Origin of the sequence: Collinsella sp. OM04-5 (assembly GCF_003439125.1) — a bacterium.
In the GTDB taxonomy this organism is placed as follows: Bacteria; Actinomycetota; Coriobacteriia; order Coriobacteriales; family Coriobacteriaceae; genus Collinsella.
On record NZ_QSUU01000001.1, the window covers coordinates 194,909 to 247,808 of the forward strand.

Here is a 52,900-nt window from a genome sequence, read left to right on the forward strand (position 1 = left end):
GGGGGGGGGGGGGGGGGGTACGATATCTTGGTTTTTCAAAATATTTAACCCTCTATGGACGAATTGCATAGGGGGTTAGTCACAGATATTGGATAAAACAGACCAATTTGGGGATAAATGACCACTTACGCCAAAATAAGTAGCATTTAACGACAAAACATTGAAAAATGTGTAGCACATCGCTATGTTTTTATTAGGAAAAGATTCCAAATTGGCTTATTTCGAACTCACTTTTCAAGCGCCTTGCGGTTCCTGTTGAAACTTGCTGACCTTTGGATGGGTCGAATAGGGCCTCAAGGGGGATGAATTATCACTTTGGCTGCGCGTAGACTCAAACGATTTATTGCACTTTTGAGTAGCTTGGCGTTCGCGCTTGTCATAGCCCTTGCCGTTGTTTCTTTTGTGCCTCGCGCATTTGGATACACGCCCTTTGCTGTTCTTTCTGGCTCTATGGAACCCGAGCTTCCCGTTGGCTCCATGGTGTTTGTTCGCCAAGTTGAGCCAGCGGATATTGCCGTGGGCGACAATGCAACCTTTTACCGATCGGACGGTGCCGTGGTGACGCATCAGGTGTACGAGATCGACCCTGTGGCGCAGACGATTAGCACGCAGGGAATCGCAAACAAAAATGCAGATGGAACCATCATGCACGACGCCGAGCAGACGCCTTTTTCACGCGTGATCGGTGTCGTTTCTTTTTGTGTCCCTTACCTGGGCTTCGTTAACGCATATTGCACGACGATGCCCGGTTTGCTTGTTGTGGTGGCCGTTCTGGCGCTGCTGGTCGCGGCGTCGATTGTGCTCGATCGGGTGGTTCCCGACGAGCCTGCGGGCAAGCATGCCCGCGCGCATGCGAGGGAGCGGCGTTCATAGCGGCAGGGAAAAGCGTCGGCGGCGGTAGGGGCCGTTGCCGGGGAAAACGATTCTCGAAAGGAAGAGAACGATGGAAAACAAGAAGAAAAAGCGCTACGGCATCATTGCCGCCCTGTTGCTGCTGGTATTGGCTGCCGGCGTGGGAACGTATGCATGGCTGACGGCGCAGTCGAGCCTGCCCAACAACTTCACTACTGCGGGCATTAACAAGCCCACTACCGATCCCGATCATCCGAGTCAGCCGCTTCCGGATGATAACACTAAGGTCAACGGCAACCTGACCGAGACTAACTGGGTTGCGAACTCCAAGCTCGCCCCTGGCGTGTCTGTTCCTAAGAATCCTAATGTCGGTATTGGCAAGGGATCCGAAAACGCTTATGTGTACGTTTTCGTGAAGAACGAGACGGCGTCTGCTGGGACTCCTAATTCCAGGAAGACTTACTTCACCATTAACTCTGGCTGGAAGGCCGTTGAAGCGACCACCGTTGAGGGAGAGCCGACTCATTATCTCGGTGGCCTTTTCGTTTATGTTGGCGATGGGACCGAGGCAACTCCGCTTATTGCCAGCAAGACCGAGGACAAGTGGACCGGTGAGCTGTTCAGCAATGTGACTACGCCCAAGGAGACCGAGCAAAAGGATTTCGCCAAGGATGCCAAGATGACGGTCAACTGCTTCGTTTACGCTGCAGACAGCACCACTGAGGGCTCGGCTGCGTCTGCTGAGGTTGCTGCCAAGGATTGGGCTAAGGGCCTGTAGTAATCCAACCCCCTCCACTGAGATCCCGGCCCGCTCCCACCCCTATACTCGGGTCGGGATCTCGGTCCCCCTTTTTATCGACGACTGGCGAACGTAATGCTCAATAATCTTTCCGACAATCAGAAACGCACCTTGGCGCTTGCCGCGATGGCGCTGTTGGCCCTGGCGTGCCTGTGCGGCACGCTGGCTTTTACCGTTGATATGGTTCCGGCGAACAACGTTCTATCGTTTGGCAGCGTGAAGGTACGAGTCTGCGAATACACCCTCAACGAGCAGGGCGAGGAGATTCCGTTTGAGCCCAACGAGCACGGGGACTATCCCGACACCAAAGCCGGGGGTTCTGACATCAGCCGCATTGTGCGCGTGGAGAACGTCGGCTCGCAGCCTGAGTACGTTCGCGCGCGCCTGCGCATGAAGTCAGTGGCACCCGACGGCTCGTGCGCGGATGCCTCGGGCAACGTTGCGTTTCATGTGGACGCGGGCGAGGGGTCCCCGTGGATCGATGGCGGCGATGGGTGGTACTACTACCGCGGATTGGATGGGCGTGGCGGCGTGCTCGACCCCGGCGCCATGACGGAAAGCCTCATGGACTCGCTGCGCTTTGTGGGCGACTACCACGATGCCGCGCGCGGCGGCTCATTCAGGCTCGATATCGATGTTCAGGCCGTGCAGGCCAAAAACCAGCAGGCAAGCGATACCGTCCTCGACGTGCTTGACGTCGCGGGCTGGCCGGAGGCGAACTAGCCTATGAAGATCAAGAACATGAACCGGGGCGTGCTTAGCAGGCTAGTTGCCGTCGCGGCGATTGCCCTTTGCTGCGTTATGGCGCTGCCAACGGTGGTGCATGCCGAGGACGTGCCCGAGAACACAAACGAATACCACATCAAAAACGCGAACGACTTTTTGGTGTACGTGGCGCTTTCGCGTGAGCGCGATACGTCCGGCTGGCGCGTTTATCTCGATAACGATATCGTGCTTAATGATGACGACATGAAGACCATTGTCTCGCACACCGTTAAGCATCTGTCGTTTGGCAACAAGGAGCATCCGTTTAAGGGCGTGTTCGATGGTCAAAACCACACCGTTGAGGGCCTGAGCTACGATAAAGACGCTTTTGACCCCGAGCGCGATACGGGATTTTTTGCCGAGACCAACGGTGCCACCATCAAAAACTTCCTGGTCAAGGACGCCAACGTGTGGGCGGACTTCCGCGGTGGCATTATCGTGGGCAAGGCCGTCAAAACGCGCTTCGAAAACGTTATGGTCATGGAGAGCACGCTGCACGTGACCTGCGCCAACAATGCTCTCAACCTCATTACCAACGCAGGCTTTGAGGGCGGTCTCATCGCCGGCGAGCTCGACGGCTGCACCCTCTACAACTGCGAGGTCCGTGGCGGCCGTGCCGTCAACAATACGACCTCGGGCGTGCAGGCGCTCGGCGGTGAGGGTCTGTATATGGCGGCGTTTGCCGGCTATGTTACAAATTCGACGATTGAGTACTGCCGCGTTACACCTACGCGCAAGAAGGACGGCTCGATTGCCGCGAATGGCATGACCGACGTCACCAATAAGTACGACGTGGCTGTTGGCGCTCTGGGCGGCAACAACGTGTATGCCTCGGGTTTTGTGGGCTGCATGGCGGGTAACGCCAAGATTATCGACTGCTTCTCGACGGCGCAGTGCTACAGCTATGCCGCGTCGTACGTGGGCGTTGTCTCCGTGACGCGCGCATGGACGGGTGGCCTGGCGGGTCGTATTCTGACGGCCGAGGGCAACGAGCTCGTTCGCAGCCATTTTGCGGGTGACTTGAGCTCGCGTCAGTACAATCCCATCGCCGTGATCCCCATCATTCAAAACGATGTGAACCTGGGCGGTATTGCTGCGCGCGCCAACAAGGGTGACGCCACGGTTACCGAATGCTACTTTAAGCCGAGCGTGAGCCTTTCTGGCAACAGCCAGGGCAACCCTGCTAAAAAGAAAATCCCCTCGTTTGGCGGCGATGGCACCACCAAGGGTGATGGCTATGGTCCATGGGATGACGAGCGCTACACCACGCGCGAGCTGTGGGAAGAGCACGACTACGACTTCTGTGCCGGCACCATGCGCTCGACTGCTAACGACGGGACCCTGGATGGCCCGCACCCCAATGAGTGGGCGATGGATTACAAGCTGAATATTCCTGTGCATGGCCAGAGCGTTAAGGCGACGATCGATTTTCCCGGTGCGGGTACCGCGACAATTACGGCAACCAAACTCGGTATTGATCAAGCGACCTCGGATCCGTACGCCTTTGCCGTGAGCGCCGTGCTGGCGGGAACGGCCCAGGGCTTGGCCCAGGGCGATACATCGGTGACGTTTAGGCAGGATACCTCCGCAAAGCCCAAGGGCTTGACCGATGCCAACGGCGGTTATCGCTTCATGGGCTGGTTCCGCGAGTCCGGAGTCAATGTGAACCGTATCGATGCCGATAACGCCTGGTTTAACGGCAAGACCGATGCCGATGCCGTTAAGGCTGGCAAGCAGGTCCAGAAGAACGAAGCGCACGAGATAACGTCGACCTATACCGCCGATAACGCGAAGGGGGCCGAGGCCTTTAAGGGCAACGACCTGTTTATTGCTTCGTACGAGGCGCAGGTACTGTTCTATAACGTCAAGGGCGAGACGCTCGCGTGGCAGAGCGGCGAGGAGCACGACAAGTCGACGGACTGGTACCGCTATGGCGTCGGTTTAACGCCGGCTGCCCCTGCGGACCGCGGCACTCTTTCCGCCAGCGCCACCTTTATCGGTTGGACGACGCAGCCGAGTGGCGAGGCCGGGATGCATGGCGGTTACGCGGCCATCACCTCGCCTAAGCTTGCCGAGCTAAAAAACGCCGGTGCGTTCTATCCTGCCGGCACCGAGATCACTGTGCTTGGTCCTACCGATTTTTATCCGGTGTACACCGACTATGTGTCGAACATCATGACGGTGTTTGAGGGCAATGAGCAGGATGCAACCGACGATCAGACTCGGCGCGACGGTGTGGGCAAAACTGACGTTAAGGTTGAGACTGCCGAGGATGGCACAAGCGCGTATACCGTACGGGTGCTCGACGTATCCGGTAAAGCTATATCCGAGGAGGGCCAGCTGCCCGACGGCTATCGTTTCCTGGGTTGGTATGAAAACAAGGGAACCGAGGATGCCCCGCTCGAGGTGCGCGTAAGCCGCGACCCCAGCTATACGCTCCCCGCCGATGTCGATTTAACCGCGCCGCATACCTACATCGCCCGCTTTGAGTACCGAGTGGATTATTACGTTCGGGCTTATACCAACCATGAGTTTACGGACAGCAAGCTACTTTGTTCCGTTTGGAATCGCTATCAAACGCCCTTTGAGGAAAACGTCGGTAGTACCTTCGTGCGTGAAAACGTCGTCCACTGGGGCCCGGAGCATGTTGACCACGGTATAAAGGATAGTTATGAAACGTGTGGCACGCGCTTCACGAAGGAAACCCTTGTCGTGAGTCCCCTTAACGCGTACTCGCACAACGTTAAAAACGATACGGGAGCCGATACTCTAAAAAACCTCTATGCCGATACCGATTTTCCAGGCGCTGCAACGCTAAGCGATACTTGGACTTCGGCTTCGCTGAACGTAACGGTCAAACCGGTGAATGATCGCTATCGCCTGAATTTCTGGACGCTTGAGCGCGATGGTGAATATTGGACATATGTGAAAAATCCCATCGAGAGCATGGTGCGTACAGATAAGAAGTACTACGTTCGCGCGATGATTACCACGGACGTTAATTTCTACAACAAGGGCGATAATGTCGTGAGGACTGCCACGCGGCGCTATGAGAGTAACTTGCTGCAGACCAAGGTGAACGGGGCGGATCCGACGTTCACGTATTACTACCCGCATGTTAATAAGTCGGTTAAAGTGGCCGAAAAGCCAGAAGATGGTGAGAAGGGATCGTATGAGAGCCCCCTGACCCTCGAAGCTTCCCCGACCGATGCCGACATGGCCGTGCCGGGCTATAAGTTCCTGGGCTGGATTTCGACCGCCGAGGTTCAGAAGGATTCTGACGTCTGGAAGTATATCTACGACGTCGCCGGCGACTCCTATGTGACGAGTGATCCGGATAAGGCAGAGCCGTATCTGGCGACCGACGAGTCCAAGGTCACCCAGTGGCAGGATGCCTATCCCGTCTACGCAAAGTACGACGTCAGCTACACCACCAACCTGCATCGCGCAGGTTTTGAGGGTACGGACAAGGTCAATGTGCCTAGCTACAACATCGCTCCCGTTATCAACGCGGACACCAATCCTGCTACGGCAACGGTGACCCCTGACGTTACGACGCCGGTTTATAAAGCAGGCGGTGAGCTGTATAAGTTGCAGAAGGTTGAGATCGAGCTTCCGAACGGCGAGATCAAGACGCTTCCCTACGATGTGGAGCATGGTACTTGCTCTTATCCGGTGGAACCTGGCGGAGCCTATACATTCGTGGCGTACTATTCGCCGTTGGCGGTTGTGTACCATCTCAATGCCAGGGATGTGGACGGTAAGGTAGCCCAGCAGGGCGATTCTCTCGGCAGCCTTAAGGACGGCATCCCGCTGCCAACGTATAACGTCGGCGATATCGATGCTGCAACAAACGCATACAATGCCTTCGTGGGCTGGACGGAAACTAAGCCGGTAGCTGGCAACGGTTATGTCGTTTGGTCGGACGACGTTTCCATGGTGAATAAAAGCACCGTGGTCAAGGCCCCCATGGAGTTGTATCCGGTCTACCGCGCCAGCGCGGTGCGTGTTCAATCGAATATCGATGCCAATCTGGATGACCCCGGTTCTGTGCGTTATCTTTCGCGGACCGACTCTGGTGATCAAATTTCGCTGGAGGTAAAAGCTGCAACTGAGGTTGTCGGCAAGGATGGCACCAAGTACGACTTTGTCTGCTGGTCGCGTGACTATGAATCCGATAACAAGTACACCCTGATGACCGGTGACGACAAGTATCCCCTCGAGGGCAATGAGCCCTTTAAGAGCGCGATGTACACTGCGGTGTACAAGATTGCGCCGCATAAGGTGCGCTATCACGGTGTCGACGGGTCGGTTCTCTTTACGGCGACGGTCGACTCGGGCGACGAGCGTGCGCAGGACGGCAAGTCCGGCTTCGTCTATACGGTTGATGTTCCCAAAATGGATGAGAACGGCCGCCCCGTCTATGACAACAGCGGGAATCCCATGATGGAGCAAAAGTCCGTGGCATACGACCCGGACGCCCATTCCAAGATCGTCGCGCTGCTCGATGAGCGTGCGGCCGCCAATGGCGATATGCGTGAGCTCTTCTTGGAGTGGCGATATGTGGGCGCCGATGGTGATACGAAGCCTTGGGATGTGTTTAAGGACGAGCCAATTAAGGGCGACATGGACCTGTATCCCGTTACATATCGCGTGGTTGCCAAAGATACGTCTGATCCCGCGAAGTCCGAAACCATGACCGCCCAGCTTAAGTGGCTGCTCGATCCCGCCGCCGCCAACACCGTCGATGACAGTGCCGACAAGGCGCCGTTTAAGGTCTGCTTTGCCAAGCCGTTTATGGGAACGCGGCTGACCGTTACGGTAATGCGGGCAAGCTACGGGCCTGGTACAGAGGGTGTTTCTGTGGCGGAAGAGCCCGTAAACGGCAAGTTTGTCTCGCTCTACAGCCTTGGTTCGGGTGACGGCTCGTTCGACCTGGCCAACCGTCTGGAGTCCAAGAAGACGGGCGAGGGCGATCAGGGCCCCGGCAAAGCCGTGTTCAACTTTGCCCAGACTCATGCGCTGACGATCGTTAAAAAGACGACCGATGCCAGCGCTATGGGGCAAACGTTCCGCTTTAAGGTAACGCGAAAGATGTCGCAGGATTCTCCTGCCGAGACGCGCATGGTCGAGGTGAAAGTTAGCGAGCAGCGCGACGAAAACGGTGAAACTTGCTATGTCGGCAGCGTGCAGTTCGCCGCTCCGGCTGGCATCTATACCGTCGAGGAAGATACGGCTTGGGCATGGCGCTACCAGGGTGAGCTGAGCACGCCGGGCAAGGCGCCCGGTAAAACTGCCGAGCTGACGATTTCGTCTGCATCGAGCGCGAACGATGCCACGTTCACCTGCACGAACACGCGTGTGAACGACAAATGGATCGACGGCAGCGATCGTGCCCATAACGTTTGGAGCAACGGCAACGTAGCAAAGAAGGAGGATTAGCATGTCCAAGCGCAAGCGCATCATCGCCTTGCTGGTGGGGGTTATCCTCCTGGCCGGTACGGCAGGCACGTTGGCCTGGCTTTCGGTTACGGGCGTGCTGGTCAACCAGTTCGGCATCGGATCGGTGACGCCATCGGTTCAGGAAACGCTCAACGGCAAAGTGAAAAGCGATGTCAAGGCGAAGAACACGGGTACTGCGCCCGCCTATATTCGTGCTGCAGTGGATATCTACTGGCAGGACCAGGATGGCGCACGCCTGTGGGATGAGCCAGTTGCCGGCACCGACTACGTCATTGACTGGGGCAGTGTGTCCAAGGCATCTGCTTCCAACACCGCCTCGTCTTGGGTTGTCGCGTCCGACGGGTACTACTACTGGACGTCTCCCGTTGCTCCGATGGGCAAAACCGATGTGCTCATCAAGAGCGTGACTGAGCAGAAGGCAGATGGGAAGAACCTGGTCGTTGACATTTCGACCCAAGCAATTCAATCCACGCCCGACGATGCAGTTGCAGAGGCATGGGGCTGTACAGTCAAGGATGGCGTGCTGGTGCCGCCGCATGGAGGTGCGTAGGTATGGCTTCTCCGATTCGTAAAGACGTTGTGTGTTCCTTGCGCTGCGTGATGGCGGCAATCGTCTGCCTTATCGCGCTTGCCGTTCCTGCACGTGCGTTTGCTGACGTTCCCACGATTGCCTATGACGGAAATGCACGCCAGCTAACGGTATCGGGAGCGACGGACTCCTCGGGGGAGCCCGATCTGTTTCCAGCCTTTAAAGATCTAATGCCCGGCGATGTACGCGAGCAACAGATTGGGGTTCGTACCACGGGTGTAAAGTCCCAGGTACGTGTGTTTGTGCGGGCTGTTGTCGATCACGAGACGGCACATCTGCTATCGCCCATCACCTTAACGGCGACTGTGGGCGATGCCTCTGCAGGTTGGCTCCAGACAGGAACACCGGGCAGCGTGTTCGCCTATCCCACGCAAATCGCCACGTTTACGAGCGATGACAGCACGGTGCTTAATCTGCAGCTAAGCGTTCCGACGTCGGTGGGCAACGAGCTTGCCGACGCAAACAAGACCATTCGCTGGGAGATTACCGCCGAGGACGATGGCGAGAAGATTCCCGTGCAGTCTGCTGACAGCAAGAAGCCCGGCTTGCTTGGTCTGGCGGCAACGGGCGACAACACGCTCACGTTGCTTTTAGTTTTGCTAACTCTTGCCAGCATCGCTTTTATAGCCGCGCTACTTTTGTCCCGGAGGGATAAGTACTAGGTCCATCTTCTAAACGCAACGCCCTCCCGGGCGGCTGGCACGAAGTTCCCTGCTCTACAGTCCTGCGCAAGACGAAGGCCACATTAAGTGGCCTTCTTTGCGTGCGGAACTCGCGATGAACTTCGAGCCCGCCGCTCGGGAGGGTGTCTCTTTATTGATAGAAGGCCTAATAAGCTGATGATTTTATGCCTGGATGTATTCGGAGTGGGACGGGCTTTCCGGATGGGCGGTGTTTCGGAAAGTGTGTCCCAGAATCGGCGCTCAGAGTGGTCCCCACTTTCCGGTTGATGTCTTGTCCGGAAACTATGTCCCGGAATTAAGGCTTGGAATGGGATGCACTTTCCGGTTGAGAGCCTTAGCGGAAAGTGCGACCCGGAATTTACTCTTGAAGTGGGATGCGCTTTCCCAACAGGCCCTCAAGCGGAAACTGCGTCCCATTCCGAAGGCAGATTCCGGGACACACTTTCCGAATACAAAGAAGGCCACTTAATGTGGCCTTCGTCTTGCGCAGGACTGTCCGAGCAGGGAACCTTATATGCCTCCGCCCGGACAGACGTTTCAGTTATGAACTCGCAGCTAGCCGCTATTTGATCTTGGTCGTACCCGGTGCCAAGTTAGGGTCGGTTTCGTTGGCCTCGGTCTGGAAGTGCTCGGTGTAGACGTTCTTGCCGTCGCGGAACATTTCGTAATACTGCATCTTGGCGTAATCCTCGCGCGCCTTGGTGGCAGCAGCGGCGACGGCGTCATCACCGGTGACGTTGGAGGAGAGCGCCCAGCGCAGGCTGGCGTCCTCGTAGCCGACGGAGTTGATGGCGGGCAGCGACTCGCGCAATGTCATATGCGCCTTCTGGTAGTCGGTCAGCGGTGCGCCGATCAGCTGCATCAGCTGGGTGGACAGATAGTTGGTGGACAGGTCGTCGACCTCACTCGTCTGGTCGCAACCGGCAACGTCGTAGTTAGCCCAGATGATGTAGTCGGTCTGCCACAAGCGTTCCTGGTGGGTGGCGTCGTCCTCGCCGGTAAACCACTTATCGTTGAACTTGGACGGGAAGAACGGCTGATGGTCGCCCCAGAACACCACGACCACCTTACGGTCGAGCTTGCTCAGGGCGTTGAGGAAGTAGCGCAGCGCCTGATCGGACTGCTCGATGCACGAGACATACTCGTCGACATCGGACAGCGTGCCATCCTCGACGGTCTTGGCATCCAGGTCGGTCGTGTCGATGTTCAGGTGCATCTGCTTGTCGACCGGCAGCAGGCCCGTGTCGTAGCCCGAGTGGTTCTGCATGGTCACGTCGAAGATGAACTGCGGGTCGGCGTTCTGGTCGAGCAGCTCAAGAATCTTGTCGTATGTCGCCTGGTCGGTCACCATGCCGCGCAGGGTGTCGGCACCCTGGAAGTCGTTGATGGACAGGAACTGGTCAAAGCCAAAGTCCTTGTAGACGTTCTCGCGGTTCCAGTTGGTCGCGTGGTTGGGGTGCATGGCCGTGGTGGAATATCCGAGCGACTTGAACTGCTCTGCCAGGTTCCCGGTCGTTTCCATGTTGTAGATGGTGTAGGGGTACACGCCCGAGCCCAGGTTGGCCATGGAGTTGCCGGTCATAAACTCAAACTCGGTATTGGCGGTACCGCCGCCGTAGGCGCTCACGTAGAGCTTGCCACGGCTGAGGCAGTTGGACAGGCTCTTAAAGTACTGCGGGCCCTCGTAGCCGGCGCGCATGTTCTGGTAGATTGACAGATCCGAGAAGGTCTCGTTCATGATGGCGATGACCGTGGGCTTCTCGCTGTCGAACTGCTCCTTTGCGGCGGCGCGCTCGTCGCTCTTGGCCGCGTCGGACTTGTCGTAGGCCTTGGCGTACTTTTTGAGCGTGGCCTTGGCATCGTCGACGGAGTAGTCGGCGGGTTTGGGCGGCTTGATGGACTGCGCTGCGCTAATGAAAGCGGGCAGGTAGCCCTCGCGCCAGTAGCTCTCGAGCGGGCGCCAGGTGTAGACGGTGATGCCGAGGGTGTTGTAGTAGTCGATGAGCGTGACATGCGCGGTTACGCCGCCCAGGCACAGCACTGCCACGAGCAGGTTGGTGAGCAGCATGCGCTTGGCGTTGGCGGCACCCTTCTGACGGTGCGGTGCCACCAGGCCGGCGTACTCGCACAGCAGCATGGCGATGGCGGTAAAGCCCATGGACAGCACGCAGAACAGCGAGATCGAGAAGGTGTAGCCGTTGCCGGCGACCGCGGCGGCGGTGGAGATGGCCGAAAGGTCGCCCGGCTGGATGGGCATGGATTTAAACGTGATGACGAAGAACTCGGCAATGCCCAGGACAAAGAGGGCAAAGGCCAAGACGGCGGGAGCTGCGCCGTGGCGCTGGAATAGGAAGAACAAGCCGGTCATGAGCACGGTGATGATGGCCCACTCGAGCAGGATGCACAGGGGGTAGACCCAGGTAAAGTCGTGGTTGGACGAGACCTCCATGCCCAGCAGCGCAAAGACGCCGGCGAGCAGCAGGCACAGGACGGCGGCGACGAGCGGTTTGCCCACAAAGGCGCCGCGCAGGCGGGCGAGCTTGCCAGTGGGGGCGGGAGCGTCGGCCGAGGCGAACGCAAAGACGCGCGGTGCGATGCGGTCGCGGGCGATGCTGGCCCAAGCGCATCCGGTGAGAATGGCGTTGGTCAGGATGAGCATCACAAAGGCGAGCGGCTCGTTTTGAGCGACGAGGCCAATGGCGCCCCAAATGGTCAAAAAGAGCTGGAACAGGCCGAAGGCGACGCTCCACCCAAGAGCGCTTTTGGCAACGGTGCCCGACTTTGCGCAAATGGCCTTGGCCTCGCGCAAGACAAGGTAGACGGTCGCCGCAAGACCGACGAGCGAGATGGCGGCAGCGAACATGCTGAGACTCCTCACAAACTAAAACCTACGAAAGCGGGGATTTACCCGATTGTTACCAAGATATGCGCAGCAATTGGTGGCTGCGCACAACAACCAGCCATATTAACGCGCGCGTGTGGCGGTGTGGCGCAATGTAGTGGCGACCTGCGCGATAATGGACGGGAATTACACGGAAACGTAATGGCTTCTTAAAGAAATGGCAGGGATGGGGCAATGGGCGAGCAGGTTTGTGCGGCGGCTTTGGATACGAACGGCTATTCGGTCGAGACCACGGGCAACGCGGTATTGGACACGCTGGAACACCGTTCTTCCACGCGTGCCTTTGCGCGCGATGACGACGGCCGTCCCGTGGCGGTGACCGACGAGCAGCGGGCGGCGATTCTGCATGCGGCGAGTCGCGCGCCATCGGCAGGCGCCATGATGATGTACTCCATCGTGAGCATTCGCGAGCAGGCTACGCTCGATCGCTTGGCCGATCTGTGCGACCACCAGCCGATGATCGCCAAGGCGCCCTGGGCATTAATATTTGTAGTCGACTATGCCAAGTGGATCGATCTGTTTGAGCATGTGGGTTGCTTTGAGCCCGAGTTTGTAGAGCGCACGGGCAAGTCGCCCCGTCGTGCTCCGGGCCTGGGCGACTTTGCCATCGCGGCGCAGGATGCCGTGATCGCTGCTCAAAACGCCGTGGTTGCCGCCGAGGCCCTGGGGCTGGGGAGCTGCTATATCGGAGATATCGTCGAGAACGCCGAGGAGGTTGCCGCACTGCTGGATTTGCCTGCCCATACCATGCCGCTGTCGATGCTCATCATCGGCACACCCCGCAAGGAGCGCCCGGCAATCGCGCATCCCGTGGTGAACCTGGTGCACGAGGAGCACTACCGCCGCGCCGACGCCGCGACGATGGACACGCAGGTGGCCGAGATGGACGCGATGTTTCGCCCGCATGCCCGCGAGGTGGGTGAGCGCGTCGTCGACATCTACACCCGTAAGCACACGAGTCCCTTTATGGCCGAGATGAGCCGCTCCATGGAGTGGTGGTTCAAAAACTGGCTCGGAAAATGACGAATGTGACAAAGGGGGGGGGGGGTCCCTTTGTCACATTCCATATCGCCGCGGTGGCCTAAAGGCCGCATAAATGTTTATCTAGCTGGGAAAACGGTGCCATTAAAATATGGGCTGATTACATATAATCCCGTCGAACGTTAAAATTGGGAGGAAACCGGCTTATGGAACAAAAGGCAAAGGAAGTAGCCTCGCACGCTGCGATTCCTGTGAGCATCTCGGCGATGCTCGTCACGCTGGGCGTGGTGTATGGCGATATCGGCACCAGCCCCATGTATGTAACCAAGGCGCTCGTTGCCGGCAACGGCGGCATCGGAAGCGTCACGCAGGAGTTCGTGCTCGGCGCGCTCTCCCTTGTCGTGTGGACGGTCACGCTGCTGACGACCGTCAAGTACGTGCTGATCTCGCTGCGCGCCGACAACCACGGCGAGGGCGGCATCTTTGCCCTGTACAGCCTGGTCAAGCGCTGCGGCAAGTGGCTCATCATCCCCGCCATGCTGGGCGGCGCGGCGCTCCTCGCCGACGGCATCCTGACGCCTGCCGTTACCGTCACCACGGCCATCGAGGGCCTGCGCACCATCCCGGCGGTCCATGCCGTGCTCGGTGACGACCAGGGTCGTGTCGTCGCCATCACGCTTGCCATCATCATCGCGCTCTTCTTGGTGCAGCGCATCGGCACGGCCAAGATCGGTCACGCCTTCGGCCCCATCATGACGCTGTGGTTTTTGTTCCTGGGCGGCACGGGCCTGTTCTTTGTCTGCCAGTATCCCGCGGTGCTGCTGTGCCTTAACCCGTTGCGTGGCATCGCTTTTCTGCTGAGCCCCAACAACCATGCGGGCATCATGATTTTGGGCAGCTGCTTCCTCGCTACCACCGGTGCCGAGGCGCTCTATTCCGACATGGGCCATGTGGGCCGCGGCAACATCTATGCCACCTGGCCGTTCGTTAAGTGCTGCCTGCTGCTGTCCTACATGGGCCAGGGCGCGTGGCTTATCAACAACGCCGGCAACCCGGAGCTCATGGGTATCGCCGACCTCAACCCCTTCTACCAGATGCTTGCCCCGGGTCTGCGCCCCTTTGCCGTCGGCCTTTCCACCGTCGCGGCCATCATTGCCTCGCAGGCGCTCATCACCGGCGCATTCTCGCTGGTGTCCGAGGCCAGCCGCCTGGACCTCATGCCGCATATGCAGGTCTTCTACCCTGCCGAGACCAAGGGCCAGCTCTACATCCCCATGGTCAACAACGTCATGCTCGTGGGCTGCGTCGTCGTGGTGCTGCTGTTCCAGAACTCGGCGCACATGGAGGCCGCGTACGGCCTGGCCATTACCCTGACCATGATGTGCACGACAATGCTGCTCTTCTTCTATCTGCACGTGGAGCGCAATCTCAAGGTCGCGCCGTGGATCTTTGCCGCCTTCTTCCTTATGCTCGAGGGCTTCTTCTTTGTGAGCTCGCTCACCAAGTTCTTCCACGGCGGCTATTTCACCATCCTTATGGCCGCGCTCATCATGGGCATCATGGTGTGCTGGTACAACGGCACGGCGGTCGAGCAACGTCAGTTTACGCTGCTGCCGCTGCGCAGCTATCTGCCGCAGCTCAAACGCCTGCGCGACGACGATCGCTACGAGCTCATGAGCGACAACATCGTGTACCTGACCAAGGACACCAACACCGACTATATCGACCGCGATATCGTCTACTCGATTTTGGATAAGCACCCCAAGCGCGCTCGCGCCTGGTGGTTCGTGAATGTCGAGACCATGGAGGAGCCGCATACCTTTGCCTACTCGGTCGAGACGTTCGGCACCGACTACGTTTTCCGCGTGCATCTGTATCTGGGCTACAAGATCAACCAGCGCGTCAATGCCTATCTGCGTCAGGTTGTTCAGGACCTGGCTGCCAGCGGCGAGCTGCCGGCGCAGACGCACGACTACTCGGTCTACAAGGATCCGGGCAACATCGGTACGTTTAAGTTCGTCATGATCCGCAAGCTGCTGGCGCCCGAAAGCGACGTTGAGCCCAGCGAGCGTACGGCCATCACGCTCAAGTACATCATCCGCCGCGCCGCCGGCACGCCTGCGCGCTGGTACGGCCTGGAGAACTCCAACGTGAGCTTTGAGTACGTGCCGCTGTTCACCAAGTTTAAGGCCGTGAGCAAGATGCAGCGCCTGGCTCCCGACGAGCGCCCGTAGTCGACGCTTAAGGTATGGCTGCGAACGGGCGGCTTGCAATGACAGGGTTTGAGCCTGGGGAGGAAACCATGGATGCAAAGGGGCTTGACGGTCGCGATCTTGCGGCCGAGCTGGTACGTGAGGCACGCGCCGACGCCGCCGAAGATCGGTTCTTTACGAATCGCGCCAACATGGACATGGCCGACCGCGTGATCTCGATCGTGGTGACGCTGCTTGTCGCGGCGTGCGTGTGCGCCCTGCTCGCGCACGTGCTGTTTGTCTAGCGACCGCCGGCTGCAAAGGCTATACACTTGGAACCACCACAAGGGAAACCACCACAAAGGTGCCTGTCCCTTTGTGGTGGTTTTTGTTTTGAGAGAGGGGCGGGGCGCTAATGGATGTCCATGCGGACGGCGATATTGCCGATAACTTTTGGTGGCGGCGCACAACGCAGACGCGACGCGGTCCTCTGTATGACGCTTGCGTATCGGCGGGGTTGCTGGTCGCGGCGACGATTGTGGGCGCGCTGCTCGACCATCCGGGTCTCGCGCCGAGCATCATGATCGTCTATGTGTTCGCCGTTCAGCTGTGCGCATTCTTTACCTGGAGTCGCCTGTATTGCTTGCTGAGCTCGGCTGCCGCCGTGGCGCTCTACAACTTCTTGTTTGTCGACCCGCGCTGCTCGCTGTCGTTTATCGGCCGTGTCTATCCCGGCATGTTCTTCATCATGTTCGTGGTCTCGCTTGTGTCGAGCTCGATTGCGTTGGCCCTGCGCCGTGCCTTGGCACAGGCTGCCGCCAGCGACCGCCGCACGCATATGGTGCTCGAGACCAACCGCATGCTGCAGCGGTGCGCTGATCAGCAGCAGATTGTCCATGCCATGGCAACGCAGCTGGCGCGTCTTTCGGGCTGTCCGGTCGTGTGGTACAGCGCCGACGCCGAGGGCGATGACCTGCTGCCGCGTGCGACATACACGGCCGTGGGCGATGCCGCGCCGGTGCATGAACTGGCGCCGCAGATGCCGCCGCGGCTCTCGGCGTCCGCCTATGTGGGAACGCCGCTCGATGCCACCTATGGCGGCTCGACGTTTTATGGCATCTACCTGACGGTTCGCACGGGCGACGGCTTCGTCCGTTCGGGCGACCCCGCCTCGGTGGTGGGCGTGCTGGCTATCGTTGCCGAGCCCGACGTGCTGACGCATGAGGAGCGGACGCTTGCCGATGCCATCGTGAGCGAAGGCGAGCTGGCGCTCGACCGCGCCCGCGCCATGGAGGCCCGCGAGGAGGCGGCGGTGCTCGCCAAAAACGAACAGCTGCGCGCCAACCTGCTGCGCTCCATCTCGCATGATCTGCGCACGCCGCTTACCAGTATTTCGGGTAATGCCGACGTGCTGCTCGATCAGGGCTCGACCGGCACCGCGGTGCTCGATGCCCAGACGCGCCGCGGCCTGCTTCTATCCATTCGCTCGGATGCGCTGTGGCTCAACGCCACCGTCGAGAATCTGCTCGCCATCACCAAGCTCGAGGGTGGCGGTATGCGCCTGTCGACCACGCTCGAGCTCATGGACGATATCGTCGAGGAGGCGCTGCGCCACGTGAACCCTGCCGTGCGCGAGCACGACCTTAAGGTGGTGGCGTGCGATGAGCCGGCGCTCGTCAACGTCGATGCACGCCTGATGGTGCAGCTGGTGGTCAATCTGGTGAACAACGCCATCACCTATACGCCTGCGGGCTCGCATATCATGATTTCGATTAGCGTCGACGATGGACGTGTGGCGTGCTCGGTGGCCGATGATGGTCCGGGCATCGCGCCCGAGGATCGCGAGCGGATCTTCGAGTCGTTCTATACCGCCAACCATGGTCTGGCCGACAGCTGCCGCAGTGTGGGCTTGGGGCTTTCGCTCTGCCGCTCCATTGCGCTGGCACATGGCGGTAGCATAGAGGTTACCGCGGCGGACCCGCACGGTTCGGTCTTTACGATTGAGCTTCCCGCCGCCGACGTTTCGTTTGATAAGGAGTAGCGCTGTGCCGAACTCTGCCGTGAAACCGCTCATCTTGGTCGTTGAGGACGATCCCGCCGTCCGCAACCTTATCGTTGCCGCGCTCGAGGCGCACGGTTTGCGCCATATGGCTGTGGAGACCGCCCATGCCGCCATCGCCGCTGCCTCATCGCAGGCGCCGAGCATTGTGCTGCTCGATCTGGGCCTGCCCGATATGGACGGTGTCAAGGTAGTCGAGTCGGTGCGCGCATGGTCGGGCATGCCGATCATTGTGGTCTCGGCGCGCAGTGAGGATGCGGACAAGATTCGTGCGCTCGATGCCGGTGCTGACGACTACCTGACCAAGCCGTTTTCGGTCGAGGAGCTGCTTGCGCGCATTCGCACGACGCTCAGGCGCCTTTCGTATGCGCAAACGGGCGGCGTTGCCTCCGAGGGCTCGTTCGATACCGGTGAGCTGCATATCAATTTTGATGCCGGCATCGCCACGATGGATGGCGAGGAGCTGCATCTGACGCCGATTGAGTACAAGCTTTTGTGCTTGCTGGCGCACAACGCCGACAAGGTGCTGACGCACCAGTTTATCTTGCACGAGATTTGGGGCACGGCGACCAAGAGCGACCTGGCGAGCCTGCGTGTCTTTATGGGCACGTTGCGTAAGAAGATCGAGTCCGACCCCGCGCATCCGCGTTACATCCAAACCCATGTAGGCATTGGCTACCGCCTGGTCATCCAAGGCTAGATCGCCAACCACCATCCCAATATGAGTTGCGGTGAAATACGGTCTAAATTTGCCTAATTCCAGGCAAAACAGTCCGTATTCCACCGCAACTTTGTTATTTGCCCTTGGGCTTGCTGGCGTAGAACTTCTTCTTTTTGGGCTTGCCGGCGGGGGAGGGCTTGCCGGAAAAGTTGGACTTGCCGTTGCCGGCCTGCGCGTGCGCGGGTACTGCCGCACGGGGCTTGCGGGCCTCGGGGTTGCGCAGTTCCTCGGTTCGCTCGGCAATCTCCTCGGCGCTAAAGCCGGCTTCGGCCATGGCGTCCTCGATGGGCAGGCGGCGCACGATGTAGCAGTGGTGCACCTTCTGGTTGCGCGCGAAGTCCTCGGGGATGGTCTGCGCCGTAATGTCCTCCAGCACCACGCCCGCGCGGGCGAGCTTGCGCGTTTCGGGGCGGAAGCCGCGCAGGTTGCAGCTAAAGATGGCATGGCCGCCCTGCGCGAGCAGGCGTGATACGCCAGCCAAAAGCTCAACATGGTCGCGCTGGACATCCCAGGTGCGGCGGCCCATCTTGGACGAGTTCGAGAACGTGGGCGGATCGACAAAAATCAGGTCCCAGCGGTTGCGCGTCTGGCGCTGGTCGCGAATCCAGGCGAGCACGTCGTCGCGCACAAAGTGGTGTTGCGATCCCACAAAGCCGTTCTGGCGCATGTTGCGCTCGGCCCAGTCCAGGTAGGTGTTGGAGAGGTCGACCGTCACGGTTTCCTCGACGCCGCCGTCGGCCGCATAGCAGGTAGCGGTGCCGGTGTAGGCGAACAGGTTGAGGAAGCGGCGTGCCTGCTTGGCGTGCTCGCGCACCAGATCGCGCGTGACGCGGTGGTCCAAGAAGATGCCCACGTCCAGGTAGTCGTCAAAGTTGACGGCAAAGGTAAGACCGCCTTCCTCGATGAGCGGCAGGCGACGGCGCGCGATGTTGGCGCGCTCGCCCGAGCCGCCCTTGCCGGCGCCCTGCTTGCCGTACTGCGAGCCGCCGCGCGAACGCATGCGTGCCTTGGCGTGCACGTGCTCGGCCGGAACATCCAGGATGCGCGGCGCGATGGCCAAGATATCGAGCATGCGGGCCTGGGCCAGCGCCGGGTCGATGGTCTTGGGTGCGGCGTATTCGGCGATGACGAGCCAACGGCCCGGTGTCTGCGGGCAGCCCTCGTACAGGTCGATGGCGGCGGAGTAATCGGGCAGGTCGGCATCGTAGACGCGGTAGCAGCTCACGCCCTCGCGCTTGGCCCACTTGCGGCGCAGGCGTGCGTTCTTGCGCAGGCGGTTGGCGAACTGCTCGGACTCGGGGATGAGCACGGGCAGCGGCTTGCCGTCGCCCAGGTCGAGCGTGGCGGCAGGTTCGGACATGGGGGTGTTGGCGGCTTCGTCTTCGGCATCTGCGGTCTTGTCCTCGGCATCCGTGCTGGTCGCAGCTTCAAATGCCGCGGCAGCGTGGTCAAGCGAGGGCCAAACCTCGATAGTCGCCTCTTCGTTGTTGGGCATGACGGCGATGGAGCGCGCGGGCTCGGCATGGAGCGCGCGGGCCATAAGGCCGTCGCGAGTGAGCGCGGCGACCGGTGCGGTAGCGAGCTCGGGCGCGCGGCGCAGCTCGCCGACCAGCGTCATGGCGTCGTGCGTGAGCGAAAGCGGCGTCTCGGTGGTGTCTGCGACCACGGCAACGCCGGCGACAGCACCCGCATGGTCCAGCACGGTGGCGGGCTTAGCGGCGCAAAAATCGACAAAGCGCTTGTAGCCGGCGCACTTGACCATGCGCTCGGCGGTCTTGCGGGCGGCGGGGTCGATGTCCACGGCCACGATGCGCGCCTGGCGCTCGCGCGCCGCCGCCTCGCGTTCGCGTGCCTCGGCGAGCAGCTGCTCCCACAGAGCGGCGTCGTGCAGCTGCCAGCCCTCAAAGCCCCAGCGCCCGCGTGCGGCGCCCGGGGCGCGGTCGGTCAGAATGTTCACGGCCTCCAGCAGCAGACCGCCGCCGGCGCACGAGGCGTCGACCAGCGTGGGCAGAGCCTCGTTCTCGTAATCGTCGGCCGTCAGCTCGCGCTCGCATAGCGCGGTCCAGCCGACCTGCGAAAGCACCAGGGCGGCGTAGTCGGGGCGCAGCACGTGTGTGCCCTCGCCGGCGCGGGTCGCGGCGGGCGGCAGGCGCTTGAACAGCGGGTCGCCCGAAAGGTCCAGGCTTATACTCGCGCGGCGCTGACGCAACGAAAGCAGCAGGTGGACATCGGGGTCGGCGGCATCGACATCGGCGCGACGGCCCGTGGTCTCGGCGAGGCGGTCGCACAGTGCGTCCTTGGCGCGCAGGGCCGAGAAGCGCGTGTTGCGCAGCTGCTCGGTCACACCACGGGCAGTGATGGCAATGGTGGCGCCGGGGCGGACGATGTTTTCCCAGGCAATGTCGTAAACGGCATCGTACAGCTCGTCGGCATCCTGTGCCTCAAAGCGTCCGAGCACCACAAACACGCGGCTGGCCAGGCGCGACCACAGGCAGGCGCGGTAGCCTTGCTCGAGCTCGCCCTCAAACGTGGCGCGGCCCTTGAGACGGCGGACATGCGAAAGCCCGAGCCGTTTAAGCTCGTCGGCGAGTGCGGACTCAAAGCCCTCGGGGCAGCTTGCATAAAATTCCATGGGTGACCTCTCTGGTTGCGTCGCTCCATTATATGATGGATGCTTCGTTTACTCTCGCCCCCGAAAGGAACCCATATGATTGATGCGTGCCCCGATTCCGCCGTGCTCTTTTTTGACGTGGACGGCACGCTGACGTCGTTCGATCCCGACGATATGACCGATAAGGACTTTTCGGCGGTGCATCCCTCGCAGGCGGTCATCGAGGCGTTTCATCGTCTGCGCGACGCAGGGCACAAGGCGTTTATCTGCACGGGTCGCCCCTTGTGGCTGATTGCGGACAGCCTGCGCGCGCTCGACCCTGCGGGTGTCGTGGCCATGGCGGGCGCCACGCTCGAGGTCGAGGGGCGTGTGGTGCACGAGGATTGCATTGACGAGGGTATTGTCGAGGAGCTTGCGCGTCGCATTGTTGCGGCAGGGTTCGAGGCCTTTTTCGAGGCCAATGCTGCGACCTTTGCGCTGGAGCCTGCGGGCGTTGAGCAGTCGTCTTTGATCGGCGCTGCTGCGGTGCACAGCGCCGAGGAAATGCGCATCGACGGTCGTCTGCGCGTGGGCAAGGTGTGCCTTAACGCGCCCGGCTTGGCTCGCGTGGCCAACGACGATGGCTTTATCGACCGCAACTTTGAGCTGTGCAATACCGGCGGCCAGAATCGCGAGCTGAGCCCCAAGGGTATTGACAAAGGCGTGGGTGTGGCGCGAGCGCTGGAGTATCTGGGCCGCGAGGGAAATGCGCGCACCTTTGGCTTCGGCGATTCGGGCAACGACCTGGGCATGCTCGCTGCCGTCGAGACGGCTGTGGCCATGGGCAACGCCATGCCCGAGGTCAAGGCGGTCGCCGACTACGTGACCGACGACGTCGCGAACGACGGCACCGTCACCGCGATGCAGCATTTTGGGTTGATTTAATAAATGGCCGGGTCGCCCGCAGTGGGGGCGACCCGGCCATTTGAGCTATTTTGCAATATAGAGCTTGGGATGACTGCGACTGCTCTCGATCGCCGCCGTCATGATGCCCTCGTCGTCTCCATCAACGATGATGCCGTCGAGGTCATCGATCTGCGCGGACTGATAAAAACTGGTTTTGTTGAACTTTCCCTGGTCAACCATCATGTAGCCCTGGTTTGAGTTGGTAAGGTACATATGCTTGATCATGGCCGAGAAGTCGTGCTCGACGGTAAAGCCGTGGTCGGGGTGGAATCCGTCGGCACTGACAAACGCCTTGTCGGCATGTAGTTTGCTCATGCAGTCGAGCGTCAGTGCGCCCGCGAGATAGAGGTGCCCCTTGCGCACGGAGCCGCCCAGCAGCACTACCGAAGCATTGGGGAGATTGAAGCTGGCGTAGTTCGCGATTGCAAGATCGCCGGTGATAATGGTGATCTCACGCTTGTCCATGAGGGCCTTAGCGAAGTAAAAGCCTGTGGTGCCGATATCAATTACCAGAACATCGCCATCATCAACAAGAGTTGCTGCGGTTGCGGCGATGGCCTCCTTGGCCTCGACTTGGACATTGATGCGCTCCTCGGGATACGAGATTGCGTTGGAGCGAGAAAGCGATACCGCTCCGCCGCGTACGCGACGCAGCTTGCCTTCGGATTCCAGCGAGATGAGGTCGTGCCGTGCGGTGACTTCCGAAACCGAAAAACGGCGAACGATGTCGGATACCGAGATATTTGGCTTTTCGGCCAGCCAATTCATGATAAATCGCTGACGCTCGGCCGGTGAAAGGTCTGAAGTAGATGCCATATGCCGCTCCTTTTGAACAAAAGGTAAAAGATGCGCCTTTCGTAATCGAAATATAACGTATCGATATGAAAAGAACAAGGCAAATTCGAATGAATCAAAAGAACGGAATGGCATGTCACAAATGCATGCGTAGCAGATAGTTCGCACGTAAACGGGCTATAAAGAGTCTCATTCTGAAGGTGCCGCCCAAAAGAAGTACGTTCACGCCCGATATTCGACCGTTCACGGAAAGTTGACAATTGAGCTTTCGATAGCTTTTGAAATAGTTTATAAAAGAAAACCGAAAAGCTTTTGAAACAAAGAAGAAGGCTTTCGATAGCAATAGTGTTAGATGAGAAAGGACCGAACATGGCGATCAAGGTGTTTGCCGACGGCGCTGACCTCGAGGGCATGCTTGACATGCATGACAATGGCAACGTTCAGGGCTTCACGACCAATCCTTCCCTTATGAAGGCCGGCGGCGTGACCGACTACCGCGCTTTTGCCAAGACGGTTCTTGAGCACATTACTGATGTGTCGGTCTCTTTTGAGGTATTCGCCGACGACGAGGCAGGTATGGAAGCCGAGGCTCGCGAGATCGCAACCTGGGCAGACAACGTCTACGTTAAGATCCCGGCGCTCAACACCAAGGGTGAGTCCACTGCCGCGCTGGTCAAGCGCCTTTCTGCCGACGGCATCAAGGTGAATGTCACCACGATCTTCACGCCCGAACAGGTCGACGAGTTTGTCGATGCCGTCTCTGCTGAGACCCCCTCTATTCTGTCCATCTTCGCCGGTCGCATTGCCGATACCGGCGTCGATCCGCTGCCCCTCATGGCGGAGTCCGTAAAGAAGGCTGCCGTTAAGCCTGCTGCCGAGGTTCTCTGGGCGTCTACGCGCGAGGTCCTCAATATCTTCCAGGCGGAGTCCGTTGGATGCCAGATCATTACGGTCCCCAATGCCCTTCTTGCCAAGCGCAAGAATTTCGGGAAAGATTTGCTTGAGTACTCGCTTGATACGGTCAAGGGTTTTGCCCGCGACATTCAGGCGCTTGGTTTTCATATCCTGCCCGAGGAGTAGGGGACGAGCATGCTGACCGATCTTCTTAAGCCCGAGCTTGTTGCCTGCCACGTCGAGGCCTCCGACTGGGAGGAAGCGATCAGGGCATGCGGTAAGTTGCTCGTAGACGCTGGCAAATGCGATCAGAGCTATGTTGACGCCATGATTTCATCGGTTCACAAATTCGGCCCCTATATGGTCTTGGAAGAGGGCATCGCCATGCCCCACGCTCAGGCAGATGGCAATGTGAGCGAAGCGGGAATCTGTATCGTCACGCTTGACCCAGCCGTTGCGTTTGGACACGAGGATTTCGATCCGGTTCACGTGCTCGTGGGTATTTGCGCACCCGACCCCAAGGCTCATCTTGGCTGCTTGGCGGAGCTTTCGCAGATGTTCGAGGACGAGGACTGCGTTGCCAAGCTCAGCGCATGCGATACGCCCGAGCAGGTTTTGGAGACCATGCGTTCATTCTTTTAGGCCTTAATGGCACGGCGATGCGTCGCCGCTTTTGGATAGACGGAAAACCGTCACGTGTAGGAGAGGAAGGTTGCCATGCATATCATCACCGTATGCGGAAACGGCATCGGGTCCAGCCTGATGCTCGCTGGCAAAGTCGAGGAGCTTTGCGAGGAGGAGGGCATCAAGGCCGACGTTGAGTCTATGGACCTGAACGGTGCTTCTTCCGCAAATCCGGATCTGTTCATCACCGTTAAGGAACTCGCCCCCGAGCTCCACGGCAACGTTGTGATCGTTCGCAGCTATGTGAACAAGAAGAAGATCCGCGAAGACGCCCTCGAGGCAATCAAGGCGGCCGCCGCTAACGCCTAAAGCGGCACAAAAAAGGGCGGTTCCCTGTGGAAGAGGGAAACGCGCCCACGTTAGAGAGAAAGGAAGCGCAGATGCAAGCCATCCTTCCCATACTTGAGTTTATCCAATCGATTCTGACCAAGCCAGCGTGGATTATGGGTCTATTTGCCTTTGTGGGCCTTGTCGCGCTTAAGCGTCCTGCCCACAAGGTGATGACGGGCACCCTGAAGCCCATTCTTGGTTACATCATGCTGTCTGCCGGCGCCGCTGTTGTTCAGGAGAACCTTGCTCCGCTGGGTACCTTCATCGAGACCGGTTTCCACATCACCGGCGTCGTGCCCAACAACGAGGTCGTCGTTTCGATGGCTCAGAGCGTCCTCGGCGTTCAGACCATGATGATCCTGATTCTCGGCTATGTCGTGAACATTATCATTGCCCGCTTTACCAAGTTTAAGTACATCTTCCTGACGGGCCATCACAGCATGTTTATGGCCTGCCTGCTGTCTGCCGTTCTGCAGGCATCTGGCTTCCAGGATGTCCAGCTTGTCATCGTGGGCGGCATGTTCCTGGGCCTCGTGAGCGCTATGCTTCCCGCCGTTGGTCAGCGTTTCACCGAGAAGGTTACCGATGGCGATGAAATCGCCATGGGCCACTTCGGTTCACTCGCCTATTACATCTCCGCTGCAGTCGGTACGCTTTTTGCTAAGGACGCCGAGGAGAACAGCACCGAGAAGATCGAGGTTCCCGAGAAGTTCGCCTTCCTGCGCGACACTACCATCTCCACGGCTCTTACCATGGCCTTCTTCTACCTGGTTACCGCTTTCGCCGCTTACATTGCAGATCCTGCGGTCGTTACCAAGACCGCTGGTGGCGACAACGTGATTGTCTATGCCCTGACCTGCGCTCTGTCTTTCGCCGTTGGTGTCACCATCGTCTATAACGGCGTTCGTATGATCCTTGCCGACCTGGTCCCGGCTTTCCAGGGCATCTCCAACAAGCTGATCCCCGGTGCCATCCCCGCCGTCGACTGCGCCGTCTTCTTCCCCTATGCTCCCACCGCCGTCATCCTCGGCTTTGTCGCTTCCTTTATCGGTGGCGTGGTCGGTATGTTCATCGTGGGCGCTACCCTGGGCATCTTCATCATCCCGGGCATGGTTCCCCACTTCTTCTGCGGTGCTACCGCGGGCATCTACGGCAATGCTACCGGCGGTCGCAAGGGCGCAGCTCTTGGCGCTTTCGTCAACGGCCTGCTCATCACCTTTGCCCCGGCCCTGCTCCTGCCCGTTCTTGACGTCTTTGGCTTCAAGAACACTACGTTCGGCGACTTCGATTTCTCCGTCATTGGTATTACGCTTGGCCGCGCTGCCGAGGCCTTCGGTACCACCGGTGTCTACGCGATTCTCGCTGTCCTTCTGGTCGTTGCCTTCGTCCCCAACTTCATCCACACCAAGGGTGCTGTGATCAATCACGTTGAGGAAGAGTAATCCAGGCATACGTTAAGCCCTAATCGGGCGGAGCTCCGATAACCGGCTCCTACACGGAAGCGGTGACGTCTCAATCGAGGCGTCACCGCTTTTTGCTTTGGAGCGATTGTGAATATGAGCCGGCGAGGCGCTGCTTCTGTTCCGTGAACGGAATCAAACGCAATGATCGGCAAAAACGTTTTGCCGCTGGGGCGTCGATATAAAAATGGTAAATCTGCAAAACCGTTCGCCGAGAAGATAAAAAACCGCAGTTCACGCCTTGATAAACGTAGATAAAGTGTTTAGCAGTTTATCGGCCGTATGCTAACGAAAGGAATCAGGCAGATGGCAATCAAGGTGTTCGCTGACGGTGCAAACCTCGAGGGCATGCTCGACATGTACGAGAGCGGCAACGTTCAGGGTTTCACGACCAACCCGTCCCTTATGAAGAAGGGCGGCGTGACGGATTACCGCGCGTTTGCCAAGGAGGTCCTGGCCCACATCACCGATGTGTCCGTGTCGTTTGAGGTCTTTGCCGACGACGTCGAGACCATGGAGGTCGAGGCCCGCGAGATTGCTGCCTGGGCCGAGAACGTCTACGTCAAGATTCCGTGCGTGACCACCAAGGGCGAGTCCACCGCCGAGCTGGTGCACAAGCTTTCGGCCGACGGCATCAAGGTCAACGTCACCACCATCTTTACGCCTACGCAGGTCGACGAGATGGTCGAGGCCGTTGACGCCGAGACGCCGTCCATCATCTCGCTCTTTGCCGGTCGCATCGCCGACACCGGCGTCGATCCCATTCCGTTTGTGACGGAGTCGGTCAAGACGGCCGCCGCCAAGCCCAACTGCGAGGTCCTGTGGGCATCCACGCGCGAGCTCATCAACATCTACCAGGCCGAGGCCTGCGGTTGTCAGATCATCACGGTGCCCAACAGTATCCTGGCCAAGCGCAAGAACATCGGGCGCGACCCGTATGAGGTTTCGCTCGATACCGTGCGCGGCTTTGCCAAGGATATCGCCGCTTTGGGCTTCCATATCCTGCCGTAACGCGAACACTGGCTGCGCCGCGGGTTGTTCGCCCCGGCCTTTCCTTTCCCTATCGCTCACGCGCTTCGCGAGGGTCGCGCTAGGTAAAGGAAAGGCCGGGGCTGCCGACACGAGCTTGCCGGCAAGTTAGCACTCGGCTTCCATATCCTGCCGTAGGCAAAGGTACCCCCGCCTGCGACGTGCAAAATTGAGAGTATTCAGCAAGGTAAAGGCTTTTACCAGCTGGTTGAAGCACGGAACAGCCCCCGTTTTGGCTCTGACGACGCTAAAACGGGGGCTGTTTGTGACTTTATTGCCTCTGAGGAGCGTTCGGAGCGGCGGAAATTGCAGAATACTCGCGATTTTGCACGCTGCTACAGGGGGTACCCTTGCTTTGGCGGTTTATTTCCCCTGCACCATGGTGAGCGAGATCTTCTTGCGGTCGCGATCGACCTTTTCGACCCACACCTTGACCGTGTCGCCGACGCGCACCACGTCGCTTGGGTGCTTGACGAAGCGGTTGGCCAGTTTGGAGATGTGCACGAGGCCGTCCTGGTGCACGCCCACGTCGACGAAGGCGCCAAAGTCGACGACGTTGCGCACCGTGCCCTTGAGCTCCATGCCGGGTTCCAGGTCGTCGATGGAAAGTGCCGAGCGGCTAAAGACCACCTCGGGCGCGTCGTCTCGCGGGTCGCGGCCGGGCTTCTTGAGCTCGTTGACAATGTCGATGAGCGTGAGGGTACCGCAGTCCAGGTCGCTTGCCAGCGTCGAGATGCTGCCCAGGCGGCGCTCGATGTCGGGCACGCCGCCGCGGCTGAGCTCGCTTGCCGCAACGCCGGCGCGCTCCAGGACGGCCGTGGCCACCTCGTAGCTTTCGGGGTGGACGCTTGTCGCGTCGAGCGGGTTCTTGCCGCCGCTGATGCGCAGGAAACCTGCGGCGTTGAGGTACGCCTTGGGTCCCAGCTTGGGGACCTTCTTGAGCTGGCGGCGATCGGTAAAGGCGCCGTTTTCCTCGCGGAAAGCCACGATGTTTTTGGCCACGCTCGGCGTGATGCCCGATACGTATCCCAGCAGGCTCGCGCTCGCGGTGTTCACGTCGACGCCCACGCGGTTAACGACGTCCTCCACCACGTGGCCCAGGGTGCGCGAGAGTTCGGCCTGGTCAAGGTCGTGCTGGTATTGACCCACGCCGATGGACTGGGGCGGAATCTTGACGAGCTCTGCCAGCGGGTCTTGCAGGCGGCGGCCCAGGCTCATGGCGCCACGTACGGTGACGTCCAGGTCGGGATATTCCTGGCTGGCGAGCTCGGAGGCGGAGTACACCGATGCGCCGGCCTCGTTGACGATGGTGTAGCGAAGGCTGGGCGCCTGCTCGGCAATGAACTCCGAGACGACTTCCTCGGTCTCGCGGCTGGCGGTGCCGTTGCCGATGACGATGGTGTTGACGCCGTCCTTCTTGACGAGGCGGGCGAGCTCGCGCTTGGTGCCGGCGACGTCGTGGCGCGGCTTGGTGGGGTAGACCACGCCGTGGTCGAGCAGCTTGCCGGTCTCGTCCATGACGGCGACCTTGCAGCCAGTGCGGTAGCCCGGATCGAGCGCGAGCACGCGGGCGCCGCGCACGGGGCGTGCCGAGAGCAGGCCCTCAAGATTCTTGGCAAAGACGTTGATGGCCTCGGTCTGCGCGCGGACGGTGAGCTTGGCGCGGGCCTCGCGCTCCAGCGAGGGGGCCATGAGGCGCTTGTAACCATCGGCGATGGCGGCATCGAAGATGGGAGCAAACACGCCCTGGCGTCGGGGCCAACGGCTGCCGAGGCGCGCCGTGGCGGCAGCGCCGTCGACGTTCACGCGCACGCGGAGCTTACCCTCGCGCTCACCGCGGTCGATAGCCAGCACGCGGTGGTTAGGGATGCGGCGCAGCGGCTCGTCAAAGTTGTAGTAAGGCTCGTAGGGAGTCTTCTCCGCGGGGTCGGTGGCCTCGACGACGATATCGGCGGTGTTTTGCGTAAAGGCGCGCAGGTCGGCGACGTTCTCAGGGTCCTCGGCCACCGTCTCGGCCACGATGTCGGCGGCGCCGGCAAGCGCCTTCTCAGGTGTGTCGAAGCCGGCCTCCTCGTTGACGTATTCCGCGGCGGCGTCGAGCGCGCTGCCCTTGGCCGAGGCCTGCATGATGATCATGTTGGCAAGCGGCTCCAGACCTGCCTCGCGGGCCTTCTGCGCGCGGGTCATGCGCTTTTTGCGGTAGGGCTTATAGAGGTCCTCGACACGCTGGAGCTGTGTGGCCTCGCGGATCTGCTGCTCGAGCTCGGGCGTGAGCTTGCCCTGTGCGTCGATGAGCAGGATGACGTCCTCTTTGCGCTGCTCAAGATTGCGCAGGTAGGACAGGCGCTCGTCGAGTGCGCGCAGGGCGACGTCGTCCATGCCGCCGGTGGTTTCCTTGCGGTAGCGCGAGATAAAGGGGATGGTGTTGCCCTCGTCGATGAGCTTGACGGTCGCCTCGACATTGGCGGCCTTAAGGTTGAGCTCGCGGGCGAGCTGGGCGATAAGATCCATGGGAATTCCTGTCTGTGAGTACGTTACAGGTGCATGAGCCACCCAGTCTACCACCCGCCCGCGCGCCGCGGCTGCAAAGAAAAGCCCCGCGGGCAGGAGGCTGCTCGTGGGGCAAAGAAGAGGGGCTTATTTGTGGCGGACCGAGGGACTCGGCATGGGGTTTCTGCCGCGGCCGCTCTTAAGGCATTACAGCTCGACGAGCTGGCCGGTCTCGGCGGCCTCCTTGATGGCGTTAAGCAGCGTGAGCGTCTTAACGTTGTCGGCGGGGGTCACGACGGGCTCGACCTCGCGGCGGACGACCTTCACAAAGTGCTTGAGCTGCATCTTGTGCGGCAGCGCCGGGTCCACGGCCGGGATCTCCATCTGCAGCGGCTTGTGCCAGTTGGAGGCACCGTTGTAGGAGAACTGGTGCAGGCGGGGCAGCGAAAGGGCGCCCAAGGTTCCGCCGATAAAGTAGGCGTCGGCGTCGAAGGGACGGTACTGCGGGTCCTCGCGAGCGGTGGCCTCCCAGTTCCAGGGGCTGGCGGTGGCATCGGAGATGGTCATGCTTGCGAGCGCGCCATCGGCAAAACGGACGTTGACCACGGCGGAGTCCTCAGTCTCAAAACCGCGGGCGGCGCTGGACTGCATACCCTGGACGGCGACGGGCTCGCCCAGCAGATAGCGGAGCAGGTCGACGTCGTGAACCAGGTTAACCAGGATCGGGCCGGCACCCTTCTTGCGGCGCCACTCGACATCGAAGTACTCGTCATTCTTATAGATCATGTAGTGGAAGCTCGACACGGTGAGCTTGCCCAGCTCGCCGGACTCGATGATCTCTTTGGCTTTGTTGACGAAGGGGTTGTGACGACGGTGCTGGCCCACGAGCACGGGCACGCCGGCGGTCTCGGCCTCGGCGGCAAAGGTCTGGGCATCCTCGAGGTCATTGGAGATCGGCTTTTCGACCAGCGGCACGATGTTGCGCTTCACGGCCTCGCGGGCAACGCCCAGATGCAGGTCGTTGGGGGTGGCGATGATGACGGCCTCGGGCTTGACCTCGTCCATCATCTGGGCGGGATCGGTAAAGAACGGCACGCCGGCAGCCTCGGCCGTGGCGCGGGCGCCCTCAAAGGCGTCGGCGATGGCGACGAGCTCGGCCTCGGGCTCCTCGGTGACAAAGCGGATGTGGTTGCGGCCCATGGCGCCGGCGCCGATGACGGCAATGCGGACGGGGTTGAGCTCAGACATTTCGACTCCTTAATGCTGGTGGCTGGTGGAATGTGACAAAGGGACGGTCCCTCATGTCACATCGGTAAAACTAAGCGGACTTCTTCTTGCTGTCGGAGACCATCATGTAGACGGTGAGTACGACGGCGATGGCGGCGATCACGATGGCGCCGTAGAAGGACTGCTGGTAGGCGGCGCTGCCGGCCTCGGCGTGATACAGCACGGCGGTGATGGGCTGGCTGATCCAGGTGGAAGCGGCGTAGCCCAGGAACATGATGCCGTAGTTGACGCCGATGTTGCTGGTACCAAAGGCGCCACCGGTAAGCGGCGGGTAGATGACGAGCAGGGCGCCAAAGCTAAAGCCGAGCAGGGCGAGCGCCACAAAGAACATGCTCTGCGTAAAGCTCATCGACATGATGACGAGCGCGACGATGGTGACGACAAGGCTGATGAGCAGCGACTTGTAGGCGCCGAGCTTGTCAATGATCTGGCCAAAGGACAGACGACCGACCAGGTTGGCGCAGGTGTTGACGGAGACCACTACACCGCCGAGGGCGACAGCTGCGGCGCACGTGGGGTCGGCGAAGAGCTGGACGGCGGCGATGGAGGCAACCTTGCCCACGAGCAGGGTGCCTGCAGTGGCAGCAAAGGCGAAGGTGACGATGAGGATCCAAAAGCGCGGGGTTTTGACCATCTCGCCCGGGGTGAGGTCGCCGAAGGTGCCGGCGTGTGCGCCGCCCTTGGGGGCCTCGAAGCCCTCGGGCAGCCAACCGGCCTCGGGGGCCTTCAGGAACAGGGCGGAGGCGGCGATCATCGCAAAGAAGATGACGCCGAGTGCCTTGAGGGCGCCAAAGATGCCCAGGCTCGGGATGAGCAGCGAGGCGAGCACCGGGGACAGCACGGCGGGGCCGGCGGTCGAAGCGGCCAGGGTGATGCCGGAGGCCAGGCCCTTCTTGTCGATGAACCACTTTTGGCCGGTGGTGAGCGCCGGGTTGTAACCCAGGCCGTTGCCGATGGCGGCGACGAGCGAGAACCACAGGTAGAACTGCCACGGCTCGGTGACGGTGCCAGACATGAACCAGCCCAGGCCGTAGCACACGGCGGCGGCGATCACGACGTTGCGGGGGCCGATCTTATCGGAGATGCGGCCGGCGAAGATGCCTGTCACGGCCATGATGGTCTGAAAGACCGGGAAAGCCCAGGTAAGGGCGCTGGACCACTCGGGGTAGACGGCGAGCAGGTTCTTGCTCACGACGGAATACAGCGCGATGGAGCTGATAAAGAACATGGTGACGCACGCGGCGGAAAGCACGACGGCGCGACCCTTGTTGGAGTTGGTGGAAGCCATTGGACTCTTTCTAATCGATGCGGGGGAGGGGCGGACACGTCCGCGGGGCCTCCCTGTCAGGCTGGTTTACTGGTCAGTGGGCTTTGCGACGCCAGACTCGTCGGACCAAAGCTCGACACCCTTGTTCTTGAGGTAGTTGTCGGCAAAGGCTCGACGGCCGCCGGGCTTGGCGGTGAGGTCGCCCATCATATTGGAGAAGCCGCCGTCGACCTTGATGGCGTCGCCGGTGGTAAAGTCCGAGCGCTTGGACGCCAGGAACATGACGGCGTTGGCGATATCGCTGACCTCGCCGATGCGGCGCGTGGCGATGAGACGGCTGCGGCTCTTCTCGACCTCGGGGTCGGCGTAAAAGCTCGCCGACATGGGGGTCTTAACAAAGCAGGGCTCGACGCAATTGGAACGCACGCCGTAGGGACCCCACTCGGCAGCCAACATCTTCGACATCATGTTGACGCCCGCCTTGGTGGAGCTGTACACGCCCGAGAACGTCTCGGGGGAGTGGCTGGCAACGGTCGAGATGTGCACCAGGCGACCATGGCCGGCCTTGATCATCTCGCGACCAAAGCGCTGCGAGGTGATGAAGTAGCCGGTGAGGTTGACGTTGAGGACCTCGTTCCAGTCACTCAGCGGCAGGTCTTCCATGGCTGCGAAGCGCAGGATGCCGGCAGTGTTGACGAGGACGTCGACGCGGCCGAAGTCGGCGATGGTGGCATCGACAGCGGCCTGAACCTCGGCCTCGTCGGTGGCGTTCATCTTGTAGCCCTCGGCGTGGATGCCAAACTCGGCGGCGAGGTCGGCGGCCGCGGCCTTGACCTTCTCCTCGTCCAGGTCGAGCAGGACGACGTTGGCGCCGTTGCGGGCGAACTCGCGGCAGATCTCGACGCCCATGCCGCCGAGTGCGCCGGTCACAGCGCAGACATCGCCCTCGAGCTTAAGCCAGTTGCTCATAGGAACTTCCCTTCTTGTGCCTCCCGGTGGGTCGCTCCCATTAATCGACCCACGTGGTTTTCGCTGGTTATCGTATGCTTTGCATTTGCGCAGGTGAATTGCATATTTGTTAGAATGGCGTTAACCGTAGGTTTACACTATGCGATGCAGTTTTTCTCAATTGAGCGCGTGACCTGCCAAAACGACCCCCTTCGGCAGTTCATTGCCATGCGTCTGGAAACGGGAGATTGACGTGTACGATCGACGACTCGAGGCCATATCGGCCGCCGCGGAGCTGGGAAGCTTCTCACGGGCGGCGGCAAAATTGCGCGTGTCGACCCCGGCGCTCGTCAAGCAGGTGTCGGGCTTCGAGGCCGAGTTTGGCATCACGTTGTTCGAGCGCTCGCATTCTGGTGTTAAGGTGACGCCGGCGGGCGCTCTGCTGGTGGACGACGCGCGCTCGATCATGCGGCAGTCCGAGGACGCGCTGCGCCGCGCCCGACGCGCGGCGGGCGATGGCGGTGCCGTGCGTCTGGGCGTGTCGATGATGTGCCCGGGGCGCCAGACGCTGTCGATGTGGTCGGGCATCCACGATCTGGAACCGTCGCTGCGATTTGAGATCGTGCCGGTAAGCGACCTCTATGACGAGCGCGAGACCGTCATGCGCAGCTTGGGCCGCGAGGTCGATGTGGTGCAGTCGAGTTTTTCGACCCCGCGCTGGGGTGACGCCTGCCAAAAGCTCCGCATTGTCAACGTGCCGTTTTATATCGACCTGCCGCGCACGAGCTCGCTGGCGCGCAAGAATCGCATTGCGGTCGCCGACTTGGAGGGCATGCGTCTGCGCGTGCTCCGCCACGGCAACGACGCTATGGACAGCCTGCGTATCGATCTTTTGGCAGACGGCGGCGTGGATGTGATCGATGTGGATAGCTTTGACTTTGCACTCTTTAACGAGGCGGAGGAAAAGGGCGACGCGGTGCTCACCTGCGGCGCATGGTCGGGCGTGCACCCGGCTTTTGTAGGCGTGCCGTTCCTATGTGGCCGCGAGGTGCCGGTCTTCTTGCACTACCCGCTCGAGCCCACCCTCCAAGTACAAAAATTCGTCAACGCCATGGCCCAACTCCTCAACTAGCTCATTTGGCGCGGGTAGTCTTTTTGGGACGGGGCTTTTTAGCTACTTTTGCCGCCCTGCCTGCGCACCCTCAAAGTAGTCAAAAAGCCCCGTCCCAAAAAGACTAACAAAACGAGGCCCTGGCCAAACGGCCAGGGCCTCACTAACCTTTATTCCGTTTTAAACAACGGGCTGATTGCGCGCAGGAGGGTGCCCCGGAGCGGCGGGGTATTTCCTCCGCGCGCAGTTTCGCAGCGAAGCGAGAATGTTTGAGCACGGAGGAATTACCCCGACGCCCCGGGGCACCCTCCGTCAGTAACCGTTCCTACTCCAGCTCAAATGCACCCGTGTACAGCTGGTAGTAATACCCGCGCTTGGCGATCAGCTCGTCGTGGTTGCCGCGCTCGATGATGCGGCCGTGATCCAGACAGATGATCGCGTCGGAGTTGCGCACGGTGGACAGGCGGTGCGCGATGACAAACGTCGTGCGGCCCTCCATGAGCTTATCCATGCCCTCCTGCACGATGGCCTCGGTGCGGGTGTCGATACTCGACGTAGCCTCGTCCAGAATCATCGCCGGCGGATCGGCGACGGCGGCGCGGGCGATCGAGATCAGCTGGCGCTGGCCTTGCGACAGCTGTGCGCCGTTGCCGGTGAGCATGGTGTCGTAGCCGTCGGGCAGGCGGGTGATAAAGTCGTCTGCGCCCGCGAGCTTGGCCGCTGCGATGCACTCCTCGTCGGTGGCGTCCAGGTTGCCGTAGCGGATGTTGTCCATCACGGTGCCGGTGAACAGGTTGACGTCCTGCAGCACGACGCCCAGGCTTCGGCGCAGGTCGGCCTTGCGGATCTTGTTGACGTTGATGCCGTCGTAGCGGATCTTGCCGTCGGCAATGTCGTAGAAGCGGTTGATGAGGTTGGTGATGGTCGTCTTACCGGCACCGGTGGCGCCGACAAACGCGACCTTCTGGCCCGGCTTGGCAAACACGGACACGCCGTGCAGCACCTCGTGGTCGGGCGTGTAACCAAAGTCGACGTTATCCATGACCAGGTCGCCGCGCAGCGGTACGTACTCGATCTCGCCGGTTGCGCGGTGCGGATGCTTCCATGCCCACATGCCGGTGTGGTGGTCGGCCTCCTCGAGCTCCCAGGTTTCGGGGTTCACCTGCGCGTTGACGAGTGTCACGTAGCCCTCGTCGGCCTCGGGCTCCTCGTCGATGAGCTCAAAGATGCGGTCGGCGCCGGCGAGGCCCATGACCACGGCGTTGATCTGCTGTGAGATCTGGCCGATCTGTCCGCAGAACTGCTTGGTCATGTTGAGGAACGGCACCACGACGGCGATGGACAGCGCCATGCCCGAGATGCTCAGGTTGGGTACGCCCAGCGCCAGGAAAATGCCGCCCGCCAGTGCGACCAGCACGTAGAGCAGGTTGCCCAGGTTCATAAGGATGGGCATGAGGATGTTGGCGTACATGTTGGCCTTCTGGGAGACCTCGAAGAGCTTTTCGTTGCGCTCGTCAAAATCGGCCTCGGCGGCAGACTCGTGGCAGAACGCCTTGACGACCTTCTGGCCGTTCATGACTTCCTCGATATGGCCCTCGACCACGCCGAGCTCGGTCTGCTGCGCAATGAAGAAGCGCGCGGAGTTGGAGCCGAGCAGCTTGGTCATAAAGGTCATAAAGGCGACGCCGGCGATGATGACCAGGCACATCCACACGCTGTAGTACAGCATGATAAAGAACACCGTGACGATGATGATGATCGTCATGAGCAGGTTGGGCAGCGACTGGCTGATCATCTGACGTAGCGTGTCGATGTCGTTGGTGTAGTGGCTCATGATATCGCCGCGCTGGTGCGTGTCGAAGTAGCGGATCGGCAGGTCCTGCATGCGGTTGAACATCATCTCGCGCAGCTTCTCGAGCGAGCCCTGCGTGACGATAGCCATGGCGCGGTTCCAGAAGAGCGAGGACAGGACGCCGACGCCGTAGATGCAGGCGAGGGTGGTCACGAGCTGTGCGATTTTGGGCTGCGCGGCTTCCCAATCGCCCGACTGCCACGATTCGCTAATAATTTGCAGGGCGCTCTGCAGGAAGGTCGCGCCGATGGAGTTGATGATGGCGCAGAGCACCACGCCGGCGACGACGAGGGGCAAAAGCACAGGATAGAAGCCAAAGAGCGTCTTGATGAGGCGCGACATGGTGCCGCCCTTGCGGTTGAGCGCGCGCTCGGCGGTCGTTGCCTTACTCATGTGCCTCGCCTCCTTCCTGGGTCTGAGCTTGCGTTGCGGATGCCTCGGTGTCGGCCTCGACGGCCCCTTCGCCCTCGGCAGACATCTTGTTTTGAGAGGTAAAGGTCTCGCGGTAGATCTCGCTCGTCTTGAGCAGCTCTTCGTGGTTGCCGATCTGTGCGATGCGGCCGCCCTCCATGACAATGATGCGGTCTGCGTCCTGCACGGAGCTGATGCGCTGGGCGATGATGAGCTTGGTCGTGTTGGGCAGATAACTTGCCAGACCTGCGCGAATCTTGGCGTCAGTCTTGGTGTCGACGGCGCTGGTGGAGTCGTCCAGGATCAAGATCTTGGGGCGACGCAGCAGGGCGCGTGCAATGCACAGGCGCTGCTTCTGACCGCCCGAAACATTAGAGCCGCCCTGTTCGATCCAGGTGTCGTAGCCCTTGGGGAAACCGTCGACAAACTCGTCGGCGCAGGCCAGATGCGCCGCCTCGCGGACTTCCTCGTCGGTGGCGTTCGGGTCGCCCCAACGCAGGTTCTCGGCGACGGTGCCGCTAAACAGCACGTTTTTCTGCAGCACCATGGCGACCTGGTGACGCAGCGCGTCCAGGTCGTAGTCGCGCACGTCCACGCCGCCCACGCGCACAGCGCCTTCGGTGGTGTCGTACAGGCGGGCGATGAGGTTAACGAGCGTGGACTTGGCCGAGCCGGTGCCGCCGATGATGCCGATGGTCTCGCCGCTCGTAATGTGCAGGTCGATATCGTCGAGCGCCTGGCGCTTCGCATGCTTGGAATACTTAAAGCTCACGTGGTCAAAGTCGATGGAACCGTCGGCAACCTCGAGCACGGGCTCGGCGGGATCGGCGATCGTGGGCTCGGCGGCCAGCACCTCGGCAATGCGGTGTGCCGATTCGTCGGCCATGGTCACCATGACAAAGATCATCGACAGCTGCATCAGGCTCATGAGAATCTGGAAACCATAGGTAAAGGTCGAGGAGAGCTGGCCCACGTCGAACAGCGTGCCCTGGCTCGTGATGATGAGCTTGGAGCCCAGGTAGATGATGACGACAAACGCGCCGTTGACGCAGATGTTCATTATGGGGTTGTTAAAGGCGAGCAGCTTCTCGGCGCGGGTGAAGTCCATCTGGACGTCGCGCGCGGCGGTCGCGAACTTCTCCTTCTCAAAGTCTTCGCGCACATAGCTCTTGACCACGCGCATGCCGGTGACGTTTTCCTCGACGGACTCGTTAAGGGCATCGTACTTGTGGAACACGCGCGAGAAGATGGGGCGCACCTTAAAGATGATAAAGAACAGTCCAAAGCCCAGCAGCGGAATGATGACCAGGTAGACCATGGCGACGCTGCCGCCCATGATAAATGCCATGGTAAAGGCGAAGATCAAGACCAGCGGCGCGCGCACGGCGATACGGATGATCATCATAAAGGCCTGCTGAACGTTGTTGATGTCGGTGGTCAGACGCGTGACGAGTGAGGAACTCGAGAACTCATCGATGTTGGCAAAGCTGAACGTCTGGATCTTGTAGAACAGGTCGTGACGCAGGTTCTTGGCGAACCCGCAGCTCGCATGGCTGCAGGTGACGCCGGCCGCGGCGCCAAAAGCAAGCGACGTCAGCGCGATGAGCACCAAAAAGCCTGCGGTGGGAAGCATCTCGGCTACGGTGGCGCCGTCTTTGATGGCGTCGATCAGGTTGGCGGTGATAAATGGAATCAGCATCTCGCAGAGCACCTCGCCAAGCACGAGCAGCGGCGTGGCAACAGTGACTTTCATATAGTCGCGGATGCTTCCCATGAGGGTTTTAATCATCCAGTTCCTCCCAGGTTACGCGGATTTTATCGAGCATTTCGGCGAGGTCCTCGCGCTCGTCGTGGGTGAGCGCGCTAAAGGCCCGTTCTCTAAAGCGGATGCGGGCCGCCTGGTCGATGCGGGCGTTTTCCCGGCCGGTTTCGGTCAGGCGAATGGTGAGTTGCCGTCGATCCTTGGGGTTACGGCTGCGCTCGATGAGGCCGTTGAGCTCGAGCTTGGACAGGATCTCGGAAAGCGATCCCGGCTTGAGGTCAAAGTGCATGCCGAGCTCCTGCTGCGACATCTCGCCGCCGGGTTGCTTGGCCAGCAGGCAGATGATGGGCGCCTTGCCGGATACGCCTCCGCCATGAAAGTGCATGTAATGGCCGCAGAAGCCAAGCCCGTTAAGGATGCGCTTGGCAAGTGCATCCGATTGCGATTGCGCCTCGGGCGAATCTGCAGGCTCGATGGGGTCGCCGCCCGGCGTATGGGGGCAGAGGTCGATGCATTCGTCGCACATGGTGTTGCTCCTTTCTTTAGTTAGGTAGAGAAATTGTTTTGTACCTAAGTGATTCTAGAGGTACCTAACTGATTGTCAAGGTACCGAATCGATTTTGTGGCAGTGCTGGGGTGCCGGTGCCAGGGGAATCTTGGACAGTCTTCGCAGCGTAGATTCAGCGGGCCACGGCGTATCCCGGAGTTTTCGATAGGTTCATTAAGGGGGCGAGACTGGCAGCTGCCGGTCTCGCCCCTTGGCTTTCCGAGACTTAGAGCGGCTCGTCGCCGGTTCGGAGGATGGCGAGATATGGCTCATATGAAAACGTGCGGTATCGTTTCCTGCTCGTATCACGTTGGACAAGAATGCCCCAATCGGTAAATTGGGATATAAGGTTGTTTGCGCTCGATCTGCTAATCTGCATTCGTTCAGACACAAAGGCGGTGTCGACGATCGGATTGCCCTCGAGAAGGTCGAGTAGCATAAGGGCGTTCGTCGTAGCCCTTCCCGCCTTTTCGCGAATCAGCCTTTCGGTTTCCGAATGGAGGTCGACAAGCTTCCGCATCGAATCCCGCGCCTCGCGTGCGCTTGCAAGCAAGCAGGTACTGAAAAACGAAACCCATCCCTCAAAATCGCCTCTCTGCCTTACGCGCATAAGCCAATCGTAGTATTCGCTCCTGTGTCGTTTGAGTTCATACGAGGGGTAGATGACCGGCTTGGTGAGCGCCCCATCATGTATGAGCGAAAGGAGGATGAGCAGACGCCCGAGGCGTCCGTTGCCGTCGAGGAACGGGTGCGCGGTTTCAAACTGGTAGTGCACCAAAGCGGCCTTGATGACTGGATCGATGTCGTCACGCTCGTTGATGAAAAGCTCGAGGTCGCCAAGTGCCTCCTTCATATCCTCCGTGTTGGGAGGGACATACGGGGCCTCATTGAGCGTGCAGCCGTTTGGTCCGACCCAGTTCTGAGTCGTCCTGAACTGGCCCGGCGTCTTGTCGGAGCCTCTGCCATTTCCAAGCAATGTGGCATGGACGGATTTGAGCAGCCTCATACAGAGTGGCAGTTCCTCCATGAGCGTGGTCGCCTGCTGCACCGCTCGAGTGTAGTTGACGACGTCGGTTAGGTCCCGGCTCGCATTGGATTCGTTTGACGGGTCAAGAACATCATCGAACGTACATTGCGTACCCTCGATTTGAGAGGACAAGAGCGCTTCCTTGCGAACGTACATAGAAAGGTACATGTCGATGTTCGGAACAAAGCGAGACATGCCCTCAACCTCGCCGAGTATGGCGCGGCAATCGGAGACAAGCCGCATGGAATCAGCGGATAAATTGATTGGAAAGAATGAATCCATATTGGCGGGTCTAAACGAATCATAGGCGAGGGCTCCTGAAAGGTTGTGCCTGACGTTTCCCTGTCGTCCGGGTGTGATGGGTGCGAGCATCGTTAGTGTCCTAAGAACAAATTTGAGCCAAAACTTGTTCTTAGAATTTTATAGCGCCTTCTAAGGCCAAGTTTCTGCAATAAGAAGCGTCAGAAAAACTCTAAGAACAAAATTACGCCCAAACTTGGTCTTACATCCGAAGGCAAGACTTAGATTGCACTGCGCTACACTTAGTCGCATTATGGCGACATCGCGCCGCGCCCGACCCAAGGGGGACACTCATGAAGAACACTCAGCTGCTGCTGATTAACGATATGTGCGGCTACGGCAAGGTCGCGCTTTCTGCCATGCTGCCGGTGCTGTCGCACATGGGTTACCGTATCCACAATCTGCCGACGGCACTTGTGTCCGATACGCTCAACTATCCCAAGTTCTACATCCACGACACCACGGAGTACGTGCGCCAAAGCCTCGCTATCTGGGAGGAGCTCGGCTTTGAGTTCGACGCCATCTCGACCGGCTTTATCGTGACCGAGGAAGAGACGCGCATCATCTCGGACTTTTGCCACCGCCGCGCGCAAAAGGGCACCAAGGTGTTCGTCGATCCCATCATGGGCGACAACGGCAAGCTCTATGCCGGTGTGCCCGAGTCCACGATTGGCCTTATGCGGCACCTGCTGGAGTGCGCAGACTACGCGGTGCCCAACTACACCGAGGCCTGTCTGCTCACCGATGCGCCTATTGCAGAGCAGATCACGCCCGACGAGGCCCGCGCCCTTGTGGACGCCGTGCGCGAGCTGGGTGCCAAGTCGGTAGTCATTACGAGCGCCGTGGTCAATGGCACGAACGCGGTTATCGGTTACGACCATGTGGCGGGGGAGCACTTCACGATTCCATTTGAGCTCATTCCGGTCTATTTTCCGGGCACGGGCGACACGTTTTCGGCGGTGCTCGTCGGCCGCGTTATGGCAGGTTGGAGTCTGCAGCGCGCGACGGCCGATGCCATGCGCGTGGTGGCGGAGCTTATCGAGCGCAATGCCGACCAAGAGGACAAGTCGGCCGGCCTGCCCATCGAGGCCTGCCTGGATGTGATTGACCATGAGTAACGCTGGCGAGGGCGGCGTCAAGCCTGTGGGCGAGAACGGGCCGCTCGGCGCGCCGCGTGGCAAGCGGCCGCGTATCCGCGTGAGCTGCGTGGACCAGCTGGGGACGTGCCGCTGCCACCACGGTCATAAGCCGGGCGACGTCTTTGACTTTGACCGAGACCGCGGCAAGATGTGCTCCATGGCCTGCCACGTGGGCTTTCCCTATATCGATATCCTGCGCTATGGCGGAACCGTGCCTGGCAACGAGCCCGGTACGGCAAAGTTCTGCTGCCCCGAGATTGATACGCTGAACGTCTGGCTTGCCGAGATCGTCGACGAGTAACCGAGCGAGGTTTTTCTCCCGTCGAAATATCGAGCGTGGATTATCTCCCGTTTTGGGCGCAATTTCGCACTCAAAGTGGGAGATAGTCCTCGCTCGATTTGTATGCGAGAATCCCGACCTCACTTATGCCCATGCTTAGGCGCACGCGTCGTTGTTCTGTGCGCGAGTAAGCTCAAATTTCTGCATTTCATCCAATTTCGGTACTAAAAATCTCTGCATTTCATCGATAATAGTCGATATAAATATCTGCATTTCATTTATCGAGGCGATGGGAGAGCTTATGTTGCGCAGGAAAATCGCTGATGAGCTTGATTGTTGGCAGAGATCCATTGAACGAAAGGCGTTGTTCGTCACGGGTTCTCGCCAAATCGGTAAGAGCTACTCGATTCGCGAGTTCGGTAAGTCAAACTACGCAACCTATATCGAGCTCAATCTCGCGGAAAATCGCCAGGCAAAAGATGCTCTTCTCGAGGCACGGGATGCCGATGATTTCATCAGCAGGGTGACGCTTCTTTCGGGAAAGCCGATAGCGCCAGGCAAAACGCTCGTGTTTATCGATGAGGTCCAAGAGGCCCCCGACATCATGACGATGGCAAAGTTCCTTGTTGAGGACGGGAGGTGCCACTGGGCGTTTTCGGGGTCAATGCTCGGGACCCAGTTCAAGGGCGTTAGGTCCTATCCTGTGGGATATGTTCACGAGCTTAGGATGTTCCCGCTCGATTTTGAGGAGTTTTGCTGGGCGATCGGGGTGAGCGAAGGAGCTCGCCAAACGATACGCGATGCGTGTATCAGCGAGAAGCCCATTCCTGATTACATTCATGACGCGATGATGGCAAACTTCAGGACCTATACCGTTGTCGGCGGAATGCCGGAGGTCGTGCAGCGTTTCCTTGACACGCAGGGCGACCTTGCCTCTGTTCGTCAGCTACAGTCAGAGCTCAACGAACAGTACCGGCGGGATATCTCCAAGTATGCAAGCGGGCGAGCCCTTCAGGTGCAGAGCATTTACGATCAGCTCCCTATTATGCTCGAGGGCGAAAACAAACGCTTCGTGCTCAATTCCATTGACCCCAAGGCGCATTACGACAAGTACCAGCGAGATTTTGTCTGGCTTGTCGATGCCGGCGTTGCTCTCAAGGCCGATATCGTAACCGAGCCAAAATCGCCCCTGCTCAAGACGGCGCGGCCATCGCAGTTCAAGCTATATCAATCGGATACGGGCATGTTGATGGCGCGCTACCCCGTTGGAGTCGCCCAGGCGGCGTATCTTGATAGCAAGGAGCCCAATCTGGGCGGCATTTACGAAAACGTGGTGGCCCAGCAGCTGGCTGCCCAGAATCGCCAGCTTTACTACTATCAGACGAAAAAGCGCGGCGAAGTGGACTTTGTGGTCGACGGACCGGATGGGACGGCTGTCCCGATCGAGGTTAAATCGGGCTCCTATTACCACGCGCACGCTGCGCTCGGTCATGTGCTTGATACGGCCGAATATGGCGTAAGGCTCGGGATTGTTTTCTCGAGAGGCAACGTTGAGCGCAACGGAGCTGTTCTTTATTTGCCGCTATATGCGACCTGGGTCCTTTCGGATGTTTTGGGCGACTCCCGTGCCGAGGGGATAAAGCTGGAGGTCAAGCAGGTCTAGGGCCAGTCCCGAATGTGACAAAGGGGCAGTCCCTTGGTCGTATCGAGTTCCACTGCCCGAGAAAATGAGCGTGGATTTTCTCCCGTTTAGAGCGCACTTGAACGCTCAAAGTGGGAGATTTTCCACGCTCGATCTGTATACGAGAGAAAATCCACGCTCGATGTATACCGATGACGCGGTTCGCGCGGTTTGTGCGCCCGCAAACCTACATCTGCTCGAGCATGGCAGTGCAACCGTCGAGCACGTCGCGGTAGGTGGCATCGAAGTTGCCGGTGTACCAGGGATCGGCCACGTCGCCGGGGCGCTCGGTCCAATCGAGCAAGCGCGTAATCTTGCCGTCGGGGTCGTCGCCAAAGATGCGGCGCAGGCCACGCGCGTTCTCAGCATCCATATAGACAATGTGATCCCAGTTGCCATACTCTGCGCGACGCACCTGGCGGGCACGGTGCGCAACGACGGGAATCCCGACTTCGCGCAGCTTGGCGACCGTGCCATGATGTGGCGGGTTGCCGATCTCCTCGGTCGAGGTGGCGGCAGAATCGATGACAAACTCCGCCTCGCGCCCGGCACGGCGCACCAGCTCGGTAAACACCGACTCAGCCATCGTCGAGCGGCAGATGTTCCCATGGCAGATAAACAGTACCCGTTGCATATGCGGTTTCCTTTCGATCATCATCGAGCTCGAGCATCGCATCTACGCCTACGCCCTCGCCCGCTTGCGCTCCCAGCGGGCCAGCTTAATCGTCACCAGCGTGAGCGCCCAGGCCACAAGCGAGAACGCGGCGCCCACGGCACCCACGTACGCAATGCCAATGCTGCTTACCACGGCGCCGCCCACTGCAGTGCCAAACGAGATGCCGACGTTAAACGCCATGGGCTCAACCGAACTTGCGAGTACCATCGACTTGGGATGGCGGCTGCGTGCCACGTCCATAAAGTGCGTGATGCACGACACCGAGAACAGGTACATGAGCAACGCCAAGCTAAAGACAAAGACCAGCGCGAGCGGCATGGTGCCGCCCACGGCAAACAGCCCGAGTAACGCCGCCGCCTGCAGCACAAACGTAACAAGCAGTGCCTTCATGCCAAAACGCGCATCGATCCATCCGCCCAAGATGTTTGAGGTCAGGCAAAACACGCCGTAGGCCATAAGCGTGGTACTCGCCTGAACAGTGCCCATTCCCAGCACCTGCTCAAGATAAGGTGTCACGTAGCCGTAGAATACGTAGACCGAGCCCACGCCAAACAAAAAGATGAGCATGCCGGTGATGATACTCGGCTCGCGCAGCAGACCCGCCTGCTCGCGAAAGGTGGCAGGCTCATCGGTTTGCCCAGCGCGCGGCATAAACGCCACGAGCGCTCCGCAGATCAGAACGGCAAAGGTCAGCGTGCCGTACATGGCCACGTGCCAGTCGAGCGTGTCGGCCACGAACTTGCCGATCGAAGTGACAAAGACCATTGCCACGGAAAACGCACCATATACCACCGAGATGGCAAGCGAGGTTTGCTGTGGGGACAGCAGCTCGGGGATGTACGTCACACCCACGGCGAGCAGTGCGCCCGAGACGGAGCCCAGGACAATGCGCGAGATAAACAGCACCTGGAAGTTGGGCGCCAACGCCATGACCAGGTTGCCGAGCACAAAAACGATGCTGTAGCACACGAGCAGCTGGTAGCGGCGGAATCGCCCCGTGCTGAGTGCGAGCACCGGCGTGGCGATAGCGTAGACGAGCGCGAACACGCTGATGAGCTGGCCCGCAGTGGCAAGTGATACGCCGAGTTCCGTTGCCAAGTCGCTTTCGATGCCGATGACCACGAACTCCGAGCAGCCGAGCGAGAAGCCCAACAGCACGAGCAGCGCCAGGCAGAGCTTGGTGCGCGCGGGGGAGAGCGCGGCGGCGGTTGACTTACTTTTAGGCGTGGTTGCGGCGGTCAAGGTTGTCACTCCAATGTCGCATGAATAAGCGGGATTCAATCCCTGCAACTCTAACAGAATGTGTCAGGTGCCTGCCCCCTTTGTCGCAGGCTGCGCTTGCCTGTATAGTCGCAATACAGGCGAAGATGGTCTCAGGTACATCGCGGGCGACAGGAGATCCCATGGGTATGCACACGACAAAGGTTGCAGTGGGCGAGGGCAAGTTTGCGCTCGAGGCCCAGTTGACGGTGACGCCGCGCGGCATGGTGGTGTACGCCTGCTCGCCGGAGTACGCGCATCTGGGCGCCACGGCGCAGGCCATTCCGCGCCCTGAGCCCGGTCGCACGGCGACCGTGAGCATCCTGGCCGTTCCGTGCCATCGAGATGAGATCCCGGCGCACGATATCGCGGCGGCGCTGGCCACGCGCTTTGGCGTGCCGGTAGTTGCAAGCACGGGCTTTCATGTGGAGCATGCGACTGCGGACGATCTGCAGCGCGTGCTCGCTACCACCAAGGAGCTCATCGCCGCGCTCGAGGAGGCCGCCGCGCGCATCCTGCGCGCCGGCTGGGATGAGGGCGGTGCAGGCGCCGAGGTCGTGGCGGTCGATGCCGCGACCGGCGAGGCGCTTGGCCCTGTCGATCGCATCGAGGCACATGCCGGCGAGGGCATTCTGCACCAGGCTTTTCTGACGCTTCTAGTTGAGGGCCGGGGCGAAGACGCGCGCCTGCTGCTCTGTCGTCGCAGCAAGCTCAAGCGCCTTTGGGGTGGGGTGCTTGCCGACGGTTGCGCCGGCCATCCGCTCCCCGGGGAAGACGTCGCGGCCGCCACGGCACGTCGCATGGGCGAGGAGCTCGGCGTCGCGCGCGAGCCGGGCGATCTCAAACATCTGGGCCATATCGTCTACCGCGAGGACCACGGCGACGGTCGCTGCGAGTGCGAATGGTGCGAGGTGTTCGCAGCCCATGTCGAGCCGGGCGAGCTGCATATCAACCAAGAGGAGATCTCGGAGGTGCGTCGCGTGGCCCCGTCCGAGCTCAAAGGCTACCTGCAGGGTCACCCCGAGCAGCTGGCCCCCTGGCTCCGCGAGGCGCTCAGCGACCCATCCATCCGTACGGCCTTCGCTATGTAACAAAGGTACAGTCCCTTTGCCATATCCAAACCGTCACAACATTCGATGAAAATCTCGAAAACGAGGAAAAGCGTCGAATGTTGTGACAGTTTTTGTCTAGGGGATCGCTTCTCATCCAAAAATCCCGCTTGACTGTATTGCAACAACACAGCGCAACGTAAGGGGTGTCCGATAACGGGCGCCCCTTTTTAAGTGGCAACGTGGCCGCGAATCCGGAGCGCCCCCAACAAGAAAGGTGGGGAGATGGAAGCGGAAAAGAAGGCGTTTAAGATCACCAAGCGCGAAATTGGCTTTGTGCTGGGTATCGTTGTCTTTTTGCTGGTGAAGTTTCTTCCTTTGGCGGAGCTGAGCTCGACGGTCGAGCTCACGGTCGGCGCTCAGACCTGTCTAGCACTGACGCTCGCCACGGTGGTGTTCTGGGCATGTGGCGTGGCACAGCCGGGCTTTGTGGGCCTGCTCTACTGCGCGCTGCTCGTTCTGTTCAAGGTGTGCGTGGACGACACGGGCGCCGCGAGCATCTCGGCGACGGTCGCCTCCACGTTTAGCTCGTGGACCAAAGCTACCATGTGGCTCGTCATCGGCGCCTACCTCATCGCCAGCGCGGTCAAGGAGTCGGGGCTGGGCGAGCGCATCGCCTATGCGTTTATGCTCAAGTTCGTGCGCGACGCCAAGTCGCTCATCATCTCGATCTTCGCGCTCACCTTTGTGCTGTCGCTGCTGATCCCGCACCCGTTCCCCCGCGCCTTCCTCATCCTCGCCGTCGTCTCGGTCATCGCCGAGTCCGCCGGCTACGGTGACGATGACCGCGGCAAGCTCGGATTCCTCGTGTTTGCCGCTGCCGCCCCGGGTTCCATGTTCTTCCTGACGGGCGACTCCACGCTCAACCCGCTTGTTGCGCAGTACAGCGCCGAGGCCGGCGGCATGAGCCCGTCCTTTATCGACTGGTTCCTGTACATGAGCGTGCCCATGCTGGTTGCGCTGCTGTGTACCCTGTTCTTGGGCCTCTTCCTCTTTAAGCCCAGCAAGGAGCTCGTCTACGATCGCGAGCGGATCGTGGCCAAGCAGGCCGCGCTCGGTAAGCTCTCCGTCAAGGAGATCCGCACCATCGTGTGGCTTGTCATCGCCATCGCGCTGTGGCTCACCGTCTCGGGCGATTACATCGGCTGGGTGACACTTGCCATCGGTGTCGCGCTCGCCATGCCCATCATCGGCGAGGTCCTTACCCCCGCCAGCTGGAACGCTGTCGACATCAAGTCCCTCATGTTCCTGACGGCCGCCATGGCCGTGGGTTCCGTGGGCGGTGCCACCGGCATGAACGCCTGGATCGCCGATGTCGTGCTTCCCAGCTCCGTGCCCGAGAACATCTTCCTGTTCGCCCTGCTTGTCGCCGCGCTCTCCATGATCATCCACATGTTCATGGGCTCGGTCATGGCCGTGCTCGGCGTGTGCGTGCCGGCGTTCATCAGCTTCGCGGCCGGCTCCAGCGTGAGCCCGCTCGCCGTGGCGCTCATCGTCTTCACGTCCATCAACATCCACTACATCCTGCCGTTCCACAACCTGCCGATCCTTATCGGCGAGGGCAAGGACGCCGGCGGCTACACCTCCAAAGAGGCTATGCGCATGGGCATTCCCCTCACTGCGGTCGTCTTTATCGTCGTGCTGGTCGAGGCCGCCTGGTTCCACCTCTTTGGCCTGATGTAAGCGGTCGAGCGCTTGGGCTGTAAGCAGCCGAGTGCTCGAACTGCGAGTGGCCGAGCGTCCCATCTATGAGCGCCGCGGCCCCACTACGTTACCCAGCCCGGCGGCATCCTCGCCGCCGGGCACTCTCCCGAAAGGAGCACGCTATGTCCACTACCGATGCTTCCCAGATCCACGACCTGCGCTCCGCACTCGACTTTTTGCGCAAGATGCCGGGCCAGCTGCTCGAGACCGACACCCAGGTCGATCCCGATGCCGAGGTTTCGGGCGTCTATCGCCACGTCGGTGCCGGCGGCACCGTTATGCGTCCGACCAAAGAGGGTCCGGCGATGGTCTTCAACAACGTCAAGGGCTTTGACGACGCCAAGGTCTGCATCGGCATGCTTGCCAGCCGCAAGCGCGTTGCCGCCCTGCTCGACCTGGATGAGGAGCACCTGGGCCTCGAGATCGGTAAGCGCTTCGAGAACCTGATCGCGCCCGAGCAGATCGCCGAGGGTGCGCACGTCGACTGCCAAGAGGTCGTGTACAAGGCGACCGACGAGGGCTTTGACCTGCGCAAGATCGTTCCCGCTCCTACCAACACGCCCGTCGACGGCGGCCCCTACATCACCATGGGCCTCGCCTACGGCACGAGCCCCGACGGCTCCCAGTCCGACGTGACCATCCACCGTTTCTCCTGCGTCGACAAGGACAAGCTCGCCATGTGGATTACCCCCGGCAGCCGTCACCTGGGCGCGTTCTTTGACGAGTACTGCCAGCGTGGCGAGGATATGCCCATCTCCATCTCCATCGGTTTGGACCCCGCCGTGTACATGTGCTGCGGTTTTGAGGCTCCCACCACACCGCTCGGCTTCAACGAGCTGCAAATTGCCGGCGCCCTGCGCGGCCACGCTGTCGAGCTTGCCGACTGCGTCACCGTTCCGCAGAAGTGCATCGCCAATGCCGAGTACGTGCTCGAGGGCTACCTCATGCACGACGAGACCATCAACGAGGACGTCAACGGCCACGGCTACGCCATGCCCGAGTTCCCCGGTTACACCGGTGGCGCCAAGGTCTGCCCGGTGATCAAGATCACCGCCGTTACCACGCGCGTCAACCCCATTATGGAGAGCTGCATCGGTCCTTCGCACGAGCACGTGTCCATGGCCGGTATCCCCACCGAGGCCTCCATCTACAAGATGGTCGAGACCGCCATCCCGGGCCGTCTGCTCAACGTCCACGCCGCTCCCTGCGGCGGCGGCAAGTTCGTTGCCATCATGCAGTTTAAGAAGTCGAGCAAAAATGACGAGGGCCGTCAGCGCAACGCCGCCATGCTCGCCTTCTCGGCATTCTCCGAGCTCAAGCACGTCATCCTTGTTGACGAGGATGTCGATATCTTCGATATGAGCGACGTGATGTGGGCCATGACCACGCGCTTCCAGGCCGACGTCGACCTCATCACCATCCCCGGCTGCCACTGCCACGTGCTCGACCCGTCCAACGACCCCGCGTTCGACCCCACGATTCGCGAGCACGGCATCGCCTGCAAGGCCATCTTCGACTGCACGGTCCCGTTCGACCTCAAGAAGAACTTCATTCGCTCGCAGTTCATGGAGATCGACACAGACAAGTGGGCCAAGGAGATTGCTTTCTAGTAAGTAGCCCTACCAAGTAGTTAAGGAGCCGTCATGCCTGAGTCTTCTGTCCGTCCCCGTCGCATTGTCGTTGGCGTGTCTGGCGCCAGCGGTGCCGCGCTGGGTCTTGAGTGCCTCAAATGCCTGCGCCAGGCAGGTGCCGAGTCGGCGCTTGTCGTCACGCGCGGGGGAGAGATCACCATCGAGCAGGAGCTCGGCATGACGCTCGACGAGTTTGCCACGCATGCCGATGTGGTCTACGACAACAAGAACATCGGCGCTGCCATCGCAAGCGGCACCTATCCGGTCGATGGCATGATCGTGGCACCCTGCTCCATGAAGACGCTCGCCGGCATCGCGAGCGGCTACAGCGAAAACCTGTTGCTGCGTGCGGCCGACGTGCAGATGAAAGAGCAGCGCCGCCTGGTGCTCATGGTGCGCGAGACGCCCTTCAGCGCCATTCATGTCGACAACATGGCGCGCCTGGCGCGCGTACCGGGCGTCATGCTCATGCCGCCCATGCTCACGTTTTACAACGGCCCCGCCACGCTCGATGACGCGGTGCATCACATCGCCGCCAAGGCGCTCGAGGCCGTCGGCGTGTCATGTGCAAACTATAAGCGCTGGTCATAGGCGTCTTTAGGGTAGGATACGAGTAGTGTTTGAGCCCGCTGCCCCTGTGGGCGGCGGGCTTTGTGCGCAAAAGGGATGTGTCGGGAGGACCTATGCAGACGGGCATGTATGCGATTAGCGAGATGGCGAGCTTGTTTAACGTTTCGCGCCAAACGCTCATCTACTACGACAAGATCGGTCTGTTTAAACCCGCCGTGGTGAACGAAAAGGGCTACCGTTTCTATTCGCCCACGCAGATCCCGCTCATGCGTCTGATCTGCATGCTGCGCGACCTGGGGCTCGAACTCGACGAGATTGACCGCCTGACCTCGACGTTCGACATTGGCGAGATGACCGATCACCTGCGCTCGCGGGTGCAGGCGCTCGATGAGCAGATTGCCGGGCTCAAAGCCGAGCGCGCGAGCGTACAGGAGCGTCTAAGCTTTTACGACGAGGCGGTTTACTGGCGCGAGCGCGAGGGCAAGCCGGAGCTCAAGCAATTCGAGCGTCGCTACGTGGTCTTTGAGGAGTTTCCGGGCGATATCGAGCGCGGCCGCTCGATGCTGCACCCTACGCTCATGCGGGCAATCCTGCGCATGCGTACGTTGACGGGCACGCGCCCCATGCGCGGTTGGGGCGCCATGCTGCGTCGCGAGGCGCTGCATTCCGACGACCCTATCGCCGGCGCGGGCTCCTTTGTCGTGCTGCCGCGCGGTGTCGAGGAACTGCTGCCGAGCGACGCTGCCGAGCTGGCAGAGATCGGCATCGAGGTGCTGCCCGAGGGCACATACCTGTGCATGAGCCGCTGGGGTATGCCGTACGAGCCCGATGGCATCCGCGCCATCGTTGCCTGCATGGACGAGCACGCGCTCCAGCCCGTTGGCAACGCTTTCGACTTTTGCTACCTCGATACCACGAGCTACGACGAGTCCCACCAAGAGGACTTTTGCTGCATCCAAATCCCCGTCGCCCTCCAGATGTGACAACGGGACAGTCCCTTTGCCACATCCATTTCTTAGAAACTTGCAAAATCTGCAAGTTTCTAAGGCGTCATCTTATAAACTTGCAAAATTTGCAAGTTTCTATGTTTTCACGTCTGGTCGTGTGACAAAGGGACAGTCCCTTTGTCACATTCCGTGCGAGCTCCTGTGCCATCTGGGGGTATAAGGCTAGCAAGTGTTTATTTGCGAGGCCAAGGGGGCGCCCCGTATGGATATCGATAACTTTGAATGGTGGTATAGCGAGGGCGAGGCTCCGGACGAGGAGTGGGACGAGCCCGCGCCGCGTGGCGTGTCGAGCGACGAGGACGAGAGCGGCAACGATGTCGTCGAGACGGACGCCGCTTCCGACTCCGCCGAGCCCCTGACCTTTGAACAGGCTTGGGCCCAGGCCGAGGCCGACGAGGCAAAGGCCGATGCCACGGCCACGCTCGGTGAGCCGGCCGATATGTCCATCTCGCCGGCAAAGACCCCGCAACCTCGCCATAACATCGACCCCGACAGCACGGCATCCTTCAGCATTCTCGACGTGCCCTCGCAGGGTGCTCAGGCGCCCGCGCCCACGCGTCGCCCCAATCTGTCTCGCGAGGAAGATGCGGGACGTCGCTCGCCGCTCGGCCCCATTCTCATCGCCTTTATGGCCGGCGTCATCGCTTGCTCGGCGATCGGAAATGTCTGGAGTCACGTGGAGCAACAGCGCAAAGACGCCGCCAAGGTCGAGATGTCCGTCGAACAATCGCTCAGCCGCACGCGCTCGGTGCATGTGTCGGTCGAGGTTAAGGACGGCGCGACGTGGGATACCGCGCGCGGCGATAGCCAAATGCTCGTCCATATCGTGGGCCGCACACTCAAGGGACAAGCAATCGACGAGTATCAATACGTCAATTCCGAAGGTGACGGCATCGAGCTCAAGCCCGGCGACTACGAGCTCACGGTCGATGAGCCGCCCGTCGCCACCGACGGCACGCGTTACCGTGCCTCAAAGCGCATGGTTCCGGTGAGTTTTAATTCACAGGCGCCCGATACGGTCGATAGCACGCCGCAGGGCGGGTTTGACCTTTACGCTATTGCTCAATAACTGCACCTGTCGCTCAACCCCGCCGCCAAGAGTGGGACAATAGCCCTCGACACTGTTGTTTACTTTTGGAGGAAGTAGCATGTCCACCGTCACTACCATCAAGCGCGGCGGCCTCACCGCGGCCATCGATTCCATGGGTGCCCAGCTCACGAGCCTTGCCCTCAACGGCAACGAGTATCTGTGGCAGGGCGACCCCGCCTTTTGGGGCAAGCATGCGCCCATCCTGTTCCCCATTGTGGGCTCGCTGCGCAACAACACGGCGACGTCTGCGGCCGGCACCTGCGAGATGCCGCGCCACGGACTCGCGCGCATCGTCGAACACAAGCTGGTCGAGGTTTCGGAGGACGGCTCCTCGGTAACGTACGAGATCACCGACACGCCCGAGTCGCTCAAGGCGTTCCCGTTCCACTTTAAGCTCAGCATGACCTATGCCTTGACCGGCGACGCCACCCTCACGCAGACCTTTGCCGTCACCAACACCGGCGACGTGGACCTGCCGTTCTCGGTGGGCGGCCACCCCGCGTTTAACGTACCGGCTCCCGGTGCCGAGGACGAGGCGTTCGAGGATTACGAGCTGGCGTTTACCGAGGCTTGGACTAACGAGGCCCCCGTCATCACGCCCGACGGTCTTATGACGTTCGAGGGTAGTTACAAGGCTCCCGATAACTCGGACGTGCTGCCCATCGCGCACCGCAGTTTCGATAACGATGCCATCATGTTCACCGATACTCCGGGCTCTACGCTCACGCTGCGCGGTCGCAAGTCGGGCCACGGCGTCAAGATCGACTTTGAGGGCTTTAAGTACATCGGCGTGTGGTCTGCCGCCAACGACGCTCCGTTTGTGGCGCTCGAGCCCTGGACCGGCCACACCACCATGGACACCGAGGACGATGTCTTTGAGCACAAGGTCAATACCATTACGCTGGCGCCGGGCGAGACGGACGTCCGCAGCTTTAGCGTCACCCTGCTCTAGAGGTTCCGCCGTTCTGACGAACGGCGGACCGGTCGACGCTGCGCC

The 52,900-nt window shown here is 60.3% G+C and carries 41 protein-coding genes; 28 read left to right on the forward strand and 13 right to left on the reverse strand.

Going from position 1 to position 52,900, the window contains the following annotated elements:
* Positions 1 to 351: 351 nt before the first annotated feature.
* The 6 genes from DXB53_RS00840 (at position 352) to DXB53_RS00865 (ending at position 9,130) form a co-directional block, all read left to right on the forward strand.
* Positions 352 to 873, forward strand: a complete 522-nt coding sequence (locus tag DXB53_RS00840) for a signal peptidase I (RefSeq protein ID WP_255413352.1) — start codon at positions 352 to 354, stop codon at positions 871 to 873.
* Between the two features lie 70 nt (positions 874 to 943).
* Positions 944 to 1,630 (forward strand): SipW-dependent-type signal peptide-containing protein, encoded by a 687-nt coding sequence (locus DXB53_RS00845; protein ID WP_117582955.1) that lies wholly within the window; start codon positions 944 to 946, stop codon positions 1,628 to 1,630.
* A 96-nt stretch (positions 1,631 to 1,726) separates the two neighbouring features.
* On the forward strand, positions 1,727 to 2,374 hold the full coding sequence (locus DXB53_RS00850; RefSeq protein ID WP_117582956.1) for a hypothetical protein: 648 nt from the start codon (positions 1,727 to 1,729) through the stop codon (positions 2,372 to 2,374).
* Positions 2,375 to 2,377: 3 nt separating this feature from the next.
* A complete protein-coding gene (locus DXB53_RS00855) occupies positions 2,378 to 7,858 on the forward strand; it encodes a hypothetical protein (protein ID WP_117582957.1) in 5,481 nt (1,826 codons plus the stop codon).
* 1 nt (position 7,859) lies between these two features.
* A complete protein-coding gene (locus DXB53_RS00860; RefSeq protein WP_117582958.1) occupies positions 7,860 to 8,429 on the forward strand; it encodes a hypothetical protein in 570 nt (189 codons plus the stop codon).
* A 2-nt stretch (positions 8,430 to 8,431) separates the two neighbouring features.
* Positions 8,432 to 9,130 (forward strand): hypothetical protein, encoded by a 699-nt coding sequence (locus tag DXB53_RS00865; protein WP_117582959.1) that lies wholly within the window; start codon positions 8,432 to 8,434, stop codon positions 9,128 to 9,130.
* A 583-nt stretch (positions 9,131 to 9,713) separates the two neighbouring features.
* Here DXB53_RS00865 and DXB53_RS00870 read toward each other — a convergent pair.
* Positions 9,714 to 12,014, reverse strand: a complete 2,301-nt coding sequence (locus tag DXB53_RS00870) for an LTA synthase family protein (RefSeq protein ID WP_117582960.1) — start codon at positions 12,012 to 12,014, stop codon at positions 9,714 to 9,716.
* Between the two features lie 213 nt (positions 12,015 to 12,227).
* On the opposite strand from DXB53_RS00870, the gene DXB53_RS00875 reads away from it, so the two are divergent.
* From DXB53_RS00875 to DXB53_RS00895, 5 genes are all read left to right on the forward strand, one after another.
* On the forward strand, positions 12,228 to 13,076 hold the full coding sequence (locus DXB53_RS00875; RefSeq protein ID WP_117582961.1) for a nitroreductase family protein: 849 nt from the start codon (positions 12,228 to 12,230) through the stop codon (positions 13,074 to 13,076).
* Positions 13,077 to 13,240: 164 nt separating this feature from the next.
* The gene (locus DXB53_RS00880) at positions 13,241 to 15,268 is read left to right on the forward strand and encodes a KUP/HAK/KT family potassium transporter (protein ID WP_117582962.1); all 2,028 of its coding nucleotides are present in this window, start codon (positions 13,241 to 13,243) and stop codon (positions 15,266 to 15,268) included.
* Between the two features lie 68 nt (positions 15,269 to 15,336).
* A complete protein-coding gene (locus tag DXB53_RS00885; protein ID WP_117582963.1) occupies positions 15,337 to 15,531 on the forward strand; it encodes a hypothetical protein in 195 nt (64 codons plus the stop codon).
* Positions 15,532 to 15,641: 110 nt separating this feature from the next.
* A complete protein-coding gene (locus tag DXB53_RS00890) occupies positions 15,642 to 17,267 on the forward strand; it encodes an ATP-binding protein (RefSeq protein ID WP_117582964.1) in 1,626 nt (541 codons plus the stop codon).
* Positions 17,268 to 17,271: 4 nt separating this feature from the next.
* Positions 17,272 to 17,985, forward strand: a complete 714-nt coding sequence (locus DXB53_RS00895) for a response regulator (protein ID WP_199409655.1) — start codon at positions 17,272 to 17,274, stop codon at positions 17,983 to 17,985.
* 94 nt (positions 17,986 to 18,079) lie between these two features.
* Here the strand turns inward: DXB53_RS00895 and rlmKL are convergent, their stop codons facing one another.
* Positions 18,080 to 20,638 (reverse strand): bifunctional 23S rRNA (guanine(2069)-N(7))-methyltransferase RlmK/23S rRNA (guanine(2445)-N(2))-methyltransferase RlmL, encoded by a 2,559-nt coding sequence (gene rlmKL, locus DXB53_RS00900; RefSeq protein WP_117582965.1) that lies wholly within the window; start codon positions 20,636 to 20,638, stop codon positions 18,080 to 18,082.
* Positions 20,639 to 20,713: 75 nt separating this feature from the next.
* On the opposite strand from rlmKL, the gene DXB53_RS00905 reads away from it, so the two are divergent.
* Positions 20,714 to 21,541: an HAD-IIB family hydrolase gene (locus DXB53_RS00905; protein WP_158556473.1), complete on the forward strand. Its 828-nt coding sequence runs from the start codon at positions 20,714 to 20,716 to the stop codon at positions 21,539 to 21,541.
* Positions 21,542 to 21,586: 45 nt separating this feature from the next.
* On the opposite strand, the gene DXB53_RS00910 is transcribed toward DXB53_RS00905, so the two are convergent.
* Positions 21,587 to 22,378, reverse strand: coding sequence for a DeoR/GlpR family DNA-binding transcription regulator (locus DXB53_RS00910; protein WP_158548938.1), 792 nt, complete (start codon positions 22,376 to 22,378; stop codon positions 21,587 to 21,589).
* A gap of 348 nt (positions 22,379 to 22,726) precedes the next feature.
* Here DXB53_RS00910 and DXB53_RS00915 point away from each other — a divergent pair, with 348 nt between their 5' ends.
* From DXB53_RS00915 to DXB53_RS00935, 5 genes are all read left to right on the forward strand, one after another.
* Positions 22,727 to 23,437, forward strand: a complete 711-nt coding sequence (locus tag DXB53_RS00915; RefSeq protein WP_117582967.1) for a transaldolase — start codon at positions 22,727 to 22,729, stop codon at positions 23,435 to 23,437.
* 9 nt (positions 23,438 to 23,446) lie between these two features.
* The gene (locus DXB53_RS00920) at positions 23,447 to 23,893 is read left to right on the forward strand and encodes a PTS sugar transporter subunit IIA (RefSeq protein WP_117582968.1); all 447 of its coding nucleotides are present in this window, start codon (positions 23,447 to 23,449) and stop codon (positions 23,891 to 23,893) included.
* A gap of 75 nt (positions 23,894 to 23,968) precedes the next feature.
* Positions 23,969 to 24,244, forward strand: a complete 276-nt coding sequence (locus DXB53_RS00925) for a PTS sugar transporter subunit IIB (RefSeq protein ID WP_022094539.1) — start codon at positions 23,969 to 23,971, stop codon at positions 24,242 to 24,244.
* A 71-nt stretch (positions 24,245 to 24,315) separates the two neighbouring features.
* Positions 24,316 to 25,707, forward strand: coding sequence for a PTS ascorbate transporter subunit IIC (locus DXB53_RS00930; RefSeq protein WP_089573144.1), 1,392 nt, complete (start codon positions 24,316 to 24,318; stop codon positions 25,705 to 25,707).
* Positions 25,708 to 26,031: 324 nt separating this feature from the next.
* Positions 26,032 to 26,736 carry a transaldolase gene (locus DXB53_RS00935; RefSeq protein ID WP_233503772.1) on the forward strand — a complete coding sequence of 235 codons (705 nt, stop codon included), beginning with the start codon at positions 26,032 to 26,034 and terminating at the stop codon, positions 26,734 to 26,736.
* 381 nt (positions 26,737 to 27,117) lie between these two features.
* On the opposite strand, the gene DXB53_RS00940 is transcribed toward DXB53_RS00935, so the two are convergent.
* The 4 genes from DXB53_RS00940 to DXB53_RS00955 all read right to left on the reverse strand — a co-directional run bounded on the left by DXB53_RS00940 (position 27,118) and on the right by DXB53_RS00955 (position 32,767).
* Entirely contained in the window at positions 27,118 to 29,265 is a 2,148-nt protein-coding gene (locus tag DXB53_RS00940) for a Tex family protein (RefSeq protein WP_117582970.1), read from the reverse strand.
* A 186-nt stretch (positions 29,266 to 29,451) separates the two neighbouring features.
* The gene (locus DXB53_RS00945) at positions 29,452 to 30,492 is read right to left on the reverse strand and encodes a Gfo/Idh/MocA family protein (protein WP_117582971.1); all 1,041 of its coding nucleotides are present in this window, start codon (positions 30,490 to 30,492) and stop codon (positions 29,452 to 29,454) included.
* A 70-nt stretch (positions 30,493 to 30,562) separates the two neighbouring features.
* Positions 30,563 to 31,819 (reverse strand): MFS transporter, encoded by a 1,257-nt coding sequence (locus DXB53_RS00950; RefSeq protein WP_117582972.1) that lies wholly within the window; start codon positions 31,817 to 31,819, stop codon positions 30,563 to 30,565.
* Positions 31,820 to 31,885: 66 nt separating this feature from the next.
* Positions 31,886 to 32,767 carry an SDR family NAD(P)-dependent oxidoreductase gene (locus DXB53_RS00955; protein ID WP_117582973.1) on the reverse strand — a complete coding sequence of 294 codons (882 nt, stop codon included), beginning with the start codon at positions 32,765 to 32,767 and terminating at the stop codon, positions 31,886 to 31,888.
* A gap of 232 nt (positions 32,768 to 32,999) precedes the next feature.
* Between DXB53_RS00955 and DXB53_RS00960 the strand changes: the two genes are divergently transcribed.
* A complete protein-coding gene (locus DXB53_RS00960; protein ID WP_117582974.1) occupies positions 33,000 to 33,878 on the forward strand; it encodes a LysR family transcriptional regulator in 879 nt (292 codons plus the stop codon).
* A gap of 304 nt (positions 33,879 to 34,182) precedes the next feature.
* Here the strand turns inward: DXB53_RS00960 and DXB53_RS00965 are convergent, their stop codons facing one another.
* The 4 genes from DXB53_RS00965 to DXB53_RS00980 form a co-directional block, all read right to left on the reverse strand.
* Entirely contained in the window at positions 34,183 to 36,102 is a 1,920-nt protein-coding gene (locus tag DXB53_RS00965; RefSeq protein WP_117582975.1) for an ABC transporter ATP-binding protein, read from the reverse strand.
* Positions 36,095 to 37,909: an ABC transporter ATP-binding protein gene (locus DXB53_RS00970; RefSeq protein ID WP_117582976.1), complete on the reverse strand. Its 1,815-nt coding sequence runs from the start codon at positions 37,907 to 37,909 to the stop codon at positions 36,095 to 36,097. The genes DXB53_RS00965 and DXB53_RS00970 overlap by 8 nt, the downstream gene beginning before the upstream one ends.
* Entirely contained in the window at positions 37,902 to 38,408 is a 507-nt protein-coding gene (locus DXB53_RS00975; protein ID WP_117582977.1) for a MarR family winged helix-turn-helix transcriptional regulator, read from the reverse strand. Before DXB53_RS00975 ends, DXB53_RS00970 begins: the two co-directional genes overlap by 8 nt.
* Positions 38,409 to 38,655: 247 nt before the next feature.
* Positions 38,656 to 39,828, reverse strand: a complete 1,173-nt coding sequence (locus DXB53_RS00980; protein WP_117582978.1) for a Fic family protein — start codon at positions 39,826 to 39,828, stop codon at positions 38,656 to 38,658.
* A gap of 221 nt (positions 39,829 to 40,049) precedes the next feature.
* On the opposite strand from DXB53_RS00980, the gene DXB53_RS00985 reads away from it, so the two are divergent.
* The 3 genes from DXB53_RS00985 (at position 40,050) to DXB53_RS00995 (ending at position 42,838) form a co-directional block, all read left to right on the forward strand.
* Positions 40,050 to 40,874: a PfkB family carbohydrate kinase gene (locus DXB53_RS00985; RefSeq protein WP_117582979.1), complete on the forward strand. Its 825-nt coding sequence runs from the start codon at positions 40,050 to 40,052 to the stop codon at positions 40,872 to 40,874.
* Positions 40,867 to 41,196 carry a TIGR04076 family protein gene (locus DXB53_RS00990; protein ID WP_117582980.1) on the forward strand — a complete coding sequence of 110 codons (330 nt, stop codon included), beginning with the start codon at positions 40,867 to 40,869 and terminating at the stop codon, positions 41,194 to 41,196. Before DXB53_RS00985 ends, DXB53_RS00990 begins: the two co-directional genes overlap by 8 nt.
* 151 nt (positions 41,197 to 41,347) lie before the next feature.
* A complete protein-coding gene (locus tag DXB53_RS00995) occupies positions 41,348 to 42,838 on the forward strand; it encodes an ATP-binding protein (RefSeq protein WP_199408912.1) in 1,491 nt (496 codons plus the stop codon).
* Positions 42,839 to 43,043: 205 nt separating this feature from the next.
* Here the strand turns inward: DXB53_RS00995 and DXB53_RS01000 are convergent, their stop codons facing one another.
* Positions 43,044 to 43,490 carry a low molecular weight protein-tyrosine-phosphatase gene (locus DXB53_RS01000; protein WP_117582982.1) on the reverse strand — a complete coding sequence of 149 codons (447 nt, stop codon included), beginning with the start codon at positions 43,488 to 43,490 and terminating at the stop codon, positions 43,044 to 43,046.
* A gap of 48 nt (positions 43,491 to 43,538) precedes the next feature.
* Positions 43,539 to 44,783 (reverse strand): MFS transporter, encoded by a 1,245-nt coding sequence (locus DXB53_RS01005; protein WP_233503773.1) that lies wholly within the window; start codon positions 44,781 to 44,783, stop codon positions 43,539 to 43,541.
* Positions 44,784 to 44,935: 152 nt separating this feature from the next.
* On the opposite strand from DXB53_RS01005, the gene DXB53_RS01010 reads away from it, so the two are divergent.
* The 7 genes from DXB53_RS01010 (at position 44,936) to DXB53_RS01040 (ending at position 52,855) form a co-directional block, all read left to right on the forward strand.
* Positions 44,936 to 45,883, forward strand: coding sequence for an isopentenyl-diphosphate delta-isomerase (locus DXB53_RS01010; protein ID WP_158551698.1), 948 nt, complete (start codon positions 44,936 to 44,938; stop codon positions 45,881 to 45,883).
* A 243-nt stretch (positions 45,884 to 46,126) separates the two neighbouring features.
* Positions 46,127 to 47,584, forward strand: coding sequence for an SLC13 family permease (locus DXB53_RS01015; RefSeq protein ID WP_199408911.1), 1,458 nt, complete (start codon positions 46,127 to 46,129; stop codon positions 47,582 to 47,584).
* A 143-nt stretch (positions 47,585 to 47,727) separates the two neighbouring features.
* Complete coding sequence (locus tag DXB53_RS01020) at positions 47,728 to 49,215, forward strand: UbiD family decarboxylase (protein WP_117582984.1); 1,488 nt, start codon at positions 47,728 to 47,730, stop codon at positions 49,213 to 49,215.
* A gap of 33 nt (positions 49,216 to 49,248) precedes the next feature.
* Entirely contained in the window at positions 49,249 to 49,827 is a 579-nt protein-coding gene (locus DXB53_RS01025) for a UbiX family flavin prenyltransferase (protein ID WP_117582985.1), read from the forward strand.
* Positions 49,828 to 49,919: 92 nt separating this feature from the next.
* Positions 49,920 to 50,789, forward strand: a complete 870-nt coding sequence (locus tag DXB53_RS01030; protein ID WP_117582986.1) for a MerR family transcriptional regulator — start codon at positions 49,920 to 49,922, stop codon at positions 50,787 to 50,789.
* Between the two features lie 226 nt (positions 50,790 to 51,015).
* Positions 51,016 to 51,882, forward strand: a complete 867-nt coding sequence (locus DXB53_RS01035; protein WP_117582987.1) for a hypothetical protein — start codon at positions 51,016 to 51,018, stop codon at positions 51,880 to 51,882.
* A 79-nt stretch (positions 51,883 to 51,961) separates the two neighbouring features.
* Positions 51,962 to 52,855 (forward strand): aldose 1-epimerase family protein, encoded by an 894-nt coding sequence (locus tag DXB53_RS01040; protein WP_117582988.1) that lies wholly within the window; start codon positions 51,962 to 51,964, stop codon positions 52,853 to 52,855.
* Positions 52,856 to 52,900 lie beyond the last annotated feature (45 nt).

Bases quoted from the DNA above. Each gene is read 5' to 3' on its own strand.
- DXB53_RS01015 (WP_199408911.1), top strand. From the start codon at position 46,127: ATGGAAGCGGAAAAGAAGGCGTTTAAGATCACCAAGCGCGAAATTGGC.
- DXB53_RS00850 (WP_117582956.1), top strand. From the start codon at position 1,727: ATGCTCAATAATCTTTCCGACAATCAGAAACGCACCTTGGCGCTTGCC.
- DXB53_RS00865 (WP_117582959.1), top strand. From the start codon at position 8,432: ATGGCTTCTCCGATTCGTAAAGACGTTGTGTGTTCCTTGCGCTGCGTG.
- DXB53_RS00920 (WP_117582968.1), top strand. From the start codon at position 23,447: ATGCTGACCGATCTTCTTAAGCCCGAGCTTGTTGCCTGCCACGTCGAG.
- DXB53_RS01035 (WP_117582987.1), top strand. From the start codon at position 51,016: ATGGATATCGATAACTTTGAATGGTGGTATAGCGAGGGCGAGGCTCCG.
- rlmKL (WP_117582965.1), bottom strand. From the start codon at position 20,638: ATGGAATTTTATGCAAGCTGCCCCGAGGGCTTTGAGTCCGCACTCGCC.
- DXB53_RS00855 (WP_117582957.1), top strand. From the start codon at position 2,378: ATGAAGATCAAGAACATGAACCGGGGCGTGCTTAGCAGGCTAGTTGCC.
- DXB53_RS01000 (WP_117582982.1), bottom strand. From the start codon at position 43,490: ATGCAACGGGTACTGTTTATCTGCCATGGGAACATCTGCCGCTCGACG.
- DXB53_RS00975 (WP_117582977.1), bottom strand. From the start codon at position 38,408: ATGTGCGACGAATGCATCGACCTCTGCCCCCATACGCCGGGCGGCGAC.
- DXB53_RS00950 (WP_117582972.1), bottom strand. From the start codon at position 31,819: ATGGCTTCCACCAACTCCAACAAGGGTCGCGCCGTCGTGCTTTCCGCC.
- DXB53_RS00845 (WP_117582955.1), top strand. From the start codon at position 944: ATGGAAAACAAGAAGAAAAAGCGCTACGGCATCATTGCCGCCCTGTTG.
- DXB53_RS00940 (WP_117582970.1), bottom strand. From the start codon at position 29,265: ATGGATCTTATCGCCCAGCTCGCCCGCGAGCTCAACCTTAAGGCCGCC.
- DXB53_RS00870 (WP_117582960.1), bottom strand. From the start codon at position 12,014: ATGTTCGCTGCCGCCATCTCGCTCGTCGGTCTTGCGGCGACCGTCTAC.
- DXB53_RS01010 (WP_158551698.1), top strand. From the start codon at position 44,936: ATGGGTATGCACACGACAAAGGTTGCAGTGGGCGAGGGCAAGTTTGCG.
- DXB53_RS00935 (WP_233503772.1), top strand. From the start codon at position 26,032: ATGGCAATCAAGGTGTTCGCTGACGGTGCAAACCTCGAGGGCATGCTC.
- DXB53_RS00880 (WP_117582962.1), top strand. From the start codon at position 13,241: ATGGAACAAAAGGCAAAGGAAGTAGCCTCGCACGCTGCGATTCCTGTG.
- DXB53_RS00925 (WP_022094539.1), top strand. From the start codon at position 23,969: ATGCATATCATCACCGTATGCGGAAACGGCATCGGGTCCAGCCTGATG.
- DXB53_RS00955 (WP_117582973.1), bottom strand. From the start codon at position 32,767: ATGAGCAACTGGCTTAAGCTCGAGGGCGATGTCTGCGCTGTGACCGGC.
- DXB53_RS00930 (WP_089573144.1), top strand. From the start codon at position 24,316: ATGCAAGCCATCCTTCCCATACTTGAGTTTATCCAATCGATTCTGACC.
- DXB53_RS01025 (WP_117582985.1), top strand. From the start codon at position 49,249: ATGCCTGAGTCTTCTGTCCGTCCCCGTCGCATTGTCGTTGGCGTGTCT.
- DXB53_RS00980 (WP_117582978.1), bottom strand. From the start codon at position 39,828: ATGCTCGCACCCATCACACCCGGACGACAGGGAAACGTCAGGCACAAC.
- DXB53_RS00915 (WP_117582967.1), top strand. From the start codon at position 22,727: ATGGCGATCAAGGTGTTTGCCGACGGCGCTGACCTCGAGGGCATGCTT.
- DXB53_RS00860 (WP_117582958.1), top strand. From the start codon at position 7,860: ATGTCCAAGCGCAAGCGCATCATCGCCTTGCTGGTGGGGGTTATCCTC.
- DXB53_RS00910 (WP_158548938.1), bottom strand. From the start codon at position 22,378: ATGGCATCTACTTCAGACCTTTCACCGGCCGAGCGTCAGCGATTTATC.
- DXB53_RS00885 (WP_117582963.1), top strand. From the start codon at position 15,337: ATGGATGCAAAGGGGCTTGACGGTCGCGATCTTGCGGCCGAGCTGGTA.
- DXB53_RS00985 (WP_117582979.1), top strand. From the start codon at position 40,050: ATGAAGAACACTCAGCTGCTGCTGATTAACGATATGTGCGGCTACGGC.
- DXB53_RS00965 (WP_117582975.1), bottom strand. From the start codon at position 36,102: ATGAGTAAGGCAACGACCGCCGAGCGCGCGCTCAACCGCAAGGGCGGC.
- DXB53_RS01040 (WP_117582988.1), top strand. From the start codon at position 51,962: ATGTCCACCGTCACTACCATCAAGCGCGGCGGCCTCACCGCGGCCATC.
- DXB53_RS00990 (WP_117582980.1), top strand. From the start codon at position 40,867: ATGAGTAACGCTGGCGAGGGCGGCGTCAAGCCTGTGGGCGAGAACGGG.
- DXB53_RS00890 (WP_117582964.1), top strand. From the start codon at position 15,642: ATGGATGTCCATGCGGACGGCGATATTGCCGATAACTTTTGGTGGCGG.
- DXB53_RS00905 (WP_158556473.1), top strand. From the start codon at position 20,714: ATGATTGATGCGTGCCCCGATTCCGCCGTGCTCTTTTTTGACGTGGAC.
- DXB53_RS01020 (WP_117582984.1), top strand. From the start codon at position 47,728: ATGTCCACTACCGATGCTTCCCAGATCCACGACCTGCGCTCCGCACTC.
- DXB53_RS00945 (WP_117582971.1), bottom strand. From the start codon at position 30,492: ATGTCTGAGCTCAACCCCGTCCGCATTGCCGTCATCGGCGCCGGCGCC.
- DXB53_RS00970 (WP_117582976.1), bottom strand. From the start codon at position 37,909: ATGATTAAAACCCTCATGGGAAGCATCCGCGACTATATGAAAGTCACT.
- DXB53_RS01030 (WP_117582986.1), top strand. From the start codon at position 49,920: ATGCAGACGGGCATGTATGCGATTAGCGAGATGGCGAGCTTGTTTAAC.
- DXB53_RS00875 (WP_117582961.1), top strand. From the start codon at position 12,228: ATGGGCGAGCAGGTTTGTGCGGCGGCTTTGGATACGAACGGCTATTCG.